Source organism: Noviherbaspirillum agri, assembly GCF_054780595.1.
Genome location: NZ_BAAGWA010000018.1, coordinates 1 through 57,428 on the forward strand (window position 1 = coordinate 1; position 57,428 = coordinate 57,428).

Consider the following 57,428-nt stretch of genomic DNA (forward strand, 5'->3'; position numbering starts at 1 on the left):
GTGGAGCTTGTGGCTCATGCGCTACGCGCACCGGCCACAAGCTCCACGGCCTTCCATCATTATGGAAAAGGACCCTTAAAAACCAAGATACAAGGGGCAAGCAGCATCCCTTCGGGGAGTTGGAAAAAAAATGACGACTTCGTCTATTCAGTCGATAACGACTATTGCACCAGATGGAAGTGGGCACGCTTTCACGTCAGGCCAAATCTTGAAGCCCTATCCCCACCATTACAGTGGGACCTTCGCTTTTTCCATCCTCCCATACCCGCTCCGCCATGGGCCTTCCTGTTGGTCGGCTTGCCTGTCTTCATGATCCAAGACAGGCGACGAGTCGGGCTTACCACGTTCCCCACGATACCGGCACGGCCATACTGCGCCGTACATGACTGTTTAGGGTCTGACTCTCCTCCGGTGGTTCAGTAACGACGTGACCCCAAGCTTGACGGGATCAACCAACCACACACCTTTTGGTTCAGGCCAACAGCAGCTTCTGCCTGTCAATGTTTACGAAGGTTCAAACGTCAGTTCACATTACATTACCCATGCAGCCTCACCTAGCCCCTCAACCGCCTTGCTGCTGGCAGTCTCCATACGCCCATTCACATGGGACGTACGCCGCTTGCGCGGGAGTTCATTGTCATCAGAGCTTCACACCCCTCCGTTACCGGAGACGCACGTCTGATTAGGTGACGAGTGGTCGCACACTCGGTCGTGGCACCGACAGTCAAAACAACCGACTGTCGAGCACGACAAGGTATCGCAGAACTTCTCGCGATCTTTGTTTGCATCTTTCCTGTGGAGCCAATGGCTAGCCTCTGGGTTCCTCGGGTAGGAGAAACCCAAACTTCAAAATATGGAGATTTTGTTGCGTAAAGGCGACACGTTACACGTCTTGTGGACGGAGATTGCGCGATAAATCGAGAAATTCCAGGGGAACCCTAGGATATTCGATGCCCGCGATAATCCCTTGTGGGCATCGTATCTGGTCGGAGTTCCCTGTTTGCGTTGGACGCAGCTAGAGAGCCGGTGGGAGCAGCCTTCTTGAGAAATCTATGAATTCCCAAAAGAATCAAGGCTCTACCCACATTTTGCAGGAAAGTTCGTATGGCAGTCAGACTGCCAACGTGGTACTACTTTTGCCGCGTAGCGGCGAATCGCGACACACGTGTCGCACCAAGCCTCACATTATAAGGCCGTGCGCCTGCTTCCTCACCGTTTCGTCCGGTTATGCACGCCAACCGTGCCACTTCGGCAACTTTATGCAGCGTGGTGCAAATGCCGCGATTGGGAACGCGACTGGGGATGGATATTGGCCAGCATATCGGCAACCAACTCCTTCAGGCCGATCTTCGCCTTCCAGCCCCAGTCGGCGCGCGCATAGGTATCGTCCAAGCTGTGCGGCCAGGTGGCGGCAATCTCCTGCCTGTGGTCCGGCCGGTATTCGATCTCGAACGATGGTAATTGTTGCCGGATTGCCTCCGCCAGTTCGCGTGGGGAAAAGCTCAGTCCGGCAACGTTGTACGCGGAGCGGATTCGGACGAGCTCGGCAGGCGCATCCATCAGCTCAATCGTGGCGCGGATCGCATCCGGCATGTAGATCATCGGCAACGTGGTTTCCGGGCCGAGGAAGCAGGAGTAGCGCTCACCGCGCTTGGCCGAATGGAAGATCGCGATCGCATAATCGGTCGTGCCCCCGCCCGGCGGCGACTTGTGGCTGATGATGCCGGGATAGCGGATGCTGCGCACGTCCACGCCATACTTGCTGAAATAGTATTCACACAGGCGCTCGCCAGCCTGCTTGCTGATGCCGTAAATCGTGGTGGGGTCCATCACCGCCAGCTGCGGCGTATCTACCGCCGGCGTGTGCGGGCCGAAGGCGGCAATCGAAGACGGCCAGAACACCTTCAGCGGCTTGCCGGCCGCGTTACGTTCACGGGCCAACTCCAGGATGTTCAACAGGCCGTTCATGTTCAGCGTCCATGCTTTCAGCGGCGCCTGTTCGCCAGTGACCGACAGCAGTGCGGCAAGCTGGTACACCTGCGTAATGCCATAGCTCTCGACAACTTGTGCAACGCGATTGCTATCCAGCACATCCAGCGTTTCGTAACGATGTGCGCCAAACAGACTGCGCGGCCCGATGTCGGCGGCAACCAGGTTGTCTGCGCCATGCTGTAACGTCAATGCCTCCACCAGCTCGCTGCCAATTTGACCATTGGCGCCAATAACCAGAATTCGTTCCATTCTTTACTCCATCAATTCTTCAAGATTCCCAGTTCCTGCCCGGCCTGCCTGAATGCGGCGAGCACGCGATCCAGCTGTTCCGTCGTGTGCGCCGCCGACAGCTGCACCCTCACCCTCGCCTGCCCCATCGGCACCACGGGATAAAAGAAACCGGTGACCAGCACGCCGAGTTCATACAGGCGCTGCGCAAACTTCTGCGCAAGCGGCGCGTCGAACAGCATCACCGGCACGACCGGATGCGTGCCCGGCTTGACGGTGAAACCGAGTTGAGTGATGCCCTTGCGAAAGTAGGCAGTGTTCGCGTGCAGTTTGTCCCGCAGTTCGGTGGATTTGGACAGGCGCTCGAGCACCGCCAGCGAAGCGCCCGCAATGGCCGGGGCGAGCGAATTGGAGAACAGATACGGCCGCGACTTCTGGCGCAGCGTCTGCACCACCTCCTTGCGTGCCGCGGTAAATCCACCCATCGCGCCACCCAGTGCCTTGCCGAGCGTGCCCGTAATGATGTCGATGCGCCCCATCACGTTGTGATGCTCATGCGTGCCGCGCCCGGTCTTGCCCATGAAACCGGTGGCATGGCATTCGTCGATCATCACCAGCGCGCCGTACTTGTCGGCCAGGTCGCAGATCTTGTCCAGCTGCGCGATCGTGCCGTCCATGGAAAACACGCCGTCGGTCACGATGATCTTGTGGCGCTTGCCGGATGCCGCCTGCAGCTGCGCCTCCAGGTCGGCCATGTCGTTGTGCTGGTAGCGGTAGCGCGCCGCCTTGCACAGGCGGATGCCATCGATGATGGAGGCGTGGTTCAGCGCATCGGAAATGATCGCGTCGTTTTCGTCGAACAGCGGCTCGAACACGCCACCGTTCGCATCAAATGCCGCCGCATACAGGATTGTGTCGTCCATGCCGAGGAAGTCCGACAACGCGCGTTCCAGCTGCTTGTGCACGGTCTGCGTACCGCAAATGAAACGTACGGAAGACAAACCGTAACCGTACTTTTCCGTCGCCTCGATCGCAGCACGCACCATTGTTTCGTCGCCGGACAGTCCGAGGTAATTATTGGCGCACATATTGATCAGGCGGCGGCCGTCGTCGCATACCACTTCTGCCCCTTGGCGGGAGCTGATCACGCGCTCCGGCTTGTACAGGCCTTGTTCGCGCAACTGGTCCAGGTTGCGCGCGAGCCCCTCATAAAACGCCTGTTTTGCCTTGTCTGCCATGGTCATGTTCCTTGTTGCTCGCAATATTTGCTTAGTGTTATTAAGATCCGTCTGTTACGATACAGGTTCACTAAAAACGCATTTGTTCAATATTTAGAACGATTGTTCAATATATTGAATACTAATGACCAGCGCAAAACATTGCAAGCCTCTTCATGAAAAAAACTCAAGCCCCGAATACGCCGCCGGAAGTTGGTGCCACCCTGCAAAGAATCCGCCTCAAACGCGGTTTGACACTCGACGACCTGTCGCGTGCGGCCGGCGTATCGAAATCGATGCTGTCCCAAATTGAAAGGGAAAAGGCGAACCCCACGATTGCCGTCGCCTGGCGGCTTGCCAATGCACTGGGTATCGGAATAGAAGAATTGCTCGCGACCAACGCGCAGGAAGCAGAATCGATCCATGTGCTGGAAGCGCATGAAACGCCGACGCTCCCCGGCAACCATGCGGGCTATGTGCTGCGCATACTGGGCCCCATGGACCTCGCGGGAAAGTTCGAATGGTATGAGCTTACGCTTGCGCCAAACGGTGCGCTCCGGTCCAACCCGCACGATCCCGGCACCATGGAACACCTGACACTGCTCAGTGGCGCCATGGATGTCGAGGTCGACGGAAAGACAAAAAAGCTCAAAGCCGGCGCGACAGCGCGTTTTCAAGCCGATAAAGCGCACGCCATCCATAATCCGGGCAAGACCGAGGCGAAAGCACTACTGGTCGTCATCCACCGCTGACCCCACCATCCACACCTGTTCCGGGCTCCTTGAGCCCGGACACATCTTTCCCCATCCTTGCCGTTCGAGAAACAGGCTTACCGAAATTAAGTTTGTTCCATCTGCTCGACGGGAACCATTGTTGTGTCGATTAATCTATACAGCGAGAAAACACTTCGCCCGGGCGTCCTTGCTGTGCGCCGCAACAAAGCAACGCCTCCGGATTCTTCAACTGTCCGCCTGAGGAAAGTGAATGGATAGTGACCGCCAGGCGCCTACCAAGGCCCAGGAACTACGTGCATTCTTCTTCTTGACGATCGTGACCGCACCCGTCCTTGCCGTGATGGTGGTCGGTGGCTACGGCTTCTTCGTATGGATGTACCAGCTCGTGACCGGCACGCTGCCATCCGGTTGAAACACCACTTGGGAGTACGAACCAAGCGGAGCATTTGCTTCGTTCCCCCGTGAACGCTGAAAGGCAGCCATTGATGGAACAGGAAGTCCATATTGCCGGCATTGTGGTGTATTCGCTGCCGGCCCAGCTTGACAATACGAAGGCGCGCATCGCCTCCCTACCCGCCGCAGAGATCCATGCCGCCAGCAAAGACGGCAAGCTCATCGTAACCCTCGAAACGGACAGCATCAGACACATCCTCGACTACATGGATGCCATTCGCGCGCTGCCGGGCGTCGTCGATGTCGCCCTCGTCTACCAGCATGCGGAACCGCTGACCGCGCTTGACCAGGAGATCCCATCATGAAGAAGCTTACGCGACGCGACTTCATCAAACAGACTGCGGCCGTGACGGCCGCCAGTTCCGTCGGCGTTTCGCTTGAGGCGCAAGCCTCGAATGTCATTACCGACGCATCGAAAACCCAGCTGAAATGGGACAAGGCCCCGTGCCGCTTCTGTGGCGTCGGCTGCGGCGTCAACGTCGGCGTCAAGGATGGACGCGTGGTTGCTACGCATGGCGACATCAACGCCGAAGTTAACCGTGGCATCAACTGCGTGAAGGGCTACTTCCTGTCGAAGATCATGTATGGCGAGGACCGCCTGACGCGCCCGATGCTGCGCATGACGAACGGCAAGTACGACAAGAACGGCGAATTCACACCAATCTCCTGGGATGCCGCATTCGACATCATGGCGCAGAAATTCAAGCAGGCGCTGCGCGACAAAGGCCCGACCTCAATTGGCATGTTCGGCTCCGGCCAGTGGACTGTTTGGGAGGGATATGCGGCGGCGAAGATGTTCAAGGCAGGCTTTCGCTCCAATAACATCGACCCGAACGCGCGCCATTGCATGGCATCCGCCGTAGCGGGCTTCATGCGCACCTTCGGCATGGACGAGCCGATGGGCTGTTACGAGGATATCGAGAATGCAGACGCCTTCGTCCTGTGGGGCTCCAACATGGCAGAGATGCATCCGATCCTGTGGACCCGCGTCACCGACCGGCGCCTGTCCGCGCCGCACGTGAAGGTTGCGGTGCTGTCGACCTATGAGCATCGCAGCTTCGAGCTGGCGGACAACTCTCTCATCTTCCGGCCGCAGACCGACCTCGCGATCCTGAACTACATCGCCAATTACATCATCCAGAATAACCGCGTGAACCGGGATTTCGTTAACAAGCACACTCGCTTCGTCCTCGGCAATCCCAACATCGGCTATGGCCTGCGCCCCGAACACCCGCTGCAGAAAGCGGCAAAGAACGTAGGCGATGCCAGCGGCGGCAAACCCATCACACTGGATGAGTTTGCGCGGTTCGTCAGCCAGTATGACCTCGACTCGGTTTCCAAGCTGTCGAACGTTCCCAAGGAGCGCCTCCAGCGCCTCGCCGAGTTGTATGCCGATCCCAAGACCAAGGTGATGTCCTTCTTCACAATGGGGTTCAACCAGCATACGCGCGGCACCTGGTGCAGCAATCTGCTGTACAACCTGCATCTGCTGACGGGTAAGATTTCCACGCCGGGCAACAGTCCGTTCTCGCTGACCGGCCAGCCGTCCGCCTGCGGCACCGCCCGTGAGGTCGGTACCTTCTCGCACCGTCTGCCGGCGGACATGCTGGTGGTGAATCCCAAGCACCGCGAAGTGGCAGAGAAAATCTGGCAGCTCCCTCCCGGCACCATTCCCGATAAGCCCGGTTACCATGCTGTCGTCCAGAGCCGCATGCTCAAGGACAGTAAGCTCAATGTGTACTGGACCATGGTCACCAATAACGTGCAGGCAGGTCCTAACGTGATGCAGGAAATCCTGCCCGGCTGGCGCAATCCCGACACCTTCGTCATTGTCTCTGATGTATATCCCACCGCATCTACGCTGGCGGCGGACCTGGTGCTCCCTGCGGCAATGTGGGTAGAGAAGGAAGGCGCTTACGGCAATGCAGAACGCCGGACCCAGTTCTGGCATCAGCTCGTCAACCCGCCGGGCGAGGCACGGTCCGATTTGTGGCAACTGGTGGAGTTCTCCAAGCGCTTCAAGATGGAAGAAGTCTGGCCGAAGGAGTTGCTGGACAAGGCGCCGCAATGGCGCGGCAAGACGATGTACGACATGCTGTTTCGGAACGGCGTAGTGGACAAATTCCCGAACAGCCAGATTGAGGCAGGCTTTGCGAACGACGATGCAAAGGCATTCGGCTTCTATATCCAGAAGGGCCTGTTCGAGGAGTACGCGCAATTCGGCCGCGGCCATGGGCATGACCTCGCTCAATTCGACGTGTACCACAAGGAGCGCGGACTGCGCTGGCCGGTGGTCAACGGCAAGGAAACACAATGGCGCTACCGCGAAGGCACCGACCCCTATGTGAAGAAAGGCGAAGGCTACCGCTTCTACGGCATGCCGGACGGGAAGGCTGTCATCTTTGCCCTCCCCTATGAACCCGCCGCCGAAGAGCCCGACAAGGAGTATCCATTCTGGTTATCGACCGGACGCGTGCTGGAGCATTGGCACACCGGCACCATGACGCGCCGCGTGCCGGAGTTATACCGGGCGGTGCCTAATGCCGTGTGTTACATGCATCCGGAGGATGCCAAGCGCCTTGGCGCACGCCGAGGCGACCTGGTGGAAATTGCGTCGCGCCGTGGCTCCATCCGCTCGCGGGTGGAAACGCGTGGCCGCAACCGGCCTCCACAGGGCCTCGTGTATGTGCCCTTCTTCGATGCCAGCCAGCTGATCAACAAGGTCACGCTGGATGCCACCGATCCCATCTCGTTCCAGACCGACTTCAAGAAGTGCGCGGTCAATGTACGCAAGGTATAGGAGGCCAGCATGAAGAAACTGATTGTCGCCCTGGCGTTACTGGCGCCCTTCACGATGAACGCTGCCGATCTCCAGGACAAGATGCGTGGCGCAACGCCGCTTGACCAGACGACGCAGCCGCCGCCGCTGGTCAACCCGGATAACAGCGACGTGCGACGTTCGCGCAACTATGCAATGCAACCGCCGGTGGTCCCGCACAAGATCGAGGGCTACCAGCTGGACAAGAATGCAAATCGTTGCATGATGTGCCATGCGCGCACACGCACGCAGGAAAGCCAGGCGCCGATGATCAGTGTCACCCACTTCATGGACCGCGACGGCAATTTCCTCGCCGAGCTATCGCCGCGCCGCTACTTCTGCCTGCAATGCCACGTTCCCCAGGCGAACCTGAATCCACTGGTGAACAACCAGTTCATGGATGTCGATACGATGCTGAACCAGCCTGCAGCCCCTGCACCGGCCAGGAAAAAATAAAGGGGGCCGCTCATGAAGCAACTGTTCAAGCGCTACTTGTATATACTGCGACGACCCAGCACCCACCTGAGCTTTGGCTTTCTCACGATCGGCGCCTTTATCTTCGGCATCCTGTTCTGGGGCGGCTTCAACACCGCTATGGAAGCGACCAATACGGAGAAATTCTGCACCGGTTGCCATGAGATGCGGGATAACGTCTACGCGGAACTGCAGGGCACGATCCACTTCACCAACCGCAGTGGCGTCCGCGCGATCTGCTCCGACTGCCATGTGCCGCACAACTGGACCGACAAGATGGCACGCAAGATGCAGGCATCCAAAGAAGTGTGGGGCAAGATCTTCGGCACCATCGACACCCGCGAGAAGTTCGAGGCGCACCGGCTCCAACTGGCGCAAAACGAATGGCGTCGCCTGAAGGCGAACAATTCGCTGGAATGCCGCAACTGCCACCAGTTCGAGTCCATGGATTTCACCAAGCAGTCCAAGCGCGCCGTCAACGCACACTCGACGCAACTCGCCAGCGGTGAGAAAACCTGCATCGACTGCCACAAGGGCATCGCACACCAGCTGCCTGATATGGCAAATGTGAAATAGGCGTGCCGGCCTCAACGGCCGGCACGCCTAATCAGATTGGTTTCTGGGATGCGTCTGGTCGACGCCGCCGGATCAACTCAGCTGCTCAAGGCGAATCTTCGTCACCGGTCCCACGACGGTGGATAGCGCTTCAATCTTGGCAATCGCTGCAACGACATTCTTCTCCTGCGTCTGGTGCGTCAGGATAATGATGTCAGCCTTTGTCTCTCCCTCGGCCGGCTCTTTCTGAAGCATCGCATCGATCGAGATTGTGGAATCCGCGAGGATGCGCGTGATATCAGCCAGCACGCCCGGCTGATCTGCCACTTGCATGCGCAGGTAATAGCTCGTCGTGACTTCCGACATCGGCACGATCGGCGTATCTGTCATTGCATCCGGCTGGAATGCGAGATGCGGCACCCGATGTTCCGGATCGGCAGTTGCCAAACGGGTGATGTCCACCAGATCGGCAATAACGGCAGAGGCAGTTGGTTCCGAACCAGCACCCTTGCCGTAGTAAAGCGTCGCGCCAACCGCGTCGCCGTGCACCAGTACTGCATTCATCGCGCCTTCGACGTTTGCGATCAGACGCTTGGCCGGAATCAATGTTGGATGGACGCGCAACTCGATTCCGTCCTTGCCATTGACTTGCGTACGCTTGGCAATGCCCAGCAGCTTGATGCGATAGCCCAGCTGCTCTGCATAGCGAATATCGGTTGCCTGCAGCTTGGTGATGCCTTCCACATGCGCCTTATCGAACTGCACTGGAATACCGAAGGCGATCGCTGCCATGATGGTTGCTTTATGCGCCGCGTCCACGCCTTCGATATCAAACGTCGGATCGGCTTCCGCATAACCGAGGCGTTGCGCCTCCTTCAGCACCACATCGAAATCCAGGCCCTTGTCACGCATCTCTGACAGGATGAAGTTCGTCGTGCCGTTGATGATGCCCGCAAGCCACTCAATACGGTTTGCAGTAAGTCCTTCGCGCAATGCCTTGATGATCGGGATGCCGCCGGCAACAGCAGCTTCGAACGCGACCATCACGCCCTTTTCCTGCGCAGCCTTGAAAATCTCGTTGCCGTGCGTTGCTAGCAGCGCCTTGTTCGCCGTGACGACGTGCTTGCCATTCGCGATTGCCTTCATCACGAGGTCCTTCGCAATGCCGTAGCCGCCGATCAGTTCAACGACGATATCGATTTCCGGATTGTTCACCACCAGGTTCGCATCAGCGACGACTTCACATTCGCCGTTGGTCAGCTCCTTCGCACGGGCGGTATTCAGGTCCGCCACCATCGTAATCTGGATGTTGCGGCCAGCGCGGCGCGTAATCTCTTCCTGATTACGCTTGAGTACGTTGAATGTGCCGGACCCGACGGTGCCGATGCCTAACAAGCCTACTTTGATGGGTTTCATAGTCACTAAAAAATAAAATGCTGCCGGAGGCAATCCGGCAGCGGTACGTTGATTGAGGTGAGCCAGGCAGCCTTATGCGGCAACCTTGTGCCGCCGGCGATATCCATCCAGGAAGCGTGCGATCCGGCCGATTGCTTCAGTCAGGTCGTCCGAATTGGGCAGGAAGACGACACGGAAATGATCTGGTGCGATCCAGTTGAAGCCGGTGCCCTGGACGATCAACACCTTCTCTTCCGCGAGAAGTTCATACGCAAACTTCTGGTCATCCGCGATCGGGTAAATCTTGGGGTCGAGCTTCGGGAACATGTACAAGGCAGACTTCGGCTTCACGCAGCTCACGCCGGGGATGTCCGTCAACAGTTTATGGGCCAGATCGCGCTGCTTCAACAGGCGGCCGCCGGGACCAACGAGGTCGTTGATGCTTTGATACCCGCCAAGTGCAGTCTGGATCGCGTATTGACCTGGCGCATTGGCGCACAGACGCATCGACGCCAGCATGTTGAGGCCTTCGATGTAGTCTTTCGCGTGTTTCTTTTCGCCGGACACCACCATCCAGCCGGCGCGGTAGCCGCAGGAGCGATAATTCTTGGACAGGCCGTTCAGCGTCAGGAACAGCACATCGTCGGCCAGCGACGCGATTGACGTATGCACTTCGCCGTCATACAGGGTCTTGTCGTAAATCTCGTCGGCAAACACGATCAGCTGATGCTGGCGCGCGACCTCAACGATCTGCTCGAGCAATTCAACCGGATACAAGGCACCGGTCGGGTTGTTCGGATTGATAACGACGATCGCCTTGGTGTTCGGCGTAATCTTCTTTTTGATGTCGTTAATATCCGGCAACCAGCCTGATTCCTCGTCGCAGATGTAATGCACAGGCTTGCCGCCGGACAAGCTCACGGCGGCTGTCCATAACGGGTAGTCCGGCGCAGGCACCAGCACCTCGTCGCCTGAATTCAACAAGGCATTCATGCCCATCACGATCAACTCCGAAGCGCCGTTGCCGATAAAGATATCGTCAATCGTCACGCCCGGGATCTTCTTTTCCTGCGTGTAGTGCATGATCGCCTTGCGTGGCGCGAACATGCCTTTGGAATCGGTATAACCGGCTGCATTAGACATGTTCAGGATCATGTCCTGCACGATCTCGTCCGGCGCATCGAAACCGAACACGGCCAGATTGCCGATATTCAATTTGATGATCTTGTGGCCCTCTTCCTCCATCTGCTTGGCTTTTTCCAAGACGGGGCCGCGGATGTCATAGCAGACGTCTGCCAGTTTTTTGGATTTTTGAATCGGTCGCACTCGTGCAATCCCTTGAAGTCTAAGCAAAGTTTGGGATGCAATGCTGCACCGCCAGAACATCCCATTTTGCCGAAAGGAAGGCGTTTTATCAATGTATCCGGGGACCTTTTGGGATGGAAAACGCTACAATGCCCCATCTTTTTCTTCTAATTGCTGGAAATTCCCGCCGGGCGGCGGGTCTACAAGGTCATGAAGCTCCACTCCACTCCGACTCAGCATTATCAAACCGTAACCGCCTACGATGATGAGGCGGTCGAAATCAACGCGGTACGCTTTTCCTACAGCCTTTTTGTATTGCCGGAAACTCCTCCCGTAGCATGGCCGCCAACATCATTCGAGAGCCTCACAGCCGAGCATTTTGCGCAGCTTGGCGCCACTAATCCGGATGTCGTCATACTCGGGACGGGCAAACGCCAACGCTTCGTTCATCCACGCCTGACCTCGTCGCTCACAGAGCGCCGCGTCGGCATTGAATGCATGGATAATCAGGCAGCCTGCCGAACGTACAACATTCTGATGGGCGAAGGCCGCAAGGTCGCTCTGGCATTGATCTTCGATTGAGTCGGACGTACTTACACCCAACGGTTCACATCCGCCAAACATGCATGCGCTTTGGTACGAGCACTCCCGGTATTACGCTGCGAGCAGCATAGGTCAGCCTTGAAATAAATGAAATTGACCTCATCTGGTTTTCGTTGCGTTTAAAACCTGGATGCCAAAGCAAATGCGCGCGAACAACGGCACAGAGGTTCCAAGCGGGAATTACGCTCCACGCTACCGTAACGAGCAGCATACAAGCCAGGCACGAGACGCATCTACGCACGCGGTTTCCAATAAACTGAACATTCGCTAACATCCCGGTTGCGCCGATACCAACGGTACGGTCGTCAAACATGTCGCCACAAGCGATAACTGCATCAGGAGAATAACGTGGCAGAAAGCCCATCCGCACTTAACATGACCGTACCCGACTTTACCGCGGCCATGACCGGCAACCAGACATTCAAGCTGTCTGCCTGCATGGGCAAGACCGTCGTGTTGTACTTCTACCCGAAGGACAATACACCCGGCTGCACGACGGAGAGCCTGCATTTTCGCGACTTGTATCCGCAGTTCAAACAGGCAAACGCAGAAATATTTGGCGTGAGCCGAGACAGTATCCGCTCGCATGAAGGATTCAAGGCAAAGCTCGAACTGCCGTTCGAACTGATCTCCGATCCGGATGAAACCTTATGCGTGATGTTTGATGTCATGAAGATGAAGACCATGTATGGCAAGCAAGTCCGCGGGATCGAGCGCAGCACATTTGTGATTGACGCAACAGGGAAATTGGTGAAAGAATGGCGTGGAGTGAAAGTGCCTGGGCACATTGATGAAGTACTGGAATTCGTGAAGGCGCTGGCGTAATCGCGCAATACGCAAACAACATTGAATCTAAAAGATTTTTATTGCAGAAGGCCGTTTGTGGAAGAGGCGTCGAGCCTCCCCTCAAACGGCTTTTTTGTTTCGCAACGTTTCCCCTCCCTGTTGTTCAACCCACAGCACGATCGTTTGGCCCCGCGAGCAGCTCATATGAGTTGCAGATTCACTACCTTTTTAAACTGAGGTCCTGATGCCACTGCCCAAATTACCGACCAAGCCAGCAACTTTGCTCTCGCCCCAGGACTATCCGAAGGGCGATAAAGGGAAATCGGTAAAACCAGTAATGACACTGGTTGAAACCACAACACAAGCACCAGAACCTGCACCACAGGCCCGCGCCAAAACTTCTGAAAAAGCCACCACCGCAAAACGTGCAACGAAGCCGAAAGAGGTTGAAACGCTGATCAAGTCCGGAGCCAGCCGTACTGGCGACCGACTTGGCGTCACCAAGCTTTTTGTGCTGGATACCAACGTTCTGATGCACGATCCGACCTCGCTATTCCGCTTTGAGGAGCACGACGTCTATCTGCCGATGATGACGCTGGAAGAACTCGACAATCACAAGAAGGGCATGTCAGAAGTCGCACGCAATGCACGGCAGGTATCGCGCTCACTGGATGCGCTGGTGGCCGGCATCGAAGAAGCGCACATCGAGGAAGGCATTCCGCTCTCCAAGCTGGGCAACAAGGACGCAAAGGGACGCCTGTTCTTCCAGACCAAGTTGCAGGTGGCCGCTCTTCCCGAAGGCCTGCCTATCGGCAAAGCAGACAACCAGATTCTTGGCGTAGTCCGTGCCCTTGAGCTTCAGTACCCGGGGCGTCCGATCGTGCTGGTGTCGAAAGACATCAACATGCGCATCAAGGCACGTGCGATGGGCTTGCCGGCAGAAGAGTACTTCAATGATCACGTACTGGAAGATACCGACCTCCTCTATTCCGGCATCATGCAATTGCCGGACGACTTCTGGAACAAGCATGCCAAGGGAATGGAATCCTGGCAGGAAAACAAGCACGGTACCGGCTACACGTATTACAAGGTGACCGGCCCTGCTGTCCCCTCGTTCCTGATCAACCAGTTCGTCTTCCTCGAGCCGAACAATGGCGAGGCGCCATTCTATGGACAGGTCAAGCAGATCAATGGCAAGACCGCGGTAATCCAGACGTTACGCGACTATACGCATGGAAAAAACAATGTCTGGGGCATCACGGCGCGTAACCGCGAGCAGAACTTTGCGCTCAACCTGCTGATGAATCCCGAATGCGACTTTGTGACGCTGCTCGGCCAGGCTGGCACCGGCAAGACATTGCTCGCGCTGGCCGCTGGCCTCGCCCAGGTGCTGGAAACCAAGCTTTACAACGAAATCATCGTAACTCGCGTCACCGTACCGGTTGGCGAAGATATCGGCTTCCTCCCGGGTACAGAAGAAGAAAAGATGTCGCCATGGATGGGTGCATTCGATGACAACCTCGAAGTGCTTAACAAGTCCGACAGTGATGCCGGTGAGTGGGGCCGTGCCGCTACCCAGGACCTGATTCGCTCACGCATCAAGATCAAGTCGCTCAACTTCATGCGTGGTCGTACCTTCGTCAACAAGTTCCTCATCATCGATGAGGCGCAAAACCTGACGCCGAAGCAGATGAAGACCCTCGTCACGCGTGCCGGCCCGGGCACAAAGATCATTTGCCTGGGTAACATCGCACAGATCGACACGCCGTATCTGACCGAGGGCTCAAGCGGCCTGACCTATGTCGTCGACCGGTTCAAGGGTTGGGCGCACAGTGGTCATGTCACGCTCGCGCGCGGCGAACGTTCGCGCCTGGCAGACCATGCAAGCGAGGTGTTGTAGTCCGTTCGGCTGCCAAGATCTCGACACAAGGCGAAAAACAACCTGCATCTTTTGATGCAGGTTTTTTTATGCCATTAAAGGACGGATTACAGGATCTTCGTCCCGATCCACCAGGCAATCGCCGCGACAAATGCCGAGGCCGGAATCGTAAAGATCCATGCCCAGACGATGTTGCCTGCAACGCCCCAGCGCACAGCCGACATCTTCCGCGACGAGCCTACGCCAACGATGGCGCCGGTAATGGTGTGCGTTGTCGAGACAGGAATACCAAGTGCCGTCGCCAGGAACAACGTGATTGCACCGCCAGTTTCCGCGCAGAAACCGCCCACAGGCTTCAGTTTGGTGATCTTCTGGCCCATGGTTTTCACGATGCGCCAGCCGCCGAACAAGGTGCCAAGACCGATAGCCGCATAACAGCTGATAACGACCCAAATCGGCAACGGGTCCTTCGCGGTCGAGTAGCCGGCCGCAATCAAGAGCATCCAGATGATCCCCATTGTCTTCTGCGCGTCGTTGCCGCCGTGGCCAAGGCTATACATGGAGGCAGAGACTAATTGCATACGCCGGAACCACTTGTCCACGCGGCGTGGTGTCGAGCGCACGAACAGCCAGGACACCAGGACCATCATGATCGATCCAAACACGAAGCCAAGCAATGGCGATAACAGAATGAACGAGATCGTCTTGATCAGGCCTGAAGAGATCAAGGCGCCGGTACCCGCCTTCGCAACCGCCGCGCCAACCAACCCGCCAATGAGTGCGTGCGACGATGAGGACGGGATGCCGTAATACCACGTCAGGATGTTCCAGAAAATTGCGCCGACCAAAGCACCGAAGACCACATAATGATCAACGACAATCGGCTCAATAGTGCCCTTTCCGACCGTGGTGGCCACTTTCAGTTGGAAGAAGAAAATTGCAACAACGTTGAAAAAAGCCGCCATTGCAACAGCATGCTGAGGTTTCAGTACGCCAGTCGAAACAACGGTTGCGATTGCATTAGCAGCATCATGGAAGCCATTCATAAAATCGAACAGCAACGCAAGTGCAATCAGGAACGCAAGAACGTAAATGCTGATTTGTAGGGTCTGCATGAGTTTCTATTCAGTTAGTTCTATGTATTGTAGAAATGCGCGCGGGTTACGTTACCCTCTTGCGCCTCATGCACTTCAGGCATTCTCGACAATAATGCCTTCGATAATATTCGCGACGTCCTCGCAACGATCCGTGACTGTCTCCATCAGTTCGTAAATAGCCTTCAATTTGATCAGGTTCCGCACGTCAGGCTCGTCACGAAACAGCTTGGACATCGCCGCGCGCATGACATGATCGGCATCGGATTCGAGGCGATCGATCTCCTCGCATATGGAAAGAATCTGTCCGGAGTTATCCATGTTGTGCAACAGGCCGACAGCTGTCTTCACGCGTTCAGTACAGGCCAGGCAAAGCTCGGCAAGTCGCTTGGCTTCCGGCGTGATCGCCTTGATGTCATAAAGCGAAATGGTCTGCGCCGCATCCTCCAAAAGGTCAAGGATATCGTCCATGCGGGTGATCAGCTTGTGGATGTCGTCACGGTCGAGAGGCGTAATGAAGGTCTTGTGCAGCATGTCCAGTGTTTCATACGTGACCTTGTCGGCCTGCTTCTCGACGGTCTCAATTGCATGCACGCGGTTCTCAAGGTCGTCGAAATTGGTCATCAACGCGACCATTTCACGCGCCCCTTTCACACACAAGTCGGCGTGCTGAACAAAGAGGTCAAAGAATTTGCCCTCGCTGGGCATCAGTCGTCCAAACATAATTACGCTCTCTTAAAGTTAAAGCAATAAATCTGTCTTGCGTTTCCATCCTACTGCTTGTGGCGGCAGGCGCTTAAAAAAGCCAGCTGCAAGAAACGTTTATTCGTTGTCAAAAATTGCGTTACCGCCGGTGTAATTATCGAACTTCGTGTATTCGCCGAGGAATGTCAGCCGTACGGTACCGATCGGACCGTTACGCTGCTTACCGATAATGATTTCAGCTGTCCCCTTGTCTGGTGAATCGGGGTTGTAGACCTGGTCTCGGTAAATGAACAGAATTACGTCCGCATCCTGCTCAATAGCACCTGACTCACGAAGGTCGGACATCACCGGACGCTTGTTCGGACGTTGTTCGAGAGAGCGGTTCAGCTGAGACAATGCAATGACAGGGCAATGCAATTCCTTTGCAAGTCCCTTGAGGCTCCGCGAGATTTCGGAGATTTCGGTTGCGCGGTTTTCTCCGCCACCACCATTGCCCGACATCAGCTGCAAGTAGTCGACAATGATCAAACCAAGGCGACCGCACTGCCTCGACAGCCGTCGCGCACGGGCACGCATTTCGATTGGGCTTAACGCTGGTGTTTCGTCGATGTACAACTGCGCTTCGTTCATCTTCTGAATCGCATGCGTCAGCCGTGGCCAGTCCTCATCGTTCAGCTTACCGACACGCAGGCGACTCTGGTCGAGACGCCCAACAGAACCCAGCATACGCATTGCGAGCTGAGCACCACCCATTTCCATCGAAAACACGGCGACTGGCAGGCCGCTATCGATCGCCACGTTCTCGCCGATGTTCAATGAGAACGCGGTCTTACCCATCGATGGACGCCCTGCCACGATCACCAGATCGCCAGGCTGCAGGCCGGAGGTCATGCGGTCCAGATCGATAAAGCCTGTAGGAACGCCAGTGATGTCGTTCTGGTTGTCGCGGTTGTACAGCTCGTCGATACGCTCGACTACCTCCGTGAGCAGCGGCTGGATAGCCTGGAAGCCCTGTGCACCACGCGCCCCCTCTTCGGCAATGGCGAAGATCTTGGACTCGGCCTCGTCAAGCATCTGCTTGACTTCCTTCCCCTGTGGATTGAATGCTTGTGTAGCAATCTCGTCCGAAACCGTGATCAGCTTTCGCAATACACCACGGTCGCGCACGATTTCGGCATAGCGGCGAATGTTTGCTGCGGAGGGAGTATTCTGGGCGAGCGCATTCAGGTACGTCAGGCCACCGACTTCCTCGGCCTTGCCGCTTGTGCTGAGTGCTTCGAAAACAGTAATGACGTCAGCCGGCTTCGTTGCGTTGATCAGCTTGACGATGTGTTGAAAAATGATGCGGTGGTCATATCGGTAAAAATCGTCTTCGCCCACGAAGTCGGCGATACGATCCCACGCTGCGTTATCGAGCAGCAGACCACCCAGTACAGATTGTTCTGCCTCAATCGAGTGAGGCGGAACGCGAAGTGCTTCTAGTTGCGGATCAGCTCGGTCATTCATGGCGCGAATTATACCCGCTTAGCCCCTCTGTTTTCGGCGCCAAAGACGGTGAACGAGACTTTATTTTCCAGCTGTCAACTCGGTGCTTGACAGACATGCGACAAGTCGGCAAAAAGCAAAAAAGGCCGGAAAACCGGCCTTTTTTCGCACTGTAAAAAGCAGTATTACGCTTGTTCGCCCAAAACGGAAACAGTCACATCAACAACCACGTCTGTATGCAAGGCAACCGAGATCGTGTGGTCGCCAACCATCTTAAGCGGACCTTGCGGCATGCGAATTTGTGCCTTCTCGACTGCGAAACCTTGCTTGGTGACAGCTTCAGCGATATCTGCATTCGTGACAGAACCAAACAGACGACCATCGACACCAGCCTTTTGGGAGATCTGAACGGTCATGCCGCTCAGTTTTTCACCTTGCGCTTGAGCTGCTGAGAGCTTCTCGGCTGCTGCCTTCTCCAACTCGGCGCGCTTTGTCTCGAATTCGGCGACCGCTGCCTGCGTAGCGCGACGTGCCTTGCGTTGCGGGATCAGGAAGTTACGTGCATAACCGTCCTTTACCTTCACTACATCACCCAGGTTGCCGAGGTTGACGACTTTTTCCAACAGAATGACTTGCATGTTTTTCTCCTATTTTCCTCAGTCGTCAATCAGGCGTTGTGCAGATCGGTGTAAGGCAGCAACGCGAGATAACGTGCGCGCTTGATCGCCGTATCCACCTGACGCTGGTAGTGCGCTTTCGTGCCAGTCAGACGCGCCGGCATGATCTTGCCGTTTTCCTGGACGAAGTCCTTCAGCGTGTCGACATCCTTGTAGTCGACTTGCTCAACGCCGGCGGCGGTGAAGCGGCAGAATTTCTTGCGCTTGAACAGCGGATTTTGCTGTTGGCGCTTTTGCTTGAGTTTGCTCTTATCGAATTTTTTACCGAATGCCATGGTTGGCTCCTGTATCTATTGATCTGGTGTATATGTCTCGAAATCGGTCACGTGAAAGACCAGGGTTTTACTATTGCGGTTCTTCCGTGCAAGAAACCCTGTCAACAGCAACTTCGCTCCCAACTCAACCTGATTGAATCTTCCCGAAAGCTCACCTGCGACAATCGCGGCAACTTCGAATTCAACCTGGCGTGGGATACCTGCCTCAACTAGGTCCGATGCATGATGCAGTTTTGCAGATACGATCGGAATGCCAGCCGGTGTGTAACGCAACACGTCACGTTCAACAATGGTGGCAATCAAGCGAAGCTGGTTCACGCTCCTCGTCTAGCAATTACGCTGCAGAGGCCTCGGTACGTTGGCTCTTGGCAGCATCTTCCTTCTGCACAGCCTTCATCATCGGAGACGGCGCGGTCTCGGCCTTCTTCATCTTGACGGTGAGGTGGCGCAGGACAGCATCGTTAAACTTGAAGCCGGTTTCGATTTCAGCCAGGGTCTCGCTGTCGCATTCGATGTTCATGCAAACATAGTGCGCCTTCGCCAGCTTCTGGATCATATATGCCATCTGGCGGCGGCCCCAGTCTTCAACACGGTGGATCTTGCCGTTACGGGCGGTGACGATGCCCTTGTAGCGGTCGATCATCGCGGGCACTTGTTCGCTTTGGTCCGGATGGACAATAAAAACGATTTCATAATGACGCATGTAATCTCCTTGTGGTCGGATTAAACGCCCACCTCGGCGTCAAGACGAGTGTGGGAAGAGGAAAGCCCGACATAATAGCTTGAAGACAAAGAAACTTCAATGCTTTCAAACCCTTAATCCTCCTCAGCAATCCAAATCCCAAATAGTCGGAAATAGCGTCATTTAGGGCTTGCATTCACATAATGCCTGTATAAAAATACAGGCTGTCTATATAAACAGCGCCAATTGGCGCCGGGTTTCCACCATGATCAAATTGACCGCCCGCCAGGAACAGATCCTCAACCTGATCCGCGAAGCTATTGAAAACACCGGCTTCCCGCCTACTCGCGCCGAGATTGCCGCTGAACTTGGCTTTCGCTCTGCCAATGCCGCGGAGGAGCATCTTCAGGCGCTCGCACGCAAAGGTGCCATTGAAATATCACCCGGCACATCCCGGGGAATCCGCTTGCGCGATATGCATGCCAACGGCGCATCGAGTCGATCCGCCACGCGCCAGATGGCACTCCCTCACGCGTCTTTGATGCAGCTTAGCCTGCCCCTCGTCGGTCGTGTAGCAGCTGGCTCCCCAATCCTCGCGCAAGAGCATATTGAGGCCACGTATAGCGTCGATCCGTCACTGTTCTCCGCAAAGCCGGACTACCTGCTGAAAGTCCGGGGACTGTCGATGCGCGATGTCGGAATTCTTGACGGCGATCTGCTTGCGGTGAAAAAAACCGACAATGCAAAGAATGGCCAGATCGTTGTGGCGCGACTGGGTGATGATGTCACCGTAAAACGCTACAAAAAGTCTGGCTCCATTATCGAACTTTTGCCGGAAAATCCAGATTTCGAACCGATCCGGGTCGATGCAAACGAGGATAGCTTTGCACTGGAAGGCTTGGCCGTAGGTTTGCTGCGCGCCTGGGGCTAAATGTCTTTTTTGCCATAACGACTCCAGGCAAACCAGCGGAGCAACCAGGTATAACCGTAAGGCGCCCTACGGCACTGAGGCTACACTGAACAAGTCCCGCGATGGCACGTGCCGGAATTCGGGACGGAGCGCAGGGCGCAAACCGGAGCCATGGTCGGACCATTGCAGGGATTTGCGACGCTATGAACAGTCGGAAGCAGGATGCGCGACGCGCGTGAACATTTTGCTTAGCCCTAAGTGCGCAGTTTCACCAGAATCTGGCGCGCGATACCTCGCAAGATATTGACCTCTTCCGTTTCGAGCTGAGCACGCGAAAACAAACGCCTCAGGCGAGGCATTAGTTTCTTCGGATTCGCCGGATCAAGGAAATCGATGGCGACCAAGGCTTCTTCCAGGTGGGCATACATGCCTTCAACTTGCGCAAAGCCGGCAGCTTCACCCTGAAAACCGATTGGCGCTACCGGAAGGACGTCGCCACATGTAGCCATCCTTGCTTCGTATGCAAGTACTTGGGCAGCCTGTGCAAGGTTTAACGAGGAATAATCCGGGTTGGCCGGGATATTGATCAGCGCATTACACTTCTCGATGATTTCATTCGGGAGACCGTAGCGCTCGCTCCCGAAGACAAGCGCGGCATTCAGACTTGACTCTGCGGCGATCTGCTCCGCGAGAACGCGCGGCGTTAGCAATGGCGGAGAAAACTCTCTCAATCTCGCACTTAACGCTGCTGCAAAATTGCATCCTTCCAGCGCCTCCTCTATGTTTTCAACGATTCTTGCGGTCGCGAGGATATCCTGCGCGCCGCTGGCGAATGCGACAGCCTCCTCTTGCTGGAGCGCATCAGGGAAGCGCGGATCGACCAGCACTAGCTGCGAAAAACCCATCGTTTTCATTGCGCGTGCAACAGCTCCGATGTTACCGGGATGACTGGTCTGGACGAGCACGAACCGAAGGCGGTTAAAAAGAGGGGTATTGGTTTGAGGCTGGTTCATTTAGAATAGCGGGATTGCGCGGCAATCGTTTCCTGGGACTCATTCGGTTTGCCGCATCGCTCATTAATTCATTCTCTTGCGGGGCTCCGGCGCGGTAGCGAACGGTACCGCCATTTTAACGGAACATCCTATGCATCCCATGCTCAATACGGCGGTGAAGGCCGCTCGCCGGGCCGGTTCGCTCATTAACCGCGCCTCTTTCGACATCGAACGCATCAAAGTCACCGAGAAGGGACACAACGACTTCGTTACTGAAGTTGACAAAGCCGCCGAGCTGGCGATCATCGAAGTTCTTAAAACCGCCTACCCTGACCACGCAATTCTGGGCGAGGAAACCGGCCCTTCTGCCAACCTGCACGACGAGAATGAAAACGTCTGGATCATTGATCCGATCGACGGCACCACCAACTTCATCCACGGCTTCCCGCAGTATTGCGTCTCGATCGCGCTCCAGCACCGTGGGCAAATTACGCAAGCGGTAGTTTATGATCCTTGCCGCAATGACTTGTTTACGGCTTCCAAGGGTGCCGGCGCATACCTGAATGACAAACGCATCCGCGTCAGCCGCCGGGACAAGATGAGCGAGGCGTTGATCGGCACCGGTTTCCCCTTCCGGGACATGGAAGGTCTGGATGAGTATCTGAAGATGTTCAAGGTCATGACAGAGCGCTGTGCAGGCTTGCGTCGCCCCGGCGCTGCGGCATTGGATCTCGCTTATGTTGCGGCCGGCCGCCTCGACGGCTTCTTCGAAAAGGGCCTGCAGACCTGGGATATGGCTGCGGGGGCGCTGCTTATTACGGAAGCGGGCGGTATCGTGGCAAATTTCTCCGGCGAGTCGGACTACCTGTACAAGGGTGACGTGATTGCCGGCACACCGAAAATCTTCGCACAGATGGTCAATCTCTTGTCACCCTTCGCAAAATAAGGCCGCCGCAATCATTCCCGCCAGAAGAAATCCGCGTGGACCGCGTACGGCGCTGTCCACGCCCTGCGTGATCGAGGGTTCCACTTTCCTCCATCGCGCATTCGCTTCTTACGTTCCGCCTCATCCAATCTGCACGCCTTTGATTCCACTGGTCTCGTGATGGCGCGCAGTCCTTTTTGTACTGATTAAAATGACTTTTAAAGAGCTCGGCTTGTCCGACGACATTGTTCGCGCCGTTACAGAACACGGCTACAACACTCCCACTCCAATTCAATCGCAGGCTATCCCCGCCGTACTCGGCGGCGGGGACCTGCTTGCTGGGGCGCAGACCGGTACCGGCAAGACTGCTGGATTTACCTTGCCGATCTTGCAGCGTCTTTCGAAAAACGCCCGTTCTGCGGGTGGAAAGAAATCCATTCGCGCCTTGATTCTGACGCCCACGCGGGAGCTCGCGGCACAGGTTGAGGAGAGTGTCCGCGTCTATGGAAAGTACCTGAAGCTCACCTCGGCCGTGATCTTCGGAGGAGTCAATATCAATCCGCAGATGAAACTGCTGGCACAAGGCGTCGACATTCTCGTTGCCACATCCGGCCGCTTGCTCGACCATATGCAGCAAGGCACGGTTGACCTCACCCATATTGAAATCCTCGTCCTGGACGAGGCCGACCGCATGCTGGACATGGGCTTCATCCGAGATATCCGCCGTGTTCTCGCGGCGCTTCCGAAGCAGCGCCAGAACCTGCTGTTCTCTGCAACTTTCTCCGATGAGATCAAGGCACTCGCCGACGGCCTGTTGAATGCGCCGGCAATGATCGAGGTCGCCCGGCGCAACTCCACCGCCGAGATCATCGAGCAGAAGGTGCACCCGGTCGACCGCAACCGCAAGCATCCACTGTTAAGCCACCTGATCAAGGAGCGAAACTGGTTCCAGGTGCTGGTCTTCACCCGCACCAAGCACGGCGCCAACAAGCTGGTCGAGCAGCTTGGCAAGGACGGTATCAGTGCACTCGCAATCCATGGCAACAAGAGCCAGGCGGCGCGTACGCGTGCTCTGGCGGAATTCAAGGATGGTAGCCTGCAGGTGCTTGTCGCGACCGACATTGCAGCGCGCGGAATTGATATTGACCAGTTGCCGCATGTGGTCAACTACGATCTGCCCAACGTGCCGGAAGACTATGTGCACCGGATCGGCCGCACCGGGCGGGCCGGTGCCGCAGGCGAAGCCGTATCGCTTGTCTGCGTGGATGAGCACGATATGCTCAAGGGCATCGAAAAATTGATCAAGCGCAGCCTGCCTCAGGAAATCATCCCCGGGTTCGAACCCGACCCGAATGCCCGTCCGCAGCCGATTCAGCTTCGAAGCGGGAACCCTCCCCCGCGCAACCGCTCGCCACGAAGCAAGCCGGCAAACAAGCCTGCGAACAAGTCGCAAACCGGTACGGGAAACAGACCCGCTCAAGTAAACAAGAGCGCAGCGAAGCCTCCGGCCGGAAAGCAAACGGCACCGCATCGTAGCGGCGGGCGAGGTCGTTAAGCCTCCAAGGATTGCAGCGTACACAAATGCGCGCTGCATAATCCCAAGAGGGGCACTTCGCCACTCAGCAGCGCAAAAGCGCAAGCAGGCAAGCAGGCAAGCAGCCGTATTTGATCCAATCCGTTGCCGCATTAAAATGGCGGGCTATACATGTTGACGAACGACATGCCACCGTCACACAGAAAGATTGGAATGGCTTCAAAACCTGCCGTGAAACCGGAAAACGACGCGCCCCCATCCCGACTTGATGCGCTGCTGGAGAAGCACACTCCAATGATGCAGCAATACCTTCGCATCAAAGCGGAGCATCCGGACACGCTGGTGTTTTACCGGATGGGAGACTTCTACGAGCTCTTTTTCCAAGACGCTGAGAAAGCCGCCCGCCTTCTCGGCATTACGCTGACCCAGCGCGGGAGCTCCAACGGCAACCCGATCAAGATGGCCGGCGTGCCGTTCCACTCGGCTGACCAGTATCTGGCAAAGCTGATCAAGCTCGGCGAGTCTGTCGCCATCTGCGAGCAGATCGGCGATCCCGCCACGAGCAAGGGCCCGGTCGAGCGCAAGGTTGTGAAGGTCGTCACACCGGGGACCCTGACCGATTCCGACCTTCTGCCCGAAAAGGCCGACCGACCGCTGCTCGCGCTTTGCGTCACGGCACAGAGGAAAACGGCAACAGTAGGCCTGGCGTGGCTGTCTCTCGCCAGCGGGGCGCTCAGGCTGATGGAATTTGCCGGCGACGCCCGCTCCTTCGATACGCGGCTGAGGCAGGAGCTCGAACGGATAGCCCCGGCAGAGATCCTGTTGACAGACGAGGCCGGTCTGATATCGACGCAAGGCGCCCCAGGCAAGCTGACGACCGTTCCACACTGGCATTTTGATAGCGCCAGCGGTGAGAAGGCATTGCTCGAACAGCTTGGCGTTGCCACACTCACCGGCTTCGGCGCAGATGGTTTGAGTGCCGCGGTTGGCGCTGCCGGCGCGCTGCTTCGCTACGCACAATCAACGCAAGGCAAGGGGCTGCAGCATGTGCGCACCCTCGCCGTCGAGGCAGAGAACGAGATTATCGGGCTGGATGCCGCTACCCGACGCAACCTTGAACTGACCGAAACCATTCGCGGCCAGGAAGGTTCGTCCGCTTCCCCTACCCTGTTTTCGCAGCTCGATCACTGCCGTACGCCGATGGGTTCACGACTGCTGCGCCATTGGCTGCACCACGCCCGCCGCGACCAGGAAGTCGCGAAGGAACGACATGCAGCGATCAACGCGCTGATGCGCACGGACGCTTCATCGGGACTTTCGGCTACGCTCGCCGCAGTGCCGGACATCGAACGCATCACCACACGCATTGCCCTGCTGTCTGCGCGCCCGCGTGACCTTGCGGGACTTCGTAGCGGCCTGCAGCAACTTCCCTCATTGCGCGCCTATGTCGCCATGTGCAACAAGGATGCCGACGCGCTGCTGCTGAAGTCGATTCATGACGCGCTCGCCACACCAGGAGAGTGCCTTGAGATACTCGAACGCTCGATCGCGCTCGAGCCGGCTGCCATGGTGCGTGACGGCGGCGTCATCGCCCGCGGTTTCGACAGTGAACTGGACGAACTGCGCGCACTCTCGGAAAACGCAGGCCAGTTCCTCGTCGACTTAGAAACGCGCGAACGTGCTCGCACGGGCATCGGCAATCTCCGCGTGGAGTACAACAAAGTGCACGGCTTCTACATCGAGGTCACGCATGGACAGACGGACAAGGTGCCAGATGATTACCGTCGCCGCCAGACGCTGAAGAACGCCGAGCGCTACATCACACCGGAATTGAAAGCATTCGAAGACAAGGCGCTATCAGCGCAGGAGCGCGCACTCGCCCGGGAGAAATACCTCTACGAAAAGCTGCTCGGCGACCTTGCCCCCCATATCGGCACGCTGCAGGCAATCGCGCATGCACTGGCACAGCTCGACACGCTGGTTGCCCTCGCCGACCATGCGATGCGCAACAACTGGTGTGCGCCGCAGCTGGTCCGCGAGCCGACCATCCTCATTGAACAGGGGCGTCACCCTGTCGTGGAAAACCAGATAGAGCGTTTCATCGCCAACGACTGCGAGCTCAACAGCGAACGCAAACTGCTGCTGATTACCGGTCCCAACATGGGCGGCAAATCCACGTTCATGCGTCAGGTGGCGTTGATTACGCTATTGGCGTATGTCGGCAGCTTCGTCCCGGCCAGTCGAGCAACAATCGGACCGATTGACAAAATTTTCACCCGCATTGGCGCAGCGGACGACTTGGCCGGAGGCCGCTCGACTTTCATGGTTGAAATGACCGAGTCGGCGGCCATTCTCAATGGCGCGACAGAGCACTCGCTTGTCCTGATGGACGAGGTCGGCCGCGGCACCTCGACGTTCGACGGCCTCGCACTTGCATGGGCAATTGCAAGACATCTCATCGACACCACACGCAGCTTTACCTTGTTCGCGACACACTACTTCGAGCTTACCCAGCTGCCGGAAACGCACCCATCAGCGGCCAACGTGCACCTCTCCGCCGTAGAGCACAAGGACAGTATCGTCTTTCTGCATGCAGTGCAGCCGGGACCGGCATCGCAAAGCTACGGACTTCAGGTTGCGCAGCTTGCCGGCGTACCGCAGCCGGTGATCAAGGCCGCGAGAAAGCACCTGGCGGCGCTCGAGGCACATTCGGTACAGGCAACCCCACAGTTCGACCTGTTCGCAAGCGCAGTGCAGGAAGCCGACGATTTGGCCGAGCCTGAGACCCCGGCTTTACCGGAAACGGCTAGTGCAGTCATGGATGCGCTCGCGGAGACAGACCCGGACGATCTGACTCCGCGCGAGGCGCTGGAAGCTCTCTATCGCCTGAAAAAACTGGCAGAACAATGATGAGAACAGCCTTCCTGAAAAGCATAGCGTTCTGCGCCGCGTTGATATCCTTCTCATCAATGGCCAGCGAGAATGACGAGATCAGTTTTGCAGTCATCTACCACCCGGTCAACGCAGCAGGAGACGAGTCGACACTTCGGGACGCGATCAAACAGACGGACGAGAACAATCTTGCTTTCGTTGTCCTGAACGGCATGAAGGCAGCAAATGAACCGTGTACGGATGAGGTTTACCTGCGACGCAAATCGATTCTTGAGGACGCAAAAAACGGTTTGATTGTGTCCCTCGCGGCAACTGACTGGGCTCTATGCAAGAACAAGAACGGCAGATCAGCTGCAATCGCAAAACTTAATCGTGTCCGAGAGCTATTCTTCGGTGATGATTTTTCGATGGGCGCAACCAAGATTCCGGTCATCCGGCAATCGATGACAGTAAAGCACCGCAGCTTTGCAGAAAACGCACGCTGGGAGATCGACGACACCTTGTTTGCGACTATAAACATACCGGCGAATAACAATCACTATGTTTATGATGCCGGGCGCAATAGCGAGTTCGAGGACAGAGCGGTTGCCAACAACGACTGGCTGTATCGCATCTTTATGTTTGCCACGCAAAAGAAAATGAAGGCCATCGTGCTTTTTAGTGACGGAAACCCCGTCGGCACACAGCGTCGGCGGACCACCAAGCGAGATGGTTATTCAGAAGTCCGGAAGAAAATCGCAGTTCTGGCAGCAAAGTTTTCCGGCAAGGTACTTCTCGTTCATGCAGACTCCGTGCATGCAGCAGCATTGTCTGCAATTCGCTGGCAGGGGAATTTCGGGGAAATAGGTGCGCGCTCCGGCTGGCTCAAGATCAGCGTCAATCACAAGATCCCGTCCGCATTCAAAGTATCAAGCAAACCATCCGGATTGGCTGGGAGCCAACAGTGATGCAACGGCCGTGTCGACTGCCCTGGTGATACAACAGAACCGTACGCACCAGGCACAAAATCGATGCAGCGGGCGCTAAGAGACAGGGGTGCGCCGTGTATTAATCACTCAGGATTTGTAATACCTGCACGGCACACCTCGCTTCATTGAATCGGGTAACTGCGGAAATGGTCGCCCTCTTCTCCTTCGATATCGTCGTGGTGATGACCATGCTCGCCGTGTACGTGCCCATGTGCGACTTCCTCATTGCTTGCACTGCGCACCTCGGCTACATTGAGCGTAAAACGCAAGGCCATACCGGCCAACGGATGATTTCCATCCAGAACAACCTTGTCGTCGGCGATATCGGTCACGGTAAAGATCAGCGACTCTTCCCCACTGTCCGGGCTATCCGGCGTGCCCTCGAATTGCATGCCAACTTCAATCGGCTCCGGCAAGCGGTTGCGTGGCTCGATCTTGATCAGGTTGGGATCATATTCACCAAAAGCATCTTCAGGCTCAACCTGGATCGTTGTTTCAAAGCCTGCCGCTTTGCCTTCCAGCGCCTCTTCGATCTTCGGCAAGGTATTCTCATAGCCGCCGTGCAGATACACCATGGGCTCACGGCTCTCCTCGATCAGATTGCCCTGCGCGTCTGACAATTTGTAGTGGACGGTCACTACGGTGTTCTTGGCAATCTTCATCACCACTCCTCTTCAATAAATGGTCCACCGGATTATAACCGGCAACATGTCTCTCTCGAATCCGTTTGATGACCAAAGTAAGTGGTCCAGACTGGCGTCGAGGAGCAGACATATACAAGTGCACATCGTGCATCGCAAGTCCAAAACGGAGCCCAGCACGCTATCCGACAGGCTTTGAGGTCAATTGCAATAGGTGTGCCTGTAAGGTCGATATAATGCGCGCATGACTAAACTGACTCTGCTAGGCGGGCTCACGCCGCAACAATTCCTTCGTGATTACTGGCACAAGAAACCCTTGTTAATCCGGCAAGCAATCCCCGGATTCAAACCCCTGCTCTCACGTGAAGCCTTGTGCGACCTGGCGACGCAGGACGAGGTGGAATCACGCCTCATTTCACACCATGGCGATCAGTGGGAAATGCAGCATAGCCCCCTCAGGGACTTGCCAGCCTTTGATAAGAAAGGCTGGACCATGCTCATTCAAGGTGTAAACCTGCACAACGATGCGGCGGACAGATTGATGCAGCAATTCCGTTTCATCCCGGATGCACGCCTCGACGACCTGATGATCAGCTACGCTACGGACGGCGGAGGTGTCGGCCCCCATTTCGATTCCTACGATGTATTTCTGCTGCAAGCCCACGGGCAGCGACGCTGGCGGATCAGCGCACAGACGGACCTGACCTTGATCGAGCGGATGCCCTTGAAAATCCTGAAGAACTTCGATCCGGAAGAGGAATTTGTGCTGAATCCTGGCGATATGCTGTACCTGCCTCCCCAGTATGCGCACGACGGTATTGCTATCGGTGAATGCATGACGTACTCCGTAGGATTCCGCGCGCCCGCCTATCAGGAAATTGGCGAAGCCTTCTTGCAATTCATGGCCGACACCGTTGACCTGCCCGGGCGGTATTCAGATCCCGATCTCAAGTTAACCAAACATCCGGCCGAACTCAGTAGTGCCATGGTTTCCAGGTTCGCGACCGAACTGAAGAAGATCGAGTTTACCGAGGATGACTTTCTCATCTTTCTTGGCGAGTACCTCTCCGAACCAAAAGCAAACGTCATTTTTGCCTCCCCCAAACGCCCGCTAACATTTGCGCGCTTTCTTGAAGCGGCAAGCAAGCGTGGTGTCACCTTGTCGCGCAAGACACGCATGCTGTATCGCAGTAAGCATGTGTTTATCAATGGCGAGTCGTTCGCCTTGAATCGAGCTGATAAAACCATCCTTATGCATCTTGCGGATAATCGCAAACTTGATGGCGCAATGGTGCGAACAGCGTCCAAAGATGTCATGGAAGCACTACATATATGGTACGAGGATGGCTGGCTACTGCTCGAATAATCACTGCAAAAGACCATGTAGTTTTTACTTACAATTGACGTACGAAAATGCTGGCACGTTGTGTTGGTTGTAAAAAAAACGTTATAATTTCTGGCTAGGAAGTTTTCGTCGTGCTGCACTGAAAAATAATATCCAGAAGGCCTTCGAGAGCTCCTAGAGAGCGATAATTACCGGTAATTATTCATCACATAATTTTTAAAAATAGACTTTGAAGGAAAATCCATGAAAAAGACCCTGTTGATTGCTTCCCTGCTGGCTGTTGCTCTGGCTGCTTGCGGCAAGAAAGAAGAAGCTGCTGCACCGGCCGCTGAAACCGCTGCTCCGGCTGCTGCTGCACCGGCCGCTGAAACCGCTGCTCCGGCTGCTGCACCGGCTGACGCTGCAGCTCCGGCTGCTGCACCGGCTGACGCTGCTGCTGCACCGGCTGCTTCCGCACCGGCTGACGCTGCTGCTGCACCGGCTGCTTCTGCACCGGCTGACGCTGCTGCCAAGTAATCTCGGATTACTAATAAAAAAGGCCGACCGTTTTCACGGTCGGCCTTTTTATTTTCGCTCTGCTCCCAACCCTAAGCGCTGACTGAGGCAGTACATTTCTTTCACGCTAAATCCTTCCTTACACGCGTACATTCACCCAATCGAATCCCTCGTCCTGACAGGCAATCATTATCCGGAAGTCAAGCGGGTCTGCTACTGCGCATAGTGCTTCGCGTGCAAGCTCCGGGGTATTGTTCTGTTGACTTAAATGCGCACCAACAACAGTCTTGAGTCGAGACCTGTCGAGTGCGGCAAGAATTTGTGCCGTTGAGTCATTTGCCAAGTGCCCGTACGGTCCACCGATACGTTGCTTCAGGGTAGGCGGATAATTGGAACTAGCAAGCATTTGCCGGTCATGATTACATTCGAGCATTAATGCATCACAGCCGCCCAGTGCATTGATCATATGTTGAGTCGAGTGTCCGGCGTCGGTTAGCACCCCCAACCGGAATTCACCATCATGTACCACATATTGCACAGGTTCTCGCGCATCATGCGGCACTGTGTAAGGCGTCAATTCCAGGTCACGGATACCGACCGCTTCGCCGTCCCGACAGAAGTGGAAGAGGACTCCGTCACAGTGTTTTTCCACCGCCCGGAAAGTACCGTAACTCAGCCATACGGGAATCTTGTACCGACGAGCGAATTTGAACACTCCACCTACATGGTCCTGATGTTCGTGGGTGACAACGATGGCATCAATATCAGTGGGCGCCATTCCGAAACGTTGCAAACGGCGCTCTGTCTCACGCACGGCAAATCCACAGTCCAGCATGACTGTCGTACGAGAGAGACCGGAACAGGAGGAAATCAGGAGCGCGTTACCCTCGCTACCGCTCCCGAGACTGGCGAATTTCAATACAGATAAACGCTTATTTGAGCTGCTCGTTCAGCAAAGACAGAATTTTGTTGGCTGTCTGTGAAGATTCCGGGCGCCCTTCGTTGTCAAGCACGGCAACTTGGCTGACGGGACCGGCTCCTTTTACTGAAACACGATAACGCAGTGCCGATTTTGCCTTGTCATCAGAGCCAAAAGAGAAAATCTTGGAAAAGAAGCCTTTTTCAGATGCCTTCTTCTGATCGTATTCGGGGTCGACATACCGGACAAAATACAGCCCTTGTGCACGGTCACGATCTTCTACGGTGAAGCCGACTCGGTCCAGCGCCAAGCCCACACGACGCCATGCGCGATCGAAGCTTTCATCGACTTCGACATAGGAAGTGTCATTGGCCTTGACAAGTTTTGCTCGCGGTGGCTGCAGCGGCGCGTTGACGACCGTGGCCTTGGCCTGCGTGGTATCGGCACCCAGACGGGCCATCAAGCGGGACAGGAATTCGGCTTCAAGCTCGGGATCCGAGGGGCGCGGAGTCCACATGGTTGAGTCCTTCTGTTGACCGACGATCACTTCCTGCATGCCTCTGTGGCTGATATAAATCTCGGTTGCGCCATCCGGAGTCCGCTCGAGGCGAGTACGGAATTTGTCGCGCTCGCCAGTCGAGTAAAGCGCATCAAGCGCCTTTCCGATAGTGCGGCGGATAATGTCCTGCGGGATTTTTGCGCGGTTCTCAGCCCAATCAGTCTCCATAACGCCAGCTTGCGGTGTCTCGATGCTGATCAAAAAGCCGGATTCCTGCCAGAAGTCCTTCAACTGCGGCCAGAGCGCTTCCGGCGACTGCTTCACCACCAGCCAGCGCTGGTTACCGGCACGTTCAATGCGCATATCCGCCGTTGGCGCCGGTGCGACCGCAGGTGCAGCCGCAGCGGATGTCGTCGGGCGTGCTCCCTGCTGCAGAGCGTAGCCGGAGGCAGTTGCCGTTCCTCGATTTGCCTCAGGAATCGAATAACGGTTTTCACGCTGAAGTTGCGTCAGATCCGGCGGCACTTCGAGCGAAGGTGCCTTGCCAGCGCTTTTATAGTCTGTTTTTCCCGGTTCCAGCATCTCCCCAACTGAGCTGCAACCGACCATGCCAGTCAGCGCCAGCGTACAGATGAGTCCACGTTGAGCCATGCGAGAGTTGTTCCGAATTGTCATGTCGATGCTGAGGAGATGAAGTCTGAGTAACTGCAGGGTTGCCGAGCGAATATGCGGTGCTTATTGTAATACACCGGATTCGCGCAGCGCGGCACGTACCGTCTCCTGGTATCCCGCGCCGAGTGTCACTAACGGCAGGCGGATACCGGCCGGAATCAGGCCCATCTGCGCCATCGCCCACTTGACCGGAACCGGGTTCGGCTCCACGAACAACTTGTTATGCAAAGGCAGCATGCGATTGTTGATCTCGACCGCCTCTGTAACCTTGCCGCTCATCGCAGCGGCGCACAACTCATGCATGGCGCGTGGCGCGACATTGGCGGTGACGGAAATATTCCCCTTGGCTCCACAGAACATTAGTGCCATTGCAGTAGGATCATCGCCGGAATACACGGCAAACGACTTTGGTGCCAGGCGGATCAGGTCGCTGCCACGGCCAATATTGCCGGTTGCGTCCTTGACACCCACAATGCCAGGCACTTCAGCCAGGCGCAGGATGGTCTCGTTCGACATGTCCGCGACAGTCCGTCCCGGCACATTGTAGAGAATCACCGGCAGGTCGACTGCTTCAGCGATCTTCTTGAAGTGCTGATACATACCTTCCTGGGTCGGGCGGTTATAGTAAGGAACAACCTGCAGCGATGCATCGGCCCCAACATTTTTCGCATACTTCGTCAGCTCGATCGCTTCAGTGGTCGAGTTGCCACCGGTGCCGGCAATGACTGGAATACGCTTGGCCGTGTGCTCAACCGCGACCTTGATCAATTCACAATGTTCTTCAACGGAGACCGTCGGCGACTCGCCAGTCGTGCCAACGATGACGATACCGTCCGTGCCTTCTGCAATATGCCAGTCGATCAGTTTGCGCAGACCCGGCAAGTCGAGACTGCCGTCTGCGTGCATGGGGGTGACGATTGCGACAATGCTGCCCTGGATCATGATGATGTGCGTTGGTAAAGATGTAGGGTAGGAGGAGCCCTCTTTCGAGAGCCCTCCCCCCTAAGAACCGTGCGTGCAACTTTCGCCGCACACGGCTCAAGCTTAATAAAAATTCCTATACAGGAACCGGTTTTACAACTTGTAGCCCAAGGCTGTGCACTTGAGCATGACAGTTAGGGTGCAATAATACGCGATTACTAAGAGCATCGGAACCTCCTGCCACACGATATTCAATGTGGTGGTCGTGCCAACCGGTGTCTACGTTCATCTCGTACCCACAGTGCGCACACAAACCGCGCTGGTCGGCATACAACCTCGCCCATTCCTTTCGGTACCGCGCGTTCTTCAACATGCGTTCCTGCCGGAGGGTTTCGCCGTACGCTTCCCATTGCAGATCGTAAGGGTGATAGTCCCCCTTGAGTTTCTTGTGCCGCTCGATGGGCGTACCCGCAAGCGAGTACAACTCCGCCGTCCCTTTACTGCCTTCTCTCGTCACAACGTCCACAGCAAATACCCAATTTCGATCGCCGACTGGCCGCCAGTACTTCCGACGAATCCAATCGACTTTCTTATTCGGGTGCCTGCGCTTAGCCCACCGCATCAGCCGCCAAAACAGCAACGACTCCATGCGCGAGAATGCCTGCTTGGCCACCACGGGACTGTGATACTGCGCCCAGCCCCGTAGCATTGGATTCAGCAATCGGATCAAGTCCTCCTGCTTCACCATAAGGTGATCGCCGATCACCCTCCTCAACTTTTCATAGAACGCCTTCACGTTCTTCTTACTTGGTTTGATGAGCAGTTTTCCCTTGTACTTTCGGAAATTCCACCCAAGGAAGTCAAAACCTTGGTCGATGTGCGCGATCCGCGTCTTGGCCACGGACAGTCGCAAACCCCGTTGTGCGAGGAATGCTTCTATCCATGGCCGGACCTCCGTTTCCAGTAACTCTTGTGAAGCACCGGTCACTATGAAGTCGTCCGCGTATCGTATAACACCGACTTTCAGCTTTTTGGCCTTAACCACACCGAACTTTTTCTCAAGATACGATAGGAGTTCGGCTTCCAGACCGTTCAGCGTCCAGTTTGCCAGTGCAGGGCTAATGATGCCGCCCTGCGGCGTTCCCGCCGTGGTCGCCACCAACTGCGCCCGGTCAACCACCCCGGATTTCAACCATTTCCTGAGGATCGTCTTGTCCATGCGGACGTTTTCGATCAGCCAGTCATGATTGATGTTGTCGAAGAAGCCTTCGATATCCGCGTCCAACACCCAGTCGGCCGAGACCTTCTGGGACATTTTCACAAATATCTGGCTCATAGCGTCGGCCGTTGAACGATTTTTCCGGAACCCGTACGAGTTCGGATCGCTCACCGATTCCAACACCGGATCAAGCGCCAGCAGATACAGCGCCTGCATGGCTCTATCACGCATGGTCGGGATGCCCAGAGGGCGTTCCTTTCCATTCGGCTTTGGAATATAGACCCTCCGTAGTGGCAGGGGTCGATACCGGCGCTTCGTCAACTGCGCAATTGCCGCAAACTTCTGCGACGGCGTATCCCATAACTGCCGGTCCACGCCTGCGGTACGTTTGCCTTGATTTTCGGTCACTCGTCGTACTGCTAACGCTTTCGCGCTAAACGAGCGGGTCAGCCACCGTTGCAGGGCTTTCACCCTGCGCCAGTTGCCTTCCTGTGTCGCCTTCGTTAAACGAATCTGCATGACTCTCACGTTCTTTTGAACGCGCCGCCAGTCAATGGCGACCCATTCAGTGGGGACGTGTGAGGACGCAGAATCGATCGTTTTGTGCTCGATTACTTTCATTGCTGTACCTCGGTAGTGATGACCACTGAGGACACAGCTTCCCCCGGAAGGGAAAGCTGCTTCCCTTCGGGGTCGTTGTATGAATAACTACTTTGTCTATGTAGCCGCGTAACGACTATTGCACCAGATGGAAGTCTGCACGCTTTCGCGTCAGGACAAATCTTGAATCCCTATCCCGCCCATTACAGGCTGGCATTCGCTTTTTCCATCCTCCCATACCCGCTCCGCCATCAGCCGTCCTTGCGGTTGGCTTGCCTGCTTCAATGTTGCAAAGCAGGCGACGAGTCGGGCTTACCACGTTCCCTGCGATACCGGCACGGCAAACTGCACCGTACGCGACTGTTTAGGGTCTGACTATCCCCCGGTGGTCCGACGACGACGTATCTCTACTTTCCACAGAGACACCCAACCACATCCCATTTTAGGCAAGGCCGATAGCAGCTTTGGCCTCTCAATCATCACGGGGGTTCAACCGTCAATTCACATTACGTTACCCATGCAGCCTCGCCTAGCCCCTCGACCGCCTCGCTGCTAGCAGTGTCCACGGCCCCCACTCGCATGGGAACCGTGCCGCTTGCGCGGGGGTACATTGTCCTTGGAGCTTCGCACCCCTTCATTACTGAAGGCGCACGTCCAAGTAGGCGTCAAGCGGTCGTACGCTCGGTCGTGGCATCCTCGCCAAAATGCGACGGGAAGCACGACAAGGTTTCGCAGAACTTCTCGCGATCTTTGTTTGCATCTATCCTGTTGAGCCAATGGCTCACCCCTGGATTCCTCGGGTAGGAGAAACCCATACTTCAAAATATTGAGATTTTGTCGCGTAGAGGCGACACGTTGCACGTCTTGTGGACAGAGATTGCGTGGGGAGCCGAGAAATTCCAGGAGAACCCTAGGATTTTCGATGCCCGCGATAATCCCTTGTGGGCATCGTATCTAGTCGGAGTTCTCTGTTTGCGTTGGGCGCACCTAGAGAGCCGGTGAGAGCAGCCTTATTGAGAAATCTATGAATTCTCAAAATAATCAAGGCTCTACCCACATTTTGCAGGAAGATTCGTATGGCAGTCAGACTGCCAGAGTGGTACTACTTTTGCCGCGTAGCGGCGGATCGCGACACACGTGTCGCACGGAAAGGATTGATTGTAGCGGATAGGTTGCTCCCGTGGGGCAATCCGCCACGGAAACCGCCACTAAAACAGGCGCAATGAACCCGGCTCCGGCGCCATAGCCTGCAAGGCCTTCTTCACTACGCAAATCCGCTGCACGATCGCGGGTTTGGGCATATCGATGAATCCGTCCTCGAACGCCAGCACGTGATGCGCCTCGCCCCGCTGTCTGGCGGCATCGAGCAGTTCGCCACGCTGCAGCAGAAAGAGCGGATTGGAGGGCTTGCCGAAACGCTCATTCCCTTGTGCGAAGGTTTCGTAGATCAATACGCCACCCGGAGCAAGGCTATCGAGGAGATGCGGCAGCAAAGGACGATGCAGATAGTTGGTGACGACGATACCGGCGAAACGTCCCGCCTCGAACGGCCAAGTCCCGCCGCCGCTCAAGGGACCAGCCTCGAGATCGACCTGCAGAGTTGTGATTCCCGGGCCTGCAGCCAACTCCAATGCGGAAACGTCCTGGTCAACCGCCAGCACCTCATGCCCCAATGCGGCAAGCAGGCGGGCGTGCCGGCCACCACCGCAAGCCAGATCGAGTACTTCTCCGGCCGGAATCAAAGGAGCAAACCGTTTGACCCAGGCTGAAGGCTGATCGAGCCCGAAATGCGGAATGGAGGTGCTGGTCACTTGCGGCGAATGCTGCAAACCCGCTACGAACTAGCGGTAGCCGAGGCCCATTGCCTCGCGCACGTCGCGCATGGTTTCCTGGGCAAGCTTGCGCGCCTTGTCACAGCCGTCCGCCACGATCGAGCGAACCAGTGCCGGATCGTCGATATACTTCTGGGCGCGTTCGCGCATCGGCTCCTGCTCTTTCAGCACAGCATCGACAATCGGCTGCTTGCATTCGAGACAACCAATGCCCGCAGAGCGGCATCCTTTCAGCACCCAGTCCTTCGTATCGCTATCCGAATACACTTTGTGCAACTGCCATACCGGACACTTCTCCGGCTCGCCCGGGTCGGTGCGGCGAACACGTGCCGGATCAGTGGGCATCGTACGAATCTTCTTGGTTACCGACTCCTTGTCCTCGCGCAGGGCGATCGCATTGCCGTAACTCTTGGACATCTTTTGTCCGTCGAGACCTGGCAGGCGGGAGGCTTCGGTCAGGCGAGCCTGCGGCTCCACGAGAATGATTTTATGACCGCCTTCAAGGTAACCAAACAGACGCTCGCGGTCGGCCATGGACAGGCTCTGCGCTTCGTCAATGATGGTCTTTGCCTGAGCCAGCGCTTCTTCCCTGCCCTGCTCCTGGAACTCCTTGCGCAGCTCGTTGTATGTCTTGGCGCGCTTGCCGCCGAGCTTTTTGATCGCCTCCTGGACCTTTTCCTCGAAACCCTTTTCCTTGCCGTAGAGATGATTAAAACGGCGGGCGATTTCACGCATGATTTCGATATGCGGGATCTGATCCTCGCCGACCGGCACCAAGGCAGCCCGATAGATCAACACGTCTGCCGCCATCATCAACGGATAGCCAAGGAAGCCATAGGTTGCCAGATCGCGGTCGGCAAGCTTCTCCTGCTGATCCTTGTAGGTCGGTACGCGTTCGAGCCAGCCGAGCGGCGTCGCCATCGACAGCAGCAGATGCAATTCGGCATGCTCGGGCACTCTGGACTGGATAAAGATTGTCGCCTTTGACGGATCGACGCCGGCTGCGAGCCAATCGATCACCATGTCCCACGTGCTGGTCTCGATGATGCTCGGATCGTCGTAATGCGTCGTCAGTGCATGCCAGTCGGCGACAAAGAACAGGCATTCCAGTTCGGACTGCATCTTGATCCAGTTTTTGAGGGCGCCGTGATAATGGCCAAGGTGCATCGCACCAGTCGGGCGCATGCCGGAAACAACACGATCGGGAAACATAGCGAGTCAGTCAGAGAAAAAGGGTCAGGGGAAGAATCATTATTTTCAGCACGGCATGCGCGGCTGTCATCACCGGCACCATCCAGAAATACAGCACTTTCAGCAGCACCAGCGCCATCACGATGAAGAACCCATACGGCTCGATCTGCGCAAATTTGAACGCATAGCGGTGTGGAAGAATACTGGTCAGTACGCGCCCTCCGTCCAGTGGCGGAATCGGGAACAGATTGAAGGCGAGCATGACGAGGTTGGTCAGTACGCCTGCCTGTGCCATGCGGCTGAAAAATTCTTCGTCAATTCCTGCCAAGGCCAACACCACGGCGAAAATCATCCAGAGCAAGGCCATCGCGAAATTTGCCCCCGGCCCGGCAAGCGCAACCCAGGCCATATCGCGCTTGGGTTTTCGCAGATTTCCATAGTCGACAGGTACCGGCTTGGCATAGCCGAACAGGAATGCACCCGACGTTGCAACGTAGAGCAATACCGGAATGACAATCGTGCCGAAAGGATCGATGTGCTTGACGGGATTGAGGCTCATGCGCCCCTGAAGGTAAGCCGTTGAATCACCCAAGTAGCGGGCGGCGTACGCATGTGCCGCTTCATGCAAGGTGATCGCAAAGATCACCGGCAGTGCGTACACTGCGATCGTTCGAATAAGTTCATCCATGGCGGGATTTTATCAGAGGGGGAGCGGCGATCCGCGAAGGCGAACAACGGGGCAAGCGCTTGCTGCCGAAGTGATAACACGGCGTCGCGTGGTTCGTACGTGCAGCTGCACCAGCATCATAGGCCGAACATCGCCGCATCTCCCCGCCCCTGCCGCAGCAATTCCGGCTCGCTGCCAGTCAGGTCGATTACCGTTGTCGGTTCAAAGCTGCACGCGCCGCCGTCGATGATGAGCTCGATCTGACGTTGCAGCCGTTCATGCACGTCGTCCGGCTCGGTCAGCGGGTCACTGTCTCCAGGAAGGATGAGCGTCGTGCCGAGCAAGGGCTGCCCAAGCTCTTCCAGCAATGCATGGGTGATCGGGTTTTCCGGCACGCGCAGACCAATAGTCTTGCGCGACGGATGGCTCAGCCGCCGCGGAACCTCCTTGGTTGCCTCCAGGATGAAGGTATAGGGACCGGGGGTGGCTGCCTTGAGCATGCGGTACTGGCGGTTGTCGACCTTGGCATAGAGGGCGATCTCACTGAGGTCGCGGCACAGCAATGTCAGGTGATGTTTGTCATCCACGCCGCGGATGCGACGCAGACGTTCGACCGCGGACTTGTCGTCGAGATGGCAGACTAGGGCGTAACAGGAGTCGGTCGGCACGGCGACAATACCGCCGTCATGAATGATCTGCGCTGCCTGCTTGATGAGACGCAGTTGAGGGTTATCGGGGTGGATCTGGAAGAATTGACTCATAAAAAAGAACGGCGGTCGCACTCGACCGCCGTTGTTGCATGTTGTTTGTTAATGCGTACCGCGCAATGCGGCAATACGCTGTTCGATCGGCGGATGGCTGGAGAACAGCGCGGCAAAACCGCTGCCACCGCCATTGATGCCAAATGCCCGGAAAGCCTGCGGCATATGCTCCGGCGACTCCAGACCACCGAGGCGCGCCAGCGCCTTGACCATCGGCTGCGGGCTGCCGAGCAGTTTGGCTGAACCCGCATCCGCACGGAATTCGCGATAGCGCGAGAACCAGGCGACGATGATCGAAGCAAGAATACCGAACACGATCTCGCACACGAATACCGTCACCATGTAGCCGACGCCCGGCCGATCATCATTGCTGCGGAATACCGCCTTGTCGATCATGTAGCCGACGACACGGGCCAGGAACACGACGAAGGTGTTCACGACGCCCTGGATCAGTGTCAGCGTCACCATGTCGCCATTGGCAACGTGTGCGATCTCGTGGCCGAGAACTGCCTCGACCTCATCTTTTGTCATGCTCTGCAACAAGCCTGTCGACACCGCAACCAGCGCGGAATTCTTGAAAGCACCGGTGGCGAAAGCGTTCGGCTCCCCCTCGTAAACCGCCACTTCGGGCATTGCAATACCGGCGCGGTCTGCGAGCTTCTTCACCGTGTCGACCAGCCACAGTTCAGTCGACGAGGATGGGGCATCGATCACACGCGCTCCGGTGGACCACTTCGCCATCGGCTTACTGATCAGCAGCGAGAAGATCGCGCCGGTAAAGCCGACAACGAGTGAAAACACCATGAGGGTGCCGAGATTCAAGCCACTCCCTGTCAGATAGCGATTAACCCCAAGCAAGGAGAGAACTACCGACATGACGAGCACGACGGCAAGATTGGTCATCAGAAAAAGTACTATCCGTTTCATTCAGTCACCTCCTGATCTGCAAGCGCTACATAGATTGGATTGTCCGTCGGGAATTTCAAGTGGACACCATGAAGCCACATTGCCGTTACGCAGGCATGGCGCCCTTTGGAATGGCAATCAAAACGACCAGTTATGCCATACAGGCAAGAGACCCGCCGGAAGCGGAGGAAGTGCGCCAAGTTCGGCCGCAGACTCTCCGGGTGCATGGAAATCAGAACCACGCGACGCGAGCAAACCGTAATTCCTTGCAATGGACGCAAAACGACCGTATTCATCGACGGTATGGCTTCCGGTGACGACTTCCACCCCTGCTCCACCCAAGCTTTTGAACTCGGTCAGAAACACATCCAGTTCGAGATCGCTGAAATCGTACCTGCCCGGGTGCGCAACAACTGCAACGCCGCCCGCGCCGCGGATCCATCCAACCGCGTCCTTTAGAGACGCCCAGTGATGCGGTACATAACCGGGTTTTCCTTCGGTTAAATAACTGCGGAACACATCGCTGACGTCCTTGCATACGCCGCGCTCCACAATGTAACGCGCAAAATGCGTGCGCGAAATCAGGTCCGGATTGCCGACGTGTTTCAGCGCACCTTCAAATGCATCGGGAATCCCTGCGACTGCGAGCTGCGCCGCCATGTCGCGTGCGCGTCGCTCGCGGCCGGAGCGAGTATGCTCCAGTCCGCGCCGCAAGTCCTCGTTCGTCTCATCAAATTGCAGGCCGACGATATGTACTGTCTGCTGCGCCCAAGTGACGGATATTTCTACGCCAGTCACGTATTTCAGCCCCAAGGCAGCTGCCGCCTCCCGCGCTTCCTTGATGCCGTCAACTTCATCGTGGTCCGTCAATGCCCAGACGTCGACCCCGTTGGCTTTTGCGCGGGCAGCGACATCCGCCGGTGCCAGTGCACCGTCAGAAACACTCGAGTGGCAGTGAAGGTCAACATTAAGCATGCAGAGGCGTAAGACAGGTTGCGGAAACACAGTCATTGTACGCGCGCTTTCCCATCCTCTGCAGGGCAGCTGCAAAACCTCGCGGTTCTCTTCCCGCCGCTTCCCGTAACACAGCCCGTTGTGCCCGTGGCAAGCGGAGTATCAGTCGAGGAAATCCTCGATCAGCCGGGCCAGCACTTCCGGCTGGTCATGGTGGAGCATGTGACCTGCATCTTGGACCATTGCCTTCTCGACGTTTGCAATGCTTTCGATACGACGGTCGATTTCGACGCGCGCCGTTTCCTTCGGCCCCATCCAGCGCCACGCTTCCGTATCCTCGGCTTCCACCCACAGAACCGGAGCGGTGATCGCTTTCCAGCATGCCAGTACCTCTTCGATGCGGTACAGGATCGGGCTGCTCAGCTTGTGCGCGGGATCACCGAGTATCTGCCACCCGCCACTGGCATCCTGTGCCGCCCAATGCTCGGACAGGAAGGTGGCCCGCTCGTCGGTTAGGCGCGGATTTGTTTTCTGCAGGCGCGCAGCAACAGCGCTTTGTGATGCATAAGGGCGAATAACGGGCGGTGTACGCAGCTCGTCGAGCCACTTTGCATAACGTCCCGGCGCTTGCTCCGGGCGTGTGGCAGGCAGGCCGAAGCCTTCCAGGTTGATCAGCTTGCGAACCCTTTGCGGACGGACGCCGGCATAGAGGCACACGACGTTGCCACCCATGCTGTGGCCAAGCAGGTTGACCGGTTCGGCCGGCGAATAATGCGAAAGAATGGCATCGAGATCCCCAAGATAATCGGCAAACCAGTAGCAGTCGACGCCCGGATTATTGGTCAGGCCAAAACCCCGCCAGTCCGGGGAAATCACGTGCCAGTCGCGCTGCAGGCAATCGACGACGAACTGAAACGACGCCGACACATCCATCCAGCCATGCACCATGAACAGCTTCGGCGCATTTTCATTTCCCCAGTGGCGGACATGGTATTGAAGGCCTCGGACGGGAATAAACTCGGAGCGGGACGTTTTCATGTTTTCCGTAAACCTCATCAATGGAAGAATTCGTCGAAAGCGGCATAATTACACGCTGCCAGACATCCAAATAATAGAACGATCGTTCGCCAATCATACCGGAGAGACCATGACTTCTGCTGAGCGCCCCCAGCAACAAGACCATTACGATGCGTTGTACCGCCAGTTCCGCTGGCATGTTCCGACTGAATTCAACATTGCTGAAGTCTGTTGCCGCCGCTGGGCCGAAGATGAGAAGCGGATTGCCATCCATTACGAGGATGAAGCCGGGAGCACTGCCACCGTCACCTATGCGGAACTGTTTGAACAGGCCAACCGTTTGTCCAACTTCTTGCAGCGGCTGGGCGTCCAGAAAGGCGACCGAGTCGCCATCATTCTTCCCCAGCGTCCGGAAACAGCAGTGGTCCATATGGCCTGCTACCAGCTCGGCGCGATTGCGATGCCGCTGTCGATCCTGTTTGGGCCGGATGCATTGGAGTACCGCTTGCAGAATAGTGATGCCTCCGTCGCCATCGTCGATCCGGCGGGCATCGGCAACTTGAAGGAAGCCCGGTCCACCTGTCCCGCGTTGAAACACGTCATCGCTGTGGAATGCGACGCCGAGGACGCGCTGGATTGGCATGGAGAACTCCGCAACGCCGCGCCGGCATTCTCTCCGGTGACGACACAGGCAAATGATCCGGCTGTGCTCATCTACACCAGCGGCACGACCGGTGCACCGAAAGGCGCGCTGATCCCGCATTCGGCCATCATCGGCAACCTCACCGGCTTCGTCGCGTCACAAAACTGGTTCCCGCAACAAGGGGATGTGTTCTGGTCACCGGCGGATTGGGCCTGGACAGGCGGCCTGATGGACGCCCTGCTGCCGACCCTGTATTTCGGCATGCCGATCGTCGGCTATCGCGGCAGGTTCTCACCCGACACCGCCTTCCGCCTGCTGGAAAAATATGCCATCACCAACACCTTCCTGTTCCCGACTGCACTGAAGATGATGATGAAGGCCTTCCCCGCGCCGCGCGAGAAGTTCGCACTCAAGCTGCGGGCGATCATGAGCGCCGGTGAGGCGGTCGGGGATGCGGTCTTCAACTGGTGCGAGACGGCGCTTGGTGTCACGCCCAACGAGATGTTCGGCCAGACCGAGATGAACTACATCGTCGGCAACAGTGCCCAGCAATGGCCCGCAAAACCCGGCAGCATGGGGCGCCCCTACCCCGGCCATCGCGTCGCCATCATCGATGACGAGGGCAATCCGGCCAAGCCGGGAGAGATCGGCGAAGTCGCGCTGAACCGCACCGACATCCATGGTTTTCCCGACCCGATTTTCTTCATCGGTTACTGGAAGAATTCAGACTCGACCCGCAACAAGTACACCGGCGACTGGTGTCGCACCGGAGACCTCGCGTCGATGGATGAAGACGGCTACCTGTGGTACCAGGGACGTGCCGATGACATGTTCAAGGCGGCGGGATACCGCATCGGCCCGTCGGAAATCGAGAACTGTCTGGTCAAGCACCCGGCCGTCGCCAATGTGGCTGTCGTACCCAAGCCTGATGCGGAACGTGGAAACATCGTCAAGGCGTATATCGTGCTAACCCCAGAAACTGTTCGCAGCAAGGAAGCCGACGAAAAGCTGATCGAGGAACTGCAGACGCACGTCCGCGGCAAGCTTGCGCCCTACGAGTACCCAAAGGAAATCGAGTTCATCAATGAGCTTCCGATGACGACTACCGGGAAAGTACAGCGGCGCGTGCTGCGCTTGAAAGAACAGGAACGCGTAACCCAAGCATCGAACCAGGCGCACTGATGCTCCACTACGGGCACATCCTCGTCAGCTGAACATCCGTGCAAAGCTGAACGAGGAACGATTGCCGAGCTGGTGGAAATTGCGCTCCAACCAGCTCTCTGCACACTGCCGGCCTTCCTCGTGCAAGCCATTGATGAAGGCCGGGTGCGTATTGAGTTTGCTGTGCGGGCTCAGCTGGCTCATCACATCGGGCGATTCGACGACGTGCAGATTCAGATGACGCAGTCGGCGTTCGAGCCGGCCGAACGCATACCAGCCGCGCCGCGCCTCTCGCTGGGCGAGCAGCACGCCTTGCAGCTCGGTGAAGAACGTCGAACTGAATCCCATCTCCGTCAGCCTGTGCCAGATCTCGTTGGCAGTGATCGGCGTCTTTGCCTTCGGGTGGGGATGCAGCAACACCACGATGATGTCCGGCGCGGCGGATTGGTGCAGGAGCGGGAACAGCGGCGGATTCGCGGTCAATCCCCCATCCCAATACGCCTCTCCATCAATTTCCACCGCATGATGCAGCAAGGGCAGGCAAGCCGATGCAAGCAGCACATCCAGCGTCATCTGGCGCTCGCGGAACAGCCTGAGCGTGCCTGTGCTGACCTGCGTCGCCGCAATGAAAAGGCGTATCGGGCATTGGGCACGCAGACGTTCAAAATCGATCTGTCGCGCGATGATGTCTCGCAGCGGATTGATGTCGAATGGATTGAGCTGATAGGGTGAAAAGAAACGCGCCAGCGACAGGAACGACTTGAACGCCGGCGGAATGTCCGAACGCGCTGCCAGATTCGTCGGCATTGAAAGATGATCGGGCGTTACGCTAAATGGGGCATGGCGTCCGACGGCAGTCCAGAACTCCTTCAAGGCTTCCCGCGCACCGTCCCGGCCACCGACAGTCAGTCCATAAGCCAGAACCACGGCATTCATCGCGCCTGCGCTGGCACCGCTGATGGCCTCGACGTCGATCCGGCGGTCTTCCAGCAGTCGGTCTAGCACACCCCAGGTAAAAGCGCCGTGCGAACCGCCGCCTTGCAAGGCCAAGGTAATGAGTTTTCTCGTCATGATTCTCCATCCATGCCCTGCGGATACGAAAGCACGCCGCATCACATAATACGAGAACGGCGGCTCCACACTGCAGTAGGGGATGACGATCAGCGACGTGTCGCCAGCACTACTCTTTCCTGGTGGACTCTTGCGCTTCCTTGCTTTCGTCCTGCATCTTCTGGCCGAGCTCCTGCAAACCCTGTCCGGCTTTCTCGGCTGCCTTGTTCAACTCTTCGCCAGCGCGCGATGCCGCCTGGTCGATCTGCCGGCCGGCCTGTTCAGCAGGGCCTTTTCCCTCGGTCGCATCCTGTTTCTCGCAAGCGGCAAGACCCGCGATCAAAGCACCAAGTGCGATGAATCGTGCGGCAAGTTTTGGGCTGTTCATCATGGCATCCTCCTCTGACTGTAACCAGGCAATGGATCCCGCATCGTCTACGGGCGCTGCGCGCAAGCAACTTCACTCGCTTGCCTGTCCAAAAACAGACTGATGGAGGGGCCAAAAGTTTCCGATTCATTAACGGCCGTTTCGATGCAGTAATGGGTACCCAGCTTGAACTTATTCGCCCAGCGCAGCCAGCTCAGCTTCGGTGAACCCCGCCGCCCGCCTCGCCGCAAAATTGAACGGGCCGCGCAATTGAGGTGCCTTGTATTTTTCCGACAAGTCGGCATACGTTTTGACGGGGTCCAGTCCGCGCGCAGTGCATGCCCAGGCATACCATCGATTACCGACAGCGACATGACCGATCTCATCGCGCAGGATGACGTCGAGGATTTCTGCCGCAGCGTTGTCCCCCGCCTGCGCAAGCTTGGCGCGTACCGGTGGCGAGGCATCCAGTCCCCGGGCTTCCAGTGTGCGGGGCACCAACGCCATGCGAGCCAGTACGTCTTCCCGGGTCTTTTCGGCCATGTCCCATAAACTGTTGTGCGCAGTGAAATCACCGTACTGAAAACCCAGCGTCTGCAGATGCTCCGACAACATGGTGAAATGCAGCGCCTCTTCCGCTGCGACTTGCAACCAGTCCGAGTAATACGCCCTCGGCATGCCGCCAAAACGCCATATCGCATCAAGTGCCAGATTGATGGCGTTGAACTCGATATGCGCCAATGCGTGGATCATCGCAGCGCGCCCCTCGATAGTGGCCATGGAGCGGTGCTTGACGGCCAACGGCGGAACGAGTTGCGGATGCTGCGGCCGGCCGGGAATCGGGGCCGCTGGCGCCAGTATGGAGTCGGTATCGAGTGCAAGCTTTCCTTCCCGCCACGCTGCCGCAAGCGCCTTCACTCCCTCGACTTTGCCTGCAGCTTCGGGCTCGCACAGCCAGTGAAGCGCAGCTTCTCTTAGTTCTGCAAACGGAAATCGGAGGTCCTGGTGGGGCGTCGTGTTCATGCAAGCGGCGGTAAAATGGCGGTTTCAATTTGAACGTTCGATTCTACGAAAATCCATGGCCATCTACCAATTGGGCGAGCACGCTCCCGACATCGATCCTTCCGCCTACATCACCGATACCGCGAACGTCATCGGCAAAGTGCGGGTCGAAGCCAATGCGAGCATCTGGTTCGACGTGACCATCCGCGGTGACAACGAACTGATCACCGTCGGTGAAAACAGCAACGTCCAGGAAGGCTGCGTAATGCATACGGATCCGGGCTATCCACTCACCATCGGCAAGAACGTGACCGTCGGCCATCAGGCGATGCTGCATGGTTGCACCATCGGCGATGGCTCACTTGTTGGCATTCAGGCCGTCATCCTGAATGGCGCAAAGATCGGCAAGAATTGTCTGGTGGGTGCCGGCGCGCTGGTCACGGAAGGCAAGGAATTCCCGGACAACTCGCTGATTATCGGCTCTCCCGCAAAGGCCGTCCGCACACTGAGTGACGAAGACATTGCTCGCATCCAGGGCAACACGGCCAACTATGTCAAGCGCGGCCAGCTGTTCAAACGCGAGCTGAAACGAATTGGGTAATGATGGATACGCTACAACGATTTATTTTTGAGAATGCCGCCGTGCGTGGCGAGCTGGTCGAAATCTCGGATACCTGGAAGCAGATCCAGGCACGAAAAGACTATCCGCCGGCCGTTCGAACCTTGCTCGGAGAAATGCTTGCCGCCGCCGCACTGCTCTCGGCAAACCTGAAATTCAACGGCATGCTGGTCATGCAAGTGCATGGCGATGGTCCGATTCGCCTGCTGGTCGTTGAATGCGATTCAGAACTTCATCTGCGGGCAACGGCGAAAATTGCACCGGATGCCGCGATTCCTGACAATGCAACGCTAAAGCAGCTGGTCAACGCCCATGGCAACGGGCGCTTCGTGATTACGCTCGATCCAAAGGAAAAATTCCCCGGGCAACAACCCTATCAGGGAATCGTGCCACTCGACGGAGATTCGGTAGCCGTCGTCATTGAGAATTACATGTTGCGTTCGGAGCAACTGGACACCAAGCTGTGGATCGCCGCCGACCAGAACGTATCCCGAGGACTGTTGCTGCAGAAGCTGCCGAAAGAAGGCGGCATCGGTGCGCCGGTCGCGGATGATGCCGAAAGCTGGAACCATGTCGTCACGCTGGCTTCCACGCTGCGCAACGAGGAAATGCTGTCGACCGACATCAACACGCTTTTGCGGCGGCTGTTCTGGGAAGAGACTATCCGCATATTCGAGCCGCGTCATCCAACGTTCCAGTGCAGCTGCACGCGCGAGAAGGTGGGCAACATGCTGCTGATGCTGGGTAAAGCCGAAGTGGATTCTGCATTGGACGAGCTCGGAAAGCTTGCCATCAATTGCGACTTCTGCGGCCAGCATTACGAATTCGATAAAGTGGATTGTGCTCAGCTGTTCGCCGCCGACAATCCTTCGGATGCAATTCAGCAGGCGAGCCAGATCAAGCATTGACTGGCGGCGGATTGCCGGTAGGCCTTGCCGGCTCTACCTCTACTGCTGCAAAAATCTGTTTGATGGCTGCCGGGCGCCCCTACGCCGGGCGCCCCTGCAAGGGGGAAAGGGCTGGCTTGTGACGCAGTCGCCCTAATTTGTCTTGAGCTGCGGCTGGTTCGGCTTCGTTGCCGGCTGGCCGTTGGACTCAAGGACCTGAACGAAGATTTCGCCGTCCTTGATCATTCCCAACTCATATCGCGCACGCTCCTCCACTGCATCCGTGCCCTCGCGCAGATCATGGACTTCCGAATTCAGCATCGCATTGCGCGCTCGCAGCTCGTCATTCTTCTTCTGTGCTGCGGCAACCTGATTATCAAGGTCCCAGACGCGCAGCCAGCCGCCTTTGCCCAGCCATAAGGGATACTGGATCAACAACAACAGGACTGCAAGACTCAGAGTAATCAAACGCATGCGGACATTCTAATTACAAAATTGGGGGCTTGCGCCCCCAATTTTTCGTTCACCTTACGTACTTGCGTTTTGCTTACCGCAGGTTGTAAAACGCACTACGGCCCGGATAGCTGGCGATATCGCCGAGGTCTTCCTCGATGCGCAGCAGTTGGTTGTACTTGGCCATGCGGTCGGAGCGGGACATTGACCCGGTCTTGATCTGCAGCGCGTTGGTGCCAACCGCGATGTCTGCAATGGTCGAGTCTTCGGTCTCACCGGAGCGATGCGAGATCACGGCGGTATAACCGGCGCGCTTCGCCATTTCGATCGCTGCGAAGGTTTCGGTCAGCGTACCGATCTGGTTGATCTTGATGAGGATCGAGTTGGCGATGTTCTTCTGGATGCCTTCGCGCAGGATCTTGGTGTTGGTGACGAACAGGTCGTCGCCCACCAATTGCACCTTCTTGCCGAGCGCATTGGTCAGCGTTGCCCAGCCTTCCCAGTCGTTTTCGGCCATGCCGTCTTCGATCGAGATGATCGGGTACTTGTCGCACCAGGTTGCAAGCAGGTTGGTGAAATCGGACGACGACAGCGCCAGGCCTTCGCCTTCGAGCTGGTACTTGCCATCCTTGTAGAACTCGGACGCGGCGCAGTCTAGGCCGAGTGCGATTTGCGTACCCGGCTCGTAGCCCGCCTGTTCGATCGCCTGCAGGATCAGCTTGATCGCTGCTTCATGGTTGTCGACGGACGGAGCAAAGCCGCCTTCGTCGCCCACTGCAGTGGTCAGCTTCTTGTCGTGCAAGATCTTCTTCAGCGTGTGGAACACTTCGGCGCCGTAGCGGATCGCTTCGCGGAAGCTCGGTGCGCCGACCGGGATGATCATGAATTCTTGCAGATCGAGATTGTTGTCGGCATGCGCACCGCCGTTGATCACGTTCATCATCGGGACCGGCATCTGCATCGCGCCGGAGCCACCGAAATAACGATATAGCGGCAGGCCGGACTCTTCGGCGGCGGCCTTGGCGACGGCCATCGACACAGCCAGGGTTGCGTTGGCGCCGAGACGGCTCTTGTTTTCGGTGCCATCGAGGTCGATCAGGGTGCGGTCAAGGAATGCCTGTTCGTTCGCATCGAGACCCATGATCGCTTCGGAGATCTCGGTATTGATGTTTTCGCAGGCCTTCAGCACGCCTTTGCCGAGGTAACGGCTCTTGTCGCCGTCACGCAGCTCGATCGCTTCGCGCGAACCGGTGGACGCGCCGGACGGTACTGCTGCGCGACCCATCACGCCCGATTCCAGCAGTACGTCACACTCGACGGTCGGATTGCCGCGCGAATCGATCACTTCACGGCCAATGATATCTACGATGGCACTCATTCACTTCTCCCAAATTAAAGAAAAATTCAGTACGTGCGCGGCATGTATGCGCTACGCGCCAAATCCGCATGATTGACGGATCCGGCGCCGGATGCACCAACAAATCGCAAAATCGGTTACGAAAAACCGTTTTCGAGGAAGCCCGCTTTCTTCACGACACGATCAAGCTCGATCAGCGTTGACAGCAGTTCCTTCATGCGGCCGAGCGGGACCGCATTGGGTCCGTCGGACATGGCTTCCGCCGGGTTCGGGTGGGTTTCCATGAACAGGCCGGCGATGCCGACTGCAACGGCGGCACGTGCCAATACCGGGACGAACTCGCGCTGACCACCGGATGATGTGCCCTGCCCGCCCGGCAATTGCACCGAGTGAGTGGCATCGAATACGACCGGGCAGCCAGTCTCGCGCATGATCGCCAGGGAGCGCATGTCGGAGACGAGGTTGTTGTAACCGAAAGAGACGCCCCGTTCGCAGGCCATGAAATTGTCCTGGTCGAGGCCGGCTTCTTTGGCGGCTGCGCGTGCCTTGTCGATGACATTCTTCATGTCATGCGGCGCGAGGAACTGCCCCTTCTTGATATTCACCGGCTTGCCGGACTGCGCGCATGCACGGATGAAATCCGTCTGGCGGCAAAGGAATGCAGGTGTTTGCAGCACGTCGACGACAGCAGCAACCGGCTTGATCTCGTCGATTTCGTGAATATCGGTAAGAACCGGCACGCCGATCTGTTTCTTCACTTCCGCAAGAATTTCCAGTCCCTTCTCCATTCCCAAGCCACGGAACGACGTGCCGGAAGATCGATTGGCCTTGTCAAACGACGACTTGTAGATGAACGGAATACCCAGTTGGGAAGTGATTTCCTTGAGCTGACCCGCGGTATCGAATGCCATCTGCTGCGACTCGATCACGCAAGGACCAGCGATCAGGAAGAACGGCCGGTCGAGTCCGGCCTCAAAACCACAAAGCTTCATGCAACTTTCCTTTGCTCCGCAGCTTGCTTATGCGCAAGCGCAGCCTTAATGAAGGAGATAAACAGCGGATGTCCATCGCGCGGCGTGGACTTGAACTCCGGATGGTACTGGACGCCGACATACCACGGGTGAGCGTTCTCGCCGGCACGCGGCATTTCCATGATCTCGCACAGGCCTTCCGTCGGCGTGCGTGCCGAAACCACCAAGCCAGCCTCTTCCACGCGACCGAGGTAATGGTTGTTTGCTTCGTAACGATGGCGGTGACGTTCCGTCACTTCGCTGCCATAGATGTCCGCTGCGATTGTTCCCGGTTTGACCGCGCACGTTTGTGCACCGAGGCGCATGGTGCCGCCGAGGTCGGAATTGGCATCACGCTTTTCGACCTTGCCGTCATGGTTCTGCCACTCGGTAATCAGCGCGACAACCGGATTTTCGGTTTCAGTGTCGAACTCGGTGGAGTTCGCATTTGCCAAGCCAGCCTTGTTGCGCGCGAATTCAATCAGTGCAACCTGCATGCCAAGGCAAATGCCGAGATAAGGTATCTTGTTCTCACGTGCATACCGCGCAGCCGCAATCTTGCCTTCCACGCCGCGCTTGCCGAAACCGCCTGGCACCAGGATGGCGTCGTATTTTGCAAGGTTGGCAGTGCCCTTGGCCTCGATTTCTTCCGAGTCGATGTATTCGATATTGACCCGGCTCTCGGTATGGATACCTGCATGGCGCAAGGCTTCGGTCAGCGACTTGTACGATTCGGTCAGATCAACATACTTGCCCACCATGCCGATGGTGACTTCTGCCTTCGGATGCTCCAGCGCGTAAACCAGCTTGTTCCACACTGATAGATCAGCCGGCTTGGGCGACAGGCCGAGCTTGTCGCAAATGATCTTGTCCAGGCCCTGATCGTGCAGCATCTGTGGAATCTTGTAGATGGTATCGGCATCCCAGACGGAAATGACGGCGTCTTCCGGCACATTGGAGAACAGCGAGATCTTCGCCCGCTCGTCGTCAGGAATACGGCGGTCGGCGCGGCACAGCAGCGCGTCGGGAGAGATACCGATCTCGCGCAGCTTCTGCACGCTGTGCTGGGTCGGCTTGGTCTTCAACTCGCCGGCGGAAGCGATATATGGCACCAGGGTCAAATGTACGAACGCAGTCTCATTGCGGCCGGCACGCAGGCTCAACTGGCGCGCCGCTTCCAGGAACGGCAGCGACTCGATATCGCCGACCGTGCCGCCGATTTCCACCAGGGCGACGTCATAACCTTCCGCGCCGCGGTGGATGTAATCCTGGATTTCATTCGTGATATGCGGGATCACCTGCACGGTCTTGCCGAGGTACTCGCCGCGGCGCTCCTTGCGGATCACGGACTCGTAAATCTGGCCGGTGGTGAAATTGTTAAGCTTCTTCATCTTGGCAGTGATGAAGCGCTCGTAATGCCCCAGATCCAGATCGGTCTCGGCGCCGTCGTCGGTGACGAATACTTCGCCGTGCTGGAACGGGCTCATCGTTCCCGGATCGACGTTAATGTACGGATCGAGCTTGATGAGGGTGACTTTGAGGCCGCGCGATTCAAGGATCGCAGCGAGAGAAGCGGCTGCAATCCCTTTACCGAGGGATGAAACAACGCCGCCAGTGACGAATACAAACTTGGTCATTGCTGAGATGTGCCGGACGGCACGTGCGGGAAATTCAAATTATACCCCAAACCGAGTCCGTTTCGCGCCTTTCGCCCCCATCCAGTCTCGCCCCCGTCATCCGGTCAAGGAGTATAAGAAAACTGCAACTGAAGATAACTCTGCGCGCCCACGGAGTTGGGTAGGCCGCGGATCTCGTTGCTTCTGCGAGCAAGAGAAACCTTTGCACCAAATGTTTCTCCGGCCCAAACCATACCGACTTCCGCCTCTCCCACGAACCGTTTCGGATCCACGGTATGTGGATTACCCTTCGAAAAATAACCGCCTTGCAGTGTCGCGTTGTATCCGACAGCACGTGCATCTGCCCGCAGGAACGCGTGCAGCGTACGCTGGCCCGGCATCACATTGAGCCGCCCCGCTCGCAGCAAAAAGCCGGCGCCGGCATCAGTAAAGACATTGCCGAAACGCGCGGTGACGTTGGGTGTCAGATCCGCCGACGGTCCGAGCGCCCATCTCACCGGTGCCGCCTCTGCGTGGAGGACGACGCCGAATTCGTTCTTCACCTGCCGGCTCCAAGCCTGGGGCAAAGGCTGGTTGATAACGCGATGGAACTGAGTTTGTGTCCATTCGCCGCCGGCACAGGGACCGATGCAGCCGATATCGATCCCGAGCTTCTTCCGGCTGCCATTCGCACGATGCTCTTCCTTGAAGAAGCCGCCAAACAGCCAGCCTGCATAGGGATGATCCGGCGCACCAACCTGTTCGGGGGGGAGCTTGATATCTGAGGCAGTGTACAGTTCCTGTCCGATGCGCCAGCTGAAAACCGTCAAGGCATTACCGTCACGCAATGCGTACCGGCGGGTATATCGCATGCCGCTGGAGTAAAAACCGTCATTACGGTTGAGAAGCAAGGTGTCGTTATCGATGTCCAGCACATGCGAGACCCTTCCGTTATCCCGCACGGCGGAATAACCGGCGAAGGGACAATTGGACGCATCCGCAATCGCTGCACTGCTGAAGATCATCAGCAGAGATGCGGCAAACCGTTTGGGGGAAATGGCGCGCATAAGAAGGTCAGGAATGAAGCAGTGACTGAACCATGCCATGAACAGCACTGGCTGCGGCGGCCGGCGACTCCATCGGAAAGAGGTGGCCGCCTGGAATTTGCATGAAATGGCGCCCCACCAGACGCCGCGTCGCTGCCATTCCGGCTTGACGGCACTCCACAGATTGCGTGCCACCGACAAAGCCTACCGGCACAGGAAACGGCCGCCGAGCCATGGACCCGACATGATGAGGCAGGCTGCGATAGACAGCAGTTTCAGTCTCTCGTGTAAAACGCAGCGTGACGCCCTGCGGGTGAGGCGCAAGACCATGCTCGACATAATCACGTAACACTTCCGGCGGCCATACGGCAAACATCTGTTTTGAGGCGTAATGCTGGTAAGCCGATTCAATGTCCGGCCACAAGTTGCGGCGCTTCTCGGAAAACTGGGCTGGCGAAAATTTTTTGTCGAGCCCGAGCTGCTTGGCCGCACGCAGCACGACGGCGCGCCATCCTGCGACGACCGGCGAATCCAGCAATACCACACAGCGAACAAGGTCCGGCCTCGACTTGGCTGCCATCAGGCTCAGCATGCCCCCCATCGAATGGCCGGCCAGAATGACAGGCTCCCTGTAGCAGGACTCCAGCTCGTCAATCAGCTCCCGAACCAGCGCGGCCCATCCATTGGTTACTGGGTATTTCGGATTGTGAGCGTGCATCGACAGTGCGCGCACGTCGTAGTGCTTCCTTAGATGATCGAAGAAAACGCGATAGGTCCCGGCGGGGAAGCTGTTTGCGTGCGCAAAATGAAGAATCGGCTGGCTCATAGACATGCGCGGAACCTTTTCCAGTCCCACGGGTACTCAAGAATGTTTCGCATTGTAATTGGATACCCCCAGCATCGCGTGAGACGATTGAGGCCTCACTCTAAAAGCTTCGCAATAACAACAGACGGCTATAACCGACGTGAGGCATGATGCGTGCGAACATGGCTCGATCAGCGGCCATACCAGTAACGCGCATGGTCCGTACGGTATTCGGCGACGTGAATCGGCGTGTTTGAACGCGCTGCGCCGGAACCCGCCTCTTGTGCATCCCGTTTTTCCGCATCGACTGCACCAAACCGCAACTGCACTGCCCCGGATTCGTCACTGCGAATCCGCCGGATGCCCAGCTTGCCGTAGCGTTCAAACACCTCGGCCTTTGGATGCCGGAACCGATTCCGATACCCTACTTGGAACAACGCGATCTCGGGCTGGACCGCGTTGAGGAAATCGGGTGTCGAGGAGGTGCCACTACCGTGATGCGGCGCCAAAATGACATGAGAGCGCAGCCCGTCGGCTACGCTTCCAAGCAGTTCTGTCTCCTGGACCGCCTCGATATCGCCGGGAAGAAGAATGGATTGGTCGCCGGCGGTGATCTTGAGCGTACAGCTTCGCGCATTCGACTTCCATTTGCTGCTGTCGTAGCTGACCGGTGCAGGATGCAACATCTCGAATCGGATGCCGTCCCAGGTCCAGGTCTGGCCCGCTTCGCAACGCCGGTGATTCGGCGCCTCCTCCGATATTGGATGTCCAGCCGAAAGCGATGACGACACCCAACCGACGCGGATTTCTTCGAAGATGGAGAGTGCACCACCGGAGTGATCGATGTCGCTGTGAGAAATGATGACCGCGTCGAGAGTTGTGATGCCACGGGCTTTGAGGTAAGGAACGATCACGCGGCTTCCGCCATCCGATTCGGCAGAATACGCAGGCCCCGTGTCATACAGCAAGCGCCGATGTGGTGTTTCGATCAGCAGCGCCATCCCCTGCCCGACATCGAAGGCTGTGACCCACATCTCGCCATCGGCGGGATGGCTCGCCGTATTGAGTGCAAAGGGGACGAGCCCGGCGAGGCCCAGCCAGCGAACCGGCCAGCCAGGGGGCGAGAGCAGCCAAAGGATGCCGGCAAATGCTACAGCGAACATCCACCATGACGGGACCGGAGCGCTCCAGACAGCGGATGGATAGTCACTTAGCAAGCGAAGCCCGTCTGCAAGCAGCGATATCTGCCAATGCGCAAACTGCAGCACACTATCCGACAGAGGCGATGGCAACACGCTGCCAATCAGAGATAGCGGCGTGACGGCAAAACTGATCAGGGGTATTGCCACCGCATTTGCGATCGGACTGACCAGCGATATCTGCCCGAACAACAACATCGTCAGCGGCACCAATCCAATCGTTACCACATACTGTGTGTGCGTTGCGGACCGCAACGCGGCCATCCACCTTGCGCTACCGCCCCCCGAGACAGGTGCATACGATTGGGCTCTGCCCACTGTCGCATAAAGGATCACCGCGACCGCGCTAAATGAAAGCCAGAATCCCGGCCAGAGTACCGCCCAAGGGTCAAGCAGAACGACAACACCCAACGCACTGCAAAGCACGTGTGACACGCTGGTCATCCTTCCCAACCATAGAGCTGCTGCCACCACGGACAACATGTAGAGCGTGCGCTGCGCGGGAACGCCGAAGCCTGCGAGCATTACATACAGAAGCGCGACCAAAGCGCCGGCCAATGCGGCAGCCTTCTGCGCCGGGAGGATCAGCGGCAGGTTCGCCTGAGTAAAAAATGAACGCCGCCACAGTGCGAATATCAGACCGGAAAACATCGCGGCAATCATCGTGATATGCAGCCCGGAGATGGAGACCAGATGTCCGATGCCGGTCCGGTTAAATACCTTCCAGTCAGACTGGCTGATCGCCCGCTGTTCGCCAATGACCAATGCAATGATGACACCTGCATATTCGCCGTCCGGCAGCGCTTCATGGATGCGGTCCCGCAGCAAGGCCCGACCGCGCTGCACGGCATTGCCGAATCCGGGGACAAAATCTTCCAGCCGCCGATTCTTCATGTTTGAACGCTGGTCCGGGCGAACGTATCCGGTTGCGCGCAGGCCCTGCTCAAGCAACCACACCTCATAATCAAAACCGTGAGGATTGGCATTGCCGTGGGGGCGCCGCAAGCGCACGATCAGTTGCCACCGCTCTCCTGGCTGCACCTTTCCGACGGCTTGCAATTCATCCGGGTTGAATTCCGAATACCATGACAGGGCAAGCCGGCGTGGCACGGCAGGCACTTTTTCGCTGCTGCCAATAACGCGTTCGACGGCAAAGTTGAAGCGTACCCCCCGCTCGAAATGATAGGGCAGACTGTCAATCACACCGACCACCGTGACGTCCCGTCCTTCCCACTCTTTTGGAAGCTCTTGCGCAAGATAGTGCTGGGCGAACAAACCTGCCCAGGAAAATCCGATCGCCGCGCCGCAACCCGACAAAGCAAGGATCCGAGTGACCGGTCGCCGTTGCTTTCGCGCCAGCAGGCAGCAGACGATCGCACCAAAGAGAACGAGGAGCAGCATGTTCGCAGCCGGCAACGCTGCCTGGTTCTGCAGCAGCAGGGCGCCAAGGACGAAACCCAGGATGGTACTGCGCATCGAATTACGACAGCGCCGGCAGACGCGGCAATACCGCACGCGCGTTGCGCGAAGTTGTGGCTGCCAGGATCTCAACCGGCAGGCCGCGCAAGTCTGCAAGCATCTGCCCGATTCGCGGCAATTCCTCAGGGGTATTTCGCCCGCGATCCAACCAAGCGGGAGCGATATCGGGCGCGTCCGTTTCCAGGACCAGCGCATCAAGCGGAAGCTCTGCAGCAAGTCGGCGTATCTGCAAGGCGCGCGGAAATGTCATGGCGCCACCAAGCCCGAGCTTGAAGTTCAATTGAATGAACGCGTTTGCCTGCTGGAAGCTGCCATTAAATGCATGGGCGATTCCGCCTGTTACGCCGGCGCGGCGCAAATGCTTCAGGATAGTGTCTTGGGCGCGGCGAACATGCAGCAGCACCGGCAAGCCATAGTCCCGGGCGATCTTCAGTTGCTCGCTGAAGAAGAGCTCCTGCTTCTCGCGCTGTGGAGCTTCGGATAGCTCAGGGAGAAAGAAATCAAGTCCGATCTCGCC

54 protein-coding genes (1 of these 54 running past the window's edge) are annotated in these 57,428 nt (G+C 57.0%); 19 read left to right on the forward strand and 35 right to left on the reverse strand.

Annotated elements, in window-relative coordinates; all coding sequences use genetic code 11:
- Positions 1–1,257: 1,257 nt before the first annotated feature.
- A complete protein-coding gene (locus ACYVIA_RS20135) occupies positions 1,258–2,241 on the reverse strand; it encodes an NAD-dependent epimerase/dehydratase family protein (protein WP_460843966.1) in 984 nt (327 codons plus the stop codon).
- An 11-nt stretch (positions 2,242–2,252) separates the two neighbouring features.
- Positions 2,253–3,464: a glycine C-acetyltransferase gene (gene kbl, locus ACYVIA_RS20140; RefSeq protein WP_460843967.1), complete on the reverse strand. Its 1,212-nt coding sequence runs from the start codon at positions 3,462–3,464 to the stop codon at positions 2,253–2,255.
- A gap of 149 nt (positions 3,465–3,613) precedes the next feature.
- Here kbl and ACYVIA_RS20145 point away from each other — a divergent pair, with 149 nt between their 5' ends.
- The 6 genes from ACYVIA_RS20145 to ACYVIA_RS20170 all read left to right on the forward strand — a co-directional run bounded on the left by ACYVIA_RS20145 (position 3,614) and on the right by ACYVIA_RS20170 (position 8,492).
- Complete coding sequence (locus ACYVIA_RS20145; RefSeq protein ID WP_460843968.1) at positions 3,614–4,189, forward strand: helix-turn-helix domain-containing protein; 576 nt, start codon at positions 3,614–3,616, stop codon at positions 4,187–4,189.
- 232 nt (positions 4,190–4,421) lie between these two features.
- Entirely contained in the window at positions 4,422–4,583 is a 162-nt protein-coding gene (locus ACYVIA_RS20150) for a periplasmic nitrate reductase, NapE protein (protein ID WP_460843969.1), read from the forward strand.
- Between the two features lie 73 nt (positions 4,584–4,656).
- Complete coding sequence (locus ACYVIA_RS20155) at positions 4,657–4,929, forward strand: chaperone NapD (RefSeq protein WP_460843970.1); 273 nt, start codon at positions 4,657–4,659, stop codon at positions 4,927–4,929.
- The gene (napA, locus tag ACYVIA_RS20160; RefSeq protein ID WP_460843971.1) at positions 4,926–7,424 is read left to right on the forward strand and encodes a nitrate reductase catalytic subunit NapA; all 2,499 of its coding nucleotides are present in this window, start codon (positions 4,926–4,928) and stop codon (positions 7,422–7,424) included. Before ACYVIA_RS20155 ends, napA begins: the two co-directional genes overlap by 4 nt.
- Positions 7,425–7,433: 9 nt before the next feature.
- Complete coding sequence (locus ACYVIA_RS20165) at positions 7,434–7,898, forward strand: nitrate reductase cytochrome c-type subunit (RefSeq protein ID WP_460843972.1); 465 nt, start codon at positions 7,434–7,436, stop codon at positions 7,896–7,898.
- A 12-nt stretch (positions 7,899–7,910) separates the two neighbouring features.
- Complete coding sequence (locus ACYVIA_RS20170) at positions 7,911–8,492, forward strand: cytochrome c3 family protein (RefSeq protein WP_460843973.1); 582 nt, start codon at positions 7,911–7,913, stop codon at positions 8,490–8,492.
- A gap of 72 nt (positions 8,493–8,564) precedes the next feature.
- On the opposite strand, the gene ACYVIA_RS20175 is transcribed toward ACYVIA_RS20170, so the two are convergent.
- Both ACYVIA_RS20175 and ACYVIA_RS20180 read right to left on the reverse strand, forming a co-directional pair.
- Positions 8,565–9,887, reverse strand: coding sequence for a homoserine dehydrogenase (locus tag ACYVIA_RS20175; protein ID WP_460843974.1), 1,323 nt, complete (start codon positions 9,885–9,887; stop codon positions 8,565–8,567).
- 72 nt (positions 9,888–9,959) lie between these two features.
- Positions 9,960–11,192, reverse strand: coding sequence for a pyridoxal phosphate-dependent aminotransferase (locus tag ACYVIA_RS20180; RefSeq protein ID WP_460843975.1), 1,233 nt, complete (start codon positions 11,190–11,192; stop codon positions 9,960–9,962).
- 189 nt (positions 11,193–11,381) lie between these two features.
- Between ACYVIA_RS20180 and ACYVIA_RS20185 the strand changes: the two genes are divergently transcribed.
- The 3 genes from ACYVIA_RS20185 to ACYVIA_RS20195 all read left to right on the forward strand — a co-directional run bounded on the left by ACYVIA_RS20185 (position 11,382) and on the right by ACYVIA_RS20195 (position 14,460).
- Entirely contained in the window at positions 11,382–11,753 is a 372-nt protein-coding gene (locus tag ACYVIA_RS20185; RefSeq protein ID WP_460843976.1) for an Mth938-like domain-containing protein, read from the forward strand.
- Positions 11,754–12,149: 396 nt separating this feature from the next.
- On the forward strand, positions 12,150–12,599 hold the full coding sequence (locus tag ACYVIA_RS20190; RefSeq protein WP_460844040.1) for a peroxiredoxin: 450 nt from the start codon (positions 12,150–12,152) through the stop codon (positions 12,597–12,599).
- A gap of 205 nt (positions 12,600–12,804) precedes the next feature.
- Complete coding sequence (locus ACYVIA_RS20195; RefSeq protein WP_460843977.1) at positions 12,805–14,460, forward strand: PhoH family protein; 1,656 nt, start codon at positions 12,805–12,807, stop codon at positions 14,458–14,460.
- A gap of 86 nt (positions 14,461–14,546) precedes the next feature.
- Here ACYVIA_RS20195 and ACYVIA_RS20200 read toward each other — a convergent pair whose 3' ends face one another.
- The 7 genes from ACYVIA_RS20200 to rpsF form a co-directional block, all read right to left on the reverse strand.
- Positions 14,547–15,554, reverse strand: coding sequence for an inorganic phosphate transporter (locus ACYVIA_RS20200; protein WP_460843978.1), 1,008 nt, complete (start codon positions 15,552–15,554; stop codon positions 14,547–14,549).
- Positions 15,555–15,629: 75 nt separating this feature from the next.
- Positions 15,630–16,256, reverse strand: coding sequence for a DUF47 domain-containing protein (locus ACYVIA_RS20205; protein ID WP_460843979.1), 627 nt, complete (start codon positions 16,254–16,256; stop codon positions 15,630–15,632).
- Positions 16,257–16,355: 99 nt separating this feature from the next.
- A complete protein-coding gene (locus ACYVIA_RS20210; RefSeq protein WP_460843980.1) occupies positions 16,356–17,744 on the reverse strand; it encodes a replicative DNA helicase in 1,389 nt (462 codons plus the stop codon).
- Positions 17,745–17,908: 164 nt separating this feature from the next.
- Positions 17,909–18,361 (reverse strand): 50S ribosomal protein L9, encoded by a 453-nt coding sequence (rplI, locus tag ACYVIA_RS20215; RefSeq protein WP_460843981.1) that lies wholly within the window; start codon positions 18,359–18,361, stop codon positions 17,909–17,911.
- Positions 18,362–18,390: 29 nt separating this feature from the next.
- A complete protein-coding gene (gene rpsR / locus ACYVIA_RS20220; protein WP_007882558.1) occupies positions 18,391–18,675 on the reverse strand; it encodes a 30S ribosomal protein S18 in 285 nt (94 codons plus the stop codon).
- 15 nt (positions 18,676–18,690) lie between these two features.
- Positions 18,691–18,993: a primosomal replication protein N gene (priB, locus tag ACYVIA_RS20225; RefSeq protein ID WP_460843982.1), complete on the reverse strand. Its 303-nt coding sequence runs from the start codon at positions 18,991–18,993 to the stop codon at positions 18,691–18,693.
- A 16-nt stretch (positions 18,994–19,009) separates the two neighbouring features.
- Positions 19,010–19,378, reverse strand: a complete 369-nt coding sequence (gene rpsF / locus ACYVIA_RS20230; protein WP_460843983.1) for a 30S ribosomal protein S6 — start codon at positions 19,376–19,378, stop codon at positions 19,010–19,012.
- Between the two features lie 244 nt (positions 19,379–19,622).
- Here rpsF and lexA point away from each other — a divergent pair, with 244 nt between their 5' ends.
- Positions 19,623–20,288, forward strand: a complete 666-nt coding sequence (lexA, locus tag ACYVIA_RS20235) for a transcriptional repressor LexA (RefSeq protein ID WP_460843984.1) — start codon at positions 19,623–19,625, stop codon at positions 20,286–20,288.
- Between the two features lie 233 nt (positions 20,289–20,521).
- Here lexA and ACYVIA_RS20240 read toward each other — a convergent pair whose 3' ends face one another.
- On the reverse strand, positions 20,522–21,280 hold the full coding sequence (locus ACYVIA_RS20240; protein ID WP_460843985.1) for an RNA methyltransferase: 759 nt from the start codon (positions 21,278–21,280) through the stop codon (positions 20,522–20,524).
- A 130-nt stretch (positions 21,281–21,410) separates the two neighbouring features.
- Here ACYVIA_RS20240 and ACYVIA_RS20245 point away from each other — a divergent pair, with 130 nt between their 5' ends.
- The 4 genes from ACYVIA_RS20245 (at position 21,411) to ACYVIA_RS20260 (ending at position 27,557) form a co-directional block, all read left to right on the forward strand.
- Entirely contained in the window at positions 21,411–22,205 is a 795-nt protein-coding gene (locus ACYVIA_RS20245; RefSeq protein ID WP_460843986.1) for an inositol monophosphatase family protein, read from the forward strand.
- A 190-nt stretch (positions 22,206–22,395) separates the two neighbouring features.
- Complete coding sequence (locus ACYVIA_RS20250) at positions 22,396–23,739, forward strand: DEAD/DEAH box helicase (protein ID WP_460843987.1); 1,344 nt, start codon at positions 22,396–22,398, stop codon at positions 23,737–23,739.
- Positions 23,740–24,012: 273 nt separating this feature from the next.
- On the forward strand, positions 24,013–26,628 hold the full coding sequence (gene mutS / locus ACYVIA_RS20255) for a DNA mismatch repair protein MutS (protein WP_460844041.1): 2,616 nt from the start codon (positions 24,013–24,015) through the stop codon (positions 26,626–26,628).
- Positions 26,625–27,557, forward strand: a complete 933-nt coding sequence (locus tag ACYVIA_RS20260) for a hypothetical protein (RefSeq protein ID WP_460843988.1) — start codon at positions 26,625–26,627, stop codon at positions 27,555–27,557. The genes mutS and ACYVIA_RS20260 overlap by 4 nt, the downstream gene beginning before the upstream one ends.
- 143 nt (positions 27,558–27,700) lie before the next feature.
- Here the strand turns inward: ACYVIA_RS20260 and ACYVIA_RS20265 are convergent, their stop codons facing one another.
- Positions 27,701–28,240: an FKBP-type peptidyl-prolyl cis-trans isomerase gene (locus tag ACYVIA_RS20265; protein WP_460843989.1), complete on the reverse strand. Its 540-nt coding sequence runs from the start codon at positions 28,238–28,240 to the stop codon at positions 27,701–27,703.
- 223 nt (positions 28,241–28,463) lie between these two features.
- On the opposite strand from ACYVIA_RS20265, the gene ACYVIA_RS20270 reads away from it, so the two are divergent.
- Positions 28,464–29,585, forward strand: a complete 1,122-nt coding sequence (locus ACYVIA_RS20270) for a ribosomal protein uL16 3-hydroxylase (protein ID WP_460843990.1) — start codon at positions 28,464–28,466, stop codon at positions 29,583–29,585.
- Positions 29,586–29,807: 222 nt separating this feature from the next.
- Entirely contained in the window at positions 29,808–30,080 is a 273-nt protein-coding gene (locus ACYVIA_RS20275; RefSeq protein WP_460843991.1) for a hypothetical protein, read from the forward strand.
- Positions 30,081–30,198: 118 nt separating this feature from the next.
- Here the strand turns inward: ACYVIA_RS20275 and ACYVIA_RS20280 are convergent, their stop codons facing one another.
- The 11 genes from ACYVIA_RS20280 to ACYVIA_RS20330 all read right to left on the reverse strand — a co-directional run bounded on the left by ACYVIA_RS20280 (position 30,199) and on the right by ACYVIA_RS20330 (position 42,238).
- Positions 30,199–30,978 (reverse strand): MBL fold metallo-hydrolase, encoded by a 780-nt coding sequence (locus tag ACYVIA_RS20280; RefSeq protein ID WP_460843992.1) that lies wholly within the window; start codon positions 30,976–30,978, stop codon positions 30,199–30,201.
- A 13-nt stretch (positions 30,979–30,991) separates the two neighbouring features.
- Complete coding sequence (gene bamC / locus ACYVIA_RS20285) at positions 30,992–32,152, reverse strand: outer membrane protein assembly factor BamC (protein ID WP_460843993.1); 1,161 nt, start codon at positions 32,150–32,152, stop codon at positions 30,992–30,994.
- A gap of 60 nt (positions 32,153–32,212) precedes the next feature.
- Complete coding sequence (gene dapA, locus ACYVIA_RS20290) at positions 32,213–33,091, reverse strand: 4-hydroxy-tetrahydrodipicolinate synthase (protein ID WP_460843994.1); 879 nt, start codon at positions 33,089–33,091, stop codon at positions 32,213–32,215.
- A gap of 115 nt (positions 33,092–33,206) precedes the next feature.
- Positions 33,207–34,910 carry a group II intron reverse transcriptase/maturase gene (gene ltrA / locus ACYVIA_RS20295; RefSeq protein WP_460843995.1) on the reverse strand — a complete coding sequence of 568 codons (1,704 nt, stop codon included), beginning with the start codon at positions 34,908–34,910 and terminating at the stop codon, positions 33,207–33,209.
- 1,187 nt (positions 34,911–36,097) lie between these two features.
- Positions 36,098–36,700, reverse strand: a complete 603-nt coding sequence (locus tag ACYVIA_RS20300; RefSeq protein ID WP_460843996.1) for a class I SAM-dependent methyltransferase — start codon at positions 36,698–36,700, stop codon at positions 36,098–36,100.
- A gap of 30 nt (positions 36,701–36,730) precedes the next feature.
- The gene (locus ACYVIA_RS20305) at positions 36,731–37,933 is read right to left on the reverse strand and encodes a tryptophan--tRNA ligase (protein ID WP_460843997.1); all 1,203 of its coding nucleotides are present in this window, start codon (positions 37,931–37,933) and stop codon (positions 36,731–36,733) included.
- 10 nt (positions 37,934–37,943) lie between these two features.
- The gene (locus tag ACYVIA_RS20310; protein ID WP_460843998.1) at positions 37,944–38,600 is read right to left on the reverse strand and encodes a site-2 protease family protein; all 657 of its coding nucleotides are present in this window, start codon (positions 38,598–38,600) and stop codon (positions 37,944–37,946) included.
- 116 nt (positions 38,601–38,716) lie between these two features.
- The gene (locus ACYVIA_RS20315) at positions 38,717–39,340 is read right to left on the reverse strand and encodes an L-threonylcarbamoyladenylate synthase (RefSeq protein WP_460843999.1); all 624 of its coding nucleotides are present in this window, start codon (positions 39,338–39,340) and stop codon (positions 38,717–38,719) included.
- Positions 39,341–39,388: 48 nt separating this feature from the next.
- Positions 39,389–40,267, reverse strand: coding sequence for a protease HtpX (htpX, locus tag ACYVIA_RS20320; RefSeq protein ID WP_460844000.1), 879 nt, complete (start codon positions 40,265–40,267; stop codon positions 39,389–39,391).
- A 117-nt stretch (positions 40,268–40,384) separates the two neighbouring features.
- Positions 40,385–41,221: a 3',5'-nucleoside bisphosphate phosphatase gene (locus ACYVIA_RS20325; RefSeq protein ID WP_460844001.1), complete on the reverse strand. Its 837-nt coding sequence runs from the start codon at positions 41,219–41,221 to the stop codon at positions 40,385–40,387.
- Positions 41,222–41,362: 141 nt separating this feature from the next.
- Positions 41,363–42,238, reverse strand: a complete 876-nt coding sequence (locus ACYVIA_RS20330; protein ID WP_460844002.1) for an alpha/beta fold hydrolase — start codon at positions 42,236–42,238, stop codon at positions 41,363–41,365.
- A gap of 109 nt (positions 42,239–42,347) precedes the next feature.
- Here ACYVIA_RS20330 and ACYVIA_RS20335 point away from each other — a divergent pair, with 109 nt between their 5' ends.
- Positions 42,348–44,042 (forward strand): acyl-CoA synthetase, encoded by a 1,695-nt coding sequence (locus tag ACYVIA_RS20335; protein WP_460844003.1) that lies wholly within the window; start codon positions 42,348–42,350, stop codon positions 44,040–44,042.
- A gap of 24 nt (positions 44,043–44,066) precedes the next feature.
- Here ACYVIA_RS20335 and ACYVIA_RS20340 read toward each other — a convergent pair whose 3' ends face one another.
- The 3 genes from ACYVIA_RS20340 to ACYVIA_RS20350 form a co-directional block, all read right to left on the reverse strand.
- The gene (locus tag ACYVIA_RS20340; protein WP_460844004.1) at positions 44,067–45,092 is read right to left on the reverse strand and encodes a patatin-like phospholipase family protein; all 1,026 of its coding nucleotides are present in this window, start codon (positions 45,090–45,092) and stop codon (positions 44,067–44,069) included.
- A gap of 109 nt (positions 45,093–45,201) precedes the next feature.
- Entirely contained in the window at positions 45,202–45,462 is a 261-nt protein-coding gene (locus tag ACYVIA_RS20345) for a hypothetical protein (protein ID WP_460844005.1), read from the reverse strand.
- Positions 45,463–45,630: 168 nt separating this feature from the next.
- Positions 45,631–46,461 (reverse strand): ferritin-like domain-containing protein, encoded by an 831-nt coding sequence (locus tag ACYVIA_RS20350; RefSeq protein ID WP_460844006.1) that lies wholly within the window; start codon positions 46,459–46,461, stop codon positions 45,631–45,633.
- 55 nt (positions 46,462–46,516) lie between these two features.
- Here ACYVIA_RS20350 and ACYVIA_RS20355 point away from each other — a divergent pair, with 55 nt between their 5' ends.
- Together ACYVIA_RS20355 and hslO are read left to right on the forward strand one after the other, a co-directional pair.
- Positions 46,517–47,041, forward strand: coding sequence for a gamma carbonic anhydrase family protein (locus tag ACYVIA_RS20355; protein WP_460844007.1), 525 nt, complete (start codon positions 46,517–46,519; stop codon positions 47,039–47,041).
- On the forward strand, positions 47,041–47,967 hold the full coding sequence (gene hslO / locus ACYVIA_RS20360; RefSeq protein ID WP_460844008.1) for an Hsp33 family molecular chaperone HslO: 927 nt from the start codon (positions 47,041–47,043) through the stop codon (positions 47,965–47,967). The genes ACYVIA_RS20355 and hslO overlap by 1 nt, the downstream gene beginning before the upstream one ends.
- 132 nt (positions 47,968–48,099) lie before the next feature.
- Here hslO and ftsB read toward each other — a convergent pair whose 3' ends face one another.
- From ftsB to ACYVIA_RS20400, 8 genes are all read right to left on the reverse strand, one after another.
- Positions 48,100–48,420 carry a cell division protein FtsB gene (gene ftsB, locus ACYVIA_RS20365; RefSeq protein WP_460844009.1) on the reverse strand — a complete coding sequence of 107 codons (321 nt, stop codon included), beginning with the start codon at positions 48,418–48,420 and terminating at the stop codon, positions 48,100–48,102.
- 73 nt (positions 48,421–48,493) lie between these two features.
- Positions 48,494–49,777 (reverse strand): phosphopyruvate hydratase, encoded by a 1,284-nt coding sequence (eno, locus tag ACYVIA_RS20370; protein WP_460844010.1) that lies wholly within the window; start codon positions 49,775–49,777, stop codon positions 48,494–48,496.
- Positions 49,778–49,893: 116 nt separating this feature from the next.
- Positions 49,894–50,748 (reverse strand): 3-deoxy-8-phosphooctulonate synthase, encoded by an 855-nt coding sequence (gene kdsA / locus ACYVIA_RS20375; protein WP_460844011.1) that lies wholly within the window; start codon positions 50,746–50,748, stop codon positions 49,894–49,896.
- Positions 50,745–52,403 (reverse strand): CTP synthase, encoded by a 1,659-nt coding sequence (locus tag ACYVIA_RS20380; protein ID WP_460844012.1) that lies wholly within the window; start codon positions 52,401–52,403, stop codon positions 50,745–50,747. Before ACYVIA_RS20380 ends, kdsA begins: the two co-directional genes overlap by 4 nt.
- Positions 52,404–52,507: 104 nt before the next feature.
- Positions 52,508–53,488: a lipid A deacylase LpxR family protein gene (locus ACYVIA_RS20385; protein ID WP_460844042.1), complete on the reverse strand. Its 981-nt coding sequence runs from the start codon at positions 53,486–53,488 to the stop codon at positions 52,508–52,510.
- The gene (locus ACYVIA_RS20390) at positions 53,457–54,254 is read right to left on the reverse strand and encodes an alpha/beta fold hydrolase (protein WP_460844043.1); all 798 of its coding nucleotides are present in this window, start codon (positions 54,252–54,254) and stop codon (positions 53,457–53,459) included. The genes ACYVIA_RS20385 and ACYVIA_RS20390 overlap by 32 nt, the downstream gene beginning before the upstream one ends.
- A 170-nt stretch (positions 54,255–54,424) precedes the next feature.
- Positions 54,425–56,908, reverse strand: a complete 2,484-nt coding sequence (locus tag ACYVIA_RS20395) for a DNA internalization-related competence protein ComEC/Rec2 (RefSeq protein ID WP_460844013.1) — start codon at positions 56,906–56,908, stop codon at positions 54,425–54,427.
- A gap of 4 nt (positions 56,909–56,912) precedes the next feature.
- Positions 56,913–57,428, reverse strand: partial view of a TatD family hydrolase gene (locus tag ACYVIA_RS20400; protein ID WP_460844014.1) — the 3' portion only. It continues 282 nt past the right edge of the window; 516 of the gene's 798 nt are visible here — the last part of the coding sequence; its start codon lies off the right edge, out of view — the gene reads right to left on this strand; the stop codon is at positions 56,913–56,915.

Excerpts from the sequence above, each read along its gene's own strand:
- ACYVIA_RS20135 (WP_460843966.1), bottom strand. The coding sequence starts at position 2,241 with ATGGAACGAATTCTGGTTATTGGCGCCAATGGTCAAATTGGCAGCGAG.
- kbl (WP_460843967.1), bottom strand. The coding sequence starts at position 3,464 with ATGACCATGGCAGACAAGGCAAAACAGGCGTTTTATGAGGGGCTCGCG.
- ACYVIA_RS20145 (WP_460843968.1), top strand. The coding sequence starts at position 3,614 with ATGAAAAAAACTCAAGCCCCGAATACGCCGCCGGAAGTTGGTGCCACC.
- ACYVIA_RS20150 (WP_460843969.1), top strand. The coding sequence starts at position 4,422 with ATGGATAGTGACCGCCAGGCGCCTACCAAGGCCCAGGAACTACGTGCA.
- ACYVIA_RS20155 (WP_460843970.1), top strand. The coding sequence starts at position 4,657 with ATGGAACAGGAAGTCCATATTGCCGGCATTGTGGTGTATTCGCTGCCG.
- napA (WP_460843971.1), top strand. The coding sequence starts at position 4,926 with ATGAAGAAGCTTACGCGACGCGACTTCATCAAACAGACTGCGGCCGTG.
- ACYVIA_RS20165 (WP_460843972.1), top strand. The coding sequence starts at position 7,434 with ATGAAGAAACTGATTGTCGCCCTGGCGTTACTGGCGCCCTTCACGATG.
- ACYVIA_RS20170 (WP_460843973.1), top strand. The coding sequence starts at position 7,911 with ATGAAGCAACTGTTCAAGCGCTACTTGTATATACTGCGACGACCCAGC.
- ACYVIA_RS20175 (WP_460843974.1), bottom strand. The coding sequence starts at position 9,887 with ATGAAACCCATCAAAGTAGGCTTGTTAGGCATCGGCACCGTCGGGTCC.
- ACYVIA_RS20185 (WP_460843976.1), top strand. The coding sequence starts at position 11,382 with ATGAAGCTCCACTCCACTCCGACTCAGCATTATCAAACCGTAACCGCC.
- ACYVIA_RS20190 (WP_460844040.1), top strand. The coding sequence starts at position 12,150 with ATGACCGTACCCGACTTTACCGCGGCCATGACCGGCAACCAGACATTC.
- ACYVIA_RS20195 (WP_460843977.1), top strand. The coding sequence starts at position 12,805 with ATGCCACTGCCCAAATTACCGACCAAGCCAGCAACTTTGCTCTCGCCC.
- ACYVIA_RS20200 (WP_460843978.1), bottom strand. The coding sequence starts at position 15,554 with ATGCAGACCCTACAAATCAGCATTTACGTTCTTGCGTTCCTGATTGCA.
- ACYVIA_RS20205 (WP_460843979.1), bottom strand. The coding sequence starts at position 16,256 with ATGTTTGGACGACTGATGCCCAGCGAGGGCAAATTCTTTGACCTCTTT.
- ACYVIA_RS20210 (WP_460843980.1), bottom strand. The coding sequence starts at position 17,744 with ATGAATGACCGAGCTGATCCGCAACTAGAAGCACTTCGCGTTCCGCCT.
- rplI (WP_460843981.1), bottom strand. The coding sequence starts at position 18,361 with ATGCAAGTCATTCTGTTGGAAAAAGTCGTCAACCTCGGCAACCTGGGT.
- rpsR (WP_007882558.1), bottom strand. The coding sequence starts at position 18,675 with ATGGCATTCGGTAAAAAATTCGATAAGAGCAAACTCAAGCAAAAGCGC.
- rpsF (WP_460843983.1), bottom strand. The coding sequence starts at position 19,378 with ATGCGTCATTATGAAATCGTTTTTATTGTCCATCCGGACCAAAGCGAA.
- lexA (WP_460843984.1), top strand. The coding sequence starts at position 19,623 with ATGATCAAATTGACCGCCCGCCAGGAACAGATCCTCAACCTGATCCGC.
- ACYVIA_RS20240 (WP_460843985.1), bottom strand. The coding sequence starts at position 21,280 with ATGAACCAGCCTCAAACCAATACCCCTCTTTTTAACCGCCTTCGGTTC.
- ACYVIA_RS20245 (WP_460843986.1), top strand. The coding sequence starts at position 21,411 with ATGCATCCCATGCTCAATACGGCGGTGAAGGCCGCTCGCCGGGCCGGT.
- ACYVIA_RS20250 (WP_460843987.1), top strand. The coding sequence starts at position 22,396 with ATGACTTTTAAAGAGCTCGGCTTGTCCGACGACATTGTTCGCGCCGTT.
- mutS (WP_460844041.1), top strand. The coding sequence starts at position 24,013 with ATGATGCAGCAATACCTTCGCATCAAAGCGGAGCATCCGGACACGCTG.
- ACYVIA_RS20260 (WP_460843988.1), top strand. The coding sequence starts at position 26,625 with ATGATGAGAACAGCCTTCCTGAAAAGCATAGCGTTCTGCGCCGCGTTG.
- ACYVIA_RS20265 (WP_460843989.1), bottom strand. The coding sequence starts at position 28,240 with ATGAAGATTGCCAAGAACACCGTAGTGACCGTCCACTACAAATTGTCA.
- ACYVIA_RS20270 (WP_460843990.1), top strand. The coding sequence starts at position 28,464 with ATGACTAAACTGACTCTGCTAGGCGGGCTCACGCCGCAACAATTCCTT.
- ACYVIA_RS20275 (WP_460843991.1), top strand. The coding sequence starts at position 29,808 with ATGAAAAAGACCCTGTTGATTGCTTCCCTGCTGGCTGTTGCTCTGGCT.
- bamC (WP_460843993.1), bottom strand. The coding sequence starts at position 32,152 with ATGACAATTCGGAACAACTCTCGCATGGCTCAACGTGGACTCATCTGT.
- dapA (WP_460843994.1), bottom strand. The coding sequence starts at position 33,091 with ATGATCCAGGGCAGCATTGTCGCAATCGTCACCCCCATGCACGCAGAC.
- ltrA (WP_460843995.1), bottom strand. The coding sequence starts at position 34,910 with ATGAAAGTAATCGAGCACAAAACGATCGATTCTGCGTCCTCACACGTC.
- ACYVIA_RS20305 (WP_460843997.1), bottom strand. The coding sequence starts at position 37,933 with ATGTTTCCCGATCGTGTTGTTTCCGGCATGCGCCCGACTGGTGCGATG.
- ACYVIA_RS20310 (WP_460843998.1), bottom strand. The coding sequence starts at position 38,600 with ATGGATGAACTTATTCGAACGATCGCAGTGTACGCACTGCCGGTGATC.
- ACYVIA_RS20315 (WP_460843999.1), bottom strand. The coding sequence starts at position 39,340 with ATGAGTCAATTCTTCCAGATCCACCCCGATAACCCTCAACTGCGTCTC.
- htpX (WP_460844000.1), bottom strand. The coding sequence starts at position 40,267 with ATGAAACGGATAGTACTTTTTCTGATGACCAATCTTGCCGTCGTGCTC.
- ACYVIA_RS20325 (WP_460844001.1), bottom strand. The coding sequence starts at position 41,221 with ATGCTTAATGTTGACCTTCACTGCCACTCGAGTGTTTCTGACGGTGCA.
- ACYVIA_RS20330 (WP_460844002.1), bottom strand. The coding sequence starts at position 42,238 with ATGAAAACGTCCCGCTCCGAGTTTATTCCCGTCCGAGGCCTTCAATAC.
- ACYVIA_RS20335 (WP_460844003.1), top strand. The coding sequence starts at position 42,348 with ATGACTTCTGCTGAGCGCCCCCAGCAACAAGACCATTACGATGCGTTG.
- ACYVIA_RS20340 (WP_460844004.1), bottom strand. The coding sequence starts at position 45,092 with ATGACGAGAAAACTCATTACCTTGGCCTTGCAAGGCGGCGGTTCGCAC.
- ACYVIA_RS20345 (WP_460844005.1), bottom strand. The coding sequence starts at position 45,462 with ATGATGAACAGCCCAAAACTTGCCGCACGATTCATCGCACTTGGTGCT.
- ACYVIA_RS20350 (WP_460844006.1), bottom strand. The coding sequence starts at position 46,461 with ATGAACACGACGCCCCACCAGGACCTCCGATTTCCGTTTGCAGAACTA.
- ACYVIA_RS20355 (WP_460844007.1), top strand. The coding sequence starts at position 46,517 with ATGGCCATCTACCAATTGGGCGAGCACGCTCCCGACATCGATCCTTCC.
- hslO (WP_460844008.1), top strand. The coding sequence starts at position 47,041 with ATGATGGATACGCTACAACGATTTATTTTTGAGAATGCCGCCGTGCGT.
- ftsB (WP_460844009.1), bottom strand. The coding sequence starts at position 48,420 with ATGCGTTTGATTACTCTGAGTCTTGCAGTCCTGTTGTTGTTGATCCAG.
- eno (WP_460844010.1), bottom strand. The coding sequence starts at position 49,777 with ATGAGTGCCATCGTAGATATCATTGGCCGTGAAGTGATCGATTCGCGC.
- kdsA (WP_460844011.1), bottom strand. The coding sequence starts at position 50,748 with ATGAAGCTTTGTGGTTTTGAGGCCGGACTCGACCGGCCGTTCTTCCTG.
- ACYVIA_RS20380 (WP_460844012.1), bottom strand. The coding sequence starts at position 52,403 with ATGACCAAGTTTGTATTCGTCACTGGCGGCGTTGTTTCATCCCTCGGT.
- ACYVIA_RS20385 (WP_460844042.1), bottom strand. The coding sequence starts at position 53,488 with ATGGCATGGTTCAGTCACTGCTTCATTCCTGACCTTCTTATGCGCGCC.
- ACYVIA_RS20390 (WP_460844043.1), bottom strand. The coding sequence starts at position 54,254 with ATGAGCCAGCCGATTCTTCATTTTGCGCACGCAAACAGCTTCCCCGCC.
- ACYVIA_RS20395 (WP_460844013.1), bottom strand. The coding sequence starts at position 56,908 with ATGCGCAGTACCATCCTGGGTTTCGTCCTTGGCGCCCTGCTGCTGCAG.